The sequence below is a fragment of the Pseudarthrobacter sp. NKDBFgelt genome (assembly GCF_046097905.1).
Lineage (GTDB): Bacteria > Actinomycetota > Actinomycetes > Actinomycetales > Micrococcaceae > Arthrobacter > Arthrobacter polychromogenes.
In genome coordinates, this window is sequence record NZ_JBJURL010000010.1 from 1 (window position 1) to 55,822 (window position 55,822).

At 66.5% G+C, this 55,822-nt stretch carries 55 protein-coding genes (1 of these 55 cut by a window edge); 12 read left to right on the top strand and 43 right to left on the bottom strand.

All coding sequences use genetic code 11. The annotated features are described in order from the left end of the window. Positions 1–98 precede the first annotated feature (98 nt). The 4 genes from ACKAE7_RS04255 to ACKAE7_RS04270 all read right to left on the bottom strand — a co-directional run bounded on the left by ACKAE7_RS04255 (position 99) and on the right by ACKAE7_RS04270 (position 4,715). Entirely contained in the window at positions 99–335 is a 237-nt protein-coding gene (locus ACKAE7_RS04255) for a hypothetical protein (protein ID WP_408978589.1), read from the bottom strand. A gap of 74 nt (positions 336–409) precedes the next feature. Continuing rightward, the gene (gene tyrS / locus ACKAE7_RS04260) at positions 410–1,723 is read right to left on the bottom strand and encodes a tyrosine--tRNA ligase (RefSeq protein ID WP_408978590.1); all 1,314 of its coding nucleotides are present in this window, start codon (positions 1,721–1,723) and stop codon (positions 410–412) included. A 33-nt stretch (positions 1,724–1,756) separates the two neighbouring features. Continuing rightward, a complete protein-coding gene (locus ACKAE7_RS04265; RefSeq protein WP_408978591.1) occupies positions 1,757–3,985 on the bottom strand; it encodes a HelD family protein in 2,229 nt (742 codons plus the stop codon). Between the two features lie 52 nt (positions 3,986–4,037). Then, positions 4,038–4,715: a DNA-3-methyladenine glycosylase gene (locus ACKAE7_RS04270; protein ID WP_190613433.1), complete on the bottom strand. Its 678-nt coding sequence runs from the start codon at positions 4,713–4,715 to the stop codon at positions 4,038–4,040. Between the two features lie 106 nt (positions 4,716–4,821). Here ACKAE7_RS04270 and ACKAE7_RS04275 point away from each other — a divergent pair, with 106 nt between their 5' ends. Both ACKAE7_RS04275 and ACKAE7_RS04280 read left to right on the top strand, forming a co-directional pair. Then, positions 4,822–6,336 (top strand): AlkA N-terminal domain-containing protein, encoded by a 1,515-nt coding sequence (locus ACKAE7_RS04275; RefSeq protein WP_408978592.1) that lies wholly within the window; start codon positions 4,822–4,824, stop codon positions 6,334–6,336. After that, positions 6,333–6,827, top strand: a complete 495-nt coding sequence (locus tag ACKAE7_RS04280; protein WP_408978593.1) for a methylated-DNA--[protein]-cysteine S-methyltransferase — start codon at positions 6,333–6,335, stop codon at positions 6,825–6,827. The genes ACKAE7_RS04275 and ACKAE7_RS04280 overlap by 4 nt, the downstream gene beginning before the upstream one ends. Here the strand turns inward: ACKAE7_RS04280 and ACKAE7_RS04285 are convergent. The 10 genes from ACKAE7_RS04285 to argC form a co-directional block, all read right to left on the bottom strand. Beyond that, the gene (locus ACKAE7_RS04285) at positions 6,824–7,600 is read right to left on the bottom strand and encodes a maleylpyruvate isomerase family mycothiol-dependent enzyme (RefSeq protein ID WP_408978594.1); all 777 of its coding nucleotides are present in this window, start codon (positions 7,598–7,600) and stop codon (positions 6,824–6,826) included. The genes ACKAE7_RS04280 and ACKAE7_RS04285 overlap by 4 nt on opposite strands. Before the next feature lie 9 nt (positions 7,601–7,609). Then, complete coding sequence (locus ACKAE7_RS04290) at positions 7,610–8,146, bottom strand: pyridoxamine 5'-phosphate oxidase family protein (protein ID WP_190613443.1); 537 nt, start codon at positions 8,144–8,146, stop codon at positions 7,610–7,612. Between the two features lie 132 nt (positions 8,147–8,278). After that, positions 8,279–9,694 (bottom strand): argininosuccinate lyase, encoded by a 1,416-nt coding sequence (argH, locus tag ACKAE7_RS04295; RefSeq protein WP_408978595.1) that lies wholly within the window; start codon positions 9,692–9,694, stop codon positions 8,279–8,281. After that, positions 9,695–10,900 (bottom strand): argininosuccinate synthase, encoded by a 1,206-nt coding sequence (locus ACKAE7_RS04300; RefSeq protein WP_188809412.1) that lies wholly within the window; start codon positions 10,898–10,900, stop codon positions 9,695–9,697. Between the two features lie 46 nt (positions 10,901–10,946). Continuing rightward, positions 10,947–11,477 carry an arginine repressor gene (locus ACKAE7_RS04305; protein ID WP_408978596.1) on the bottom strand — a complete coding sequence of 177 codons (531 nt, stop codon included), beginning with the start codon at positions 11,475–11,477 and terminating at the stop codon, positions 10,947–10,949. After that, entirely contained in the window at positions 11,477–12,487 is a 1,011-nt protein-coding gene (argF, locus tag ACKAE7_RS04310; RefSeq protein WP_190613451.1) for an ornithine carbamoyltransferase, read from the bottom strand. Before argF ends, ACKAE7_RS04305 begins: the two co-directional genes overlap by 1 nt. Next, positions 12,484–13,698 (bottom strand): acetylornithine transaminase, encoded by a 1,215-nt coding sequence (locus ACKAE7_RS04315; protein ID WP_408978613.1) that lies wholly within the window; start codon positions 13,696–13,698, stop codon positions 12,484–12,486. Before ACKAE7_RS04315 ends, argF begins: the two co-directional genes overlap by 4 nt. A gap of 53 nt (positions 13,699–13,751) precedes the next feature. Next, positions 13,752–14,705: an acetylglutamate kinase gene (gene argB / locus ACKAE7_RS04320; protein ID WP_191036216.1), complete on the bottom strand. Its 954-nt coding sequence runs from the start codon at positions 14,703–14,705 to the stop codon at positions 13,752–13,754. 55 nt (positions 14,706–14,760) lie between these two features. Continuing rightward, entirely contained in the window at positions 14,761–15,927 is a 1,167-nt protein-coding gene (gene argJ, locus ACKAE7_RS04325) for a bifunctional glutamate N-acetyltransferase/amino-acid acetyltransferase ArgJ (protein WP_188809408.1), read from the bottom strand. After that, entirely contained in the window at positions 15,924–16,955 is a 1,032-nt protein-coding gene (argC, locus tag ACKAE7_RS04330; protein ID WP_408978597.1) for an N-acetyl-gamma-glutamyl-phosphate reductase, read from the bottom strand. Before argC ends, argJ begins: the two co-directional genes overlap by 4 nt. A 145-nt stretch (positions 16,956–17,100) precedes the next feature. Between argC and ACKAE7_RS04335 the strand changes: the two genes are divergently transcribed. Continuing rightward, positions 17,101–18,066, top strand: a complete 966-nt coding sequence (locus ACKAE7_RS04335) for a quinone oxidoreductase family protein (protein ID WP_408978598.1) — start codon at positions 17,101–17,103, stop codon at positions 18,064–18,066. Positions 18,067–18,146: 80 nt separating this feature from the next. On the opposite strand, the gene pheT is transcribed toward ACKAE7_RS04335, so the two are convergent. Beyond that, complete coding sequence (gene pheT, locus ACKAE7_RS04340) at positions 18,147–20,690, bottom strand: phenylalanine--tRNA ligase subunit beta (protein WP_408978599.1); 2,544 nt, start codon at positions 20,688–20,690, stop codon at positions 18,147–18,149. 2 nt (positions 20,691–20,692) lie between these two features. Next, a complete protein-coding gene (pheS, locus tag ACKAE7_RS04345; protein ID WP_174180341.1) occupies positions 20,693–21,754 on the bottom strand; it encodes a phenylalanine--tRNA ligase subunit alpha in 1,062 nt (353 codons plus the stop codon). Positions 21,755–21,966: 212 nt separating this feature from the next. Between pheS and ACKAE7_RS04350 the strand changes: the two genes are divergently transcribed. The 3 genes from ACKAE7_RS04350 to ACKAE7_RS04360 all read left to right on the top strand — a co-directional run bounded on the left by ACKAE7_RS04350 (position 21,967) and on the right by ACKAE7_RS04360 (position 24,324). Then, positions 21,967–22,452, top strand: a complete 486-nt coding sequence (locus ACKAE7_RS04350; protein ID WP_174180342.1) for a hypothetical protein — start codon at positions 21,967–21,969, stop codon at positions 22,450–22,452. 3 nt (positions 22,453–22,455) lie between these two features. After that, positions 22,456–23,148 (top strand): SIMPL domain-containing protein, encoded by a 693-nt coding sequence (locus ACKAE7_RS04355; RefSeq protein WP_174180343.1) that lies wholly within the window; start codon positions 22,456–22,458, stop codon positions 23,146–23,148. A 63-nt stretch (positions 23,149–23,211) separates the two neighbouring features. Continuing rightward, positions 23,212–24,324, top strand: coding sequence for an Rv2578c family radical SAM protein (locus ACKAE7_RS04360; protein WP_363939874.1), 1,113 nt, complete (start codon positions 23,212–23,214; stop codon positions 24,322–24,324). Here ACKAE7_RS04360 and ACKAE7_RS04365 read toward each other — a convergent pair. Then, a complete protein-coding gene (locus ACKAE7_RS04365) occupies positions 24,321–24,770 on the bottom strand; it encodes a (deoxy)nucleoside triphosphate pyrophosphohydrolase (protein ID WP_408978600.1) in 450 nt (149 codons plus the stop codon). The two genes, ACKAE7_RS04360 and ACKAE7_RS04365, sit on opposite strands and share 4 nt — an antisense overlap. A 162-nt stretch (positions 24,771–24,932) precedes the next feature. Between ACKAE7_RS04365 and ACKAE7_RS04370 the strand changes: the two genes are divergently transcribed. Further along, complete coding sequence (locus ACKAE7_RS04370) at positions 24,933–26,141, top strand: MFS transporter (protein WP_188809394.1); 1,209 nt, start codon at positions 24,933–24,935, stop codon at positions 26,139–26,141. 157 nt (positions 26,142–26,298) lie between these two features. Beyond that, complete coding sequence (locus tag ACKAE7_RS04375; RefSeq protein ID WP_188809393.1) at positions 26,299–26,574, top strand: GlsB/YeaQ/YmgE family stress response membrane protein; 276 nt, start codon at positions 26,299–26,301, stop codon at positions 26,572–26,574. Positions 26,575–26,696: 122 nt separating this feature from the next. On the opposite strand, the gene ACKAE7_RS04380 is transcribed toward ACKAE7_RS04375, so the two are convergent. The 4 genes from ACKAE7_RS04380 to infC all read right to left on the bottom strand — a co-directional run bounded on the left by ACKAE7_RS04380 (position 26,697) and on the right by infC (position 29,477). Beyond that, complete coding sequence (locus ACKAE7_RS04380; RefSeq protein WP_188809392.1) at positions 26,697–27,602, bottom strand: RNA methyltransferase; 906 nt, start codon at positions 27,600–27,602, stop codon at positions 26,697–26,699. Between the two features lie 63 nt (positions 27,603–27,665). After that, the gene (gene rplT / locus ACKAE7_RS04385; protein ID WP_013600575.1) at positions 27,666–28,052 is read right to left on the bottom strand and encodes a 50S ribosomal protein L20; all 387 of its coding nucleotides are present in this window, start codon (positions 28,050–28,052) and stop codon (positions 27,666–27,668) included. A 119-nt stretch (positions 28,053–28,171) separates the two neighbouring features. Then, a complete protein-coding gene (rpmI, locus tag ACKAE7_RS04390; RefSeq protein WP_009358635.1) occupies positions 28,172–28,366 on the bottom strand; it encodes a 50S ribosomal protein L35 in 195 nt (64 codons plus the stop codon). Positions 28,367–28,481: 115 nt separating this feature from the next. Continuing rightward, the gene (gene infC, locus ACKAE7_RS04395) at positions 28,482–29,477 is read right to left on the bottom strand and encodes a translation initiation factor IF-3 (RefSeq protein WP_229666316.1); all 996 of its coding nucleotides are present in this window, start codon (positions 29,475–29,477) and stop codon (positions 28,482–28,484) included. Between the two features lie 387 nt (positions 29,478–29,864). Between infC and ACKAE7_RS04400 the strand changes: the two genes are divergently transcribed. Beyond that, positions 29,865–30,263, top strand: coding sequence for a DUF1844 domain-containing protein (locus ACKAE7_RS04400; protein ID WP_104189899.1), 399 nt, complete (start codon positions 29,865–29,867; stop codon positions 30,261–30,263). Positions 30,264–30,417: 154 nt separating this feature from the next. Here ACKAE7_RS04400 and ACKAE7_RS04405 read toward each other — a convergent pair whose 3' ends face one another. The 8 genes from ACKAE7_RS04405 to ACKAE7_RS04440 form a co-directional block, all read right to left on the bottom strand. After that, on the bottom strand, positions 30,418–31,716 hold the full coding sequence (locus ACKAE7_RS04405) for an MFS transporter (RefSeq protein WP_188809391.1): 1,299 nt from the start codon (positions 31,714–31,716) through the stop codon (positions 30,418–30,420). Positions 31,717–31,770: 54 nt separating this feature from the next. Then, entirely contained in the window at positions 31,771–32,652 is an 882-nt protein-coding gene (locus ACKAE7_RS04410) for an SseB family protein (protein WP_188809390.1), read from the bottom strand. Positions 32,653–32,666: 14 nt separating this feature from the next. Further along, complete coding sequence (priA, locus tag ACKAE7_RS04415) at positions 32,667–33,413, bottom strand: bifunctional 1-(5-phosphoribosyl)-5-((5-phosphoribosylamino)methylideneamino)imidazole-4-carboxamide isomerase/phosphoribosylanthranilate isomerase PriA (protein WP_188809389.1); 747 nt, start codon at positions 33,411–33,413, stop codon at positions 32,667–32,669. A gap of 39 nt (positions 33,414–33,452) precedes the next feature. Further along, positions 33,453–33,593: a hypothetical protein gene (locus ACKAE7_RS04420; protein WP_174180311.1), complete on the bottom strand. Its 141-nt coding sequence runs from the start codon at positions 33,591–33,593 to the stop codon at positions 33,453–33,455. 18 nt (positions 33,594–33,611) lie between these two features. Beyond that, positions 33,612–34,424, bottom strand: coding sequence for an imidazole glycerol phosphate synthase subunit HisH (gene hisH / locus ACKAE7_RS04425; protein WP_408978601.1), 813 nt, complete (start codon positions 34,422–34,424; stop codon positions 33,612–33,614). Next, positions 34,421–35,047, bottom strand: a complete 627-nt coding sequence (gene hisB, locus ACKAE7_RS04430) for an imidazoleglycerol-phosphate dehydratase HisB (RefSeq protein ID WP_408978602.1) — start codon at positions 35,045–35,047, stop codon at positions 34,421–34,423. Before hisB ends, hisH begins: the two co-directional genes overlap by 4 nt. Before the next feature lie 60 nt (positions 35,048–35,107). After that, on the bottom strand, positions 35,108–36,226 hold the full coding sequence (locus ACKAE7_RS04435; RefSeq protein ID WP_408978603.1) for a histidinol-phosphate transaminase: 1,119 nt from the start codon (positions 36,224–36,226) through the stop codon (positions 35,108–35,110). 73 nt (positions 36,227–36,299) lie between these two features. After that, positions 36,300–36,716 carry a LysM peptidoglycan-binding domain-containing protein gene (locus ACKAE7_RS04440; protein WP_191036201.1) on the bottom strand — a complete coding sequence of 139 codons (417 nt, stop codon included), beginning with the start codon at positions 36,714–36,716 and terminating at the stop codon, positions 36,300–36,302. Positions 36,717–37,041: 325 nt separating this feature from the next. Between ACKAE7_RS04440 and lexA the strand changes: the two genes are divergently transcribed. After that, positions 37,042–37,776: a transcriptional repressor LexA gene (gene lexA, locus ACKAE7_RS04445; protein ID WP_188809386.1), complete on the top strand. Its 735-nt coding sequence runs from the start codon at positions 37,042–37,044 to the stop codon at positions 37,774–37,776. A 149-nt stretch (positions 37,777–37,925) separates the two neighbouring features. Here lexA and ACKAE7_RS04450 read toward each other — a convergent pair whose 3' ends face one another. Continuing rightward, positions 37,926–39,983, bottom strand: a complete 2,058-nt coding sequence (locus ACKAE7_RS04450; RefSeq protein WP_188809385.1) for an ATP-dependent DNA helicase — start codon at positions 39,981–39,983, stop codon at positions 37,926–37,928. Continuing rightward, the gene (hflX, locus tag ACKAE7_RS04455; RefSeq protein ID WP_188809384.1) at positions 39,976–41,559 is read right to left on the bottom strand and encodes a GTPase HflX; all 1,584 of its coding nucleotides are present in this window, start codon (positions 41,557–41,559) and stop codon (positions 39,976–39,978) included. The genes ACKAE7_RS04450 and hflX overlap by 8 nt, the downstream gene beginning before the upstream one ends. A gap of 447 nt (positions 41,560–42,006) precedes the next feature. Here hflX and ACKAE7_RS04460 point away from each other — a divergent pair, with 447 nt between their 5' ends. Then, positions 42,007–42,630 (top strand): class I SAM-dependent methyltransferase, encoded by a 624-nt coding sequence (locus tag ACKAE7_RS04460; RefSeq protein WP_188809383.1) that lies wholly within the window; start codon positions 42,007–42,009, stop codon positions 42,628–42,630. Here ACKAE7_RS04460 and dapF read toward each other — a convergent pair. The 6 genes from dapF to ACKAE7_RS04490 form a co-directional block, all read right to left on the bottom strand. Then, positions 42,602–43,546, bottom strand: coding sequence for a diaminopimelate epimerase (dapF, locus tag ACKAE7_RS04465; RefSeq protein ID WP_188809382.1), 945 nt, complete (start codon positions 43,544–43,546; stop codon positions 42,602–42,604). The genes ACKAE7_RS04460 and dapF overlap by 29 nt on opposite strands. 32 nt (positions 43,547–43,578) lie before the next feature. Further along, complete coding sequence (miaA, locus tag ACKAE7_RS04470; RefSeq protein WP_188809381.1) at positions 43,579–44,478, bottom strand: tRNA (adenosine(37)-N6)-dimethylallyltransferase MiaA; 900 nt, start codon at positions 44,476–44,478, stop codon at positions 43,579–43,581. A gap of 3 nt (positions 44,479–44,481) precedes the next feature. Next, complete coding sequence (gene miaB / locus ACKAE7_RS04475) at positions 44,482–46,041, bottom strand: tRNA (N6-isopentenyl adenosine(37)-C2)-methylthiotransferase MiaB (RefSeq protein WP_188809380.1); 1,560 nt, start codon at positions 46,039–46,041, stop codon at positions 44,482–44,484. 18 nt (positions 46,042–46,059) lie between these two features. After that, entirely contained in the window at positions 46,060–46,683 is a 624-nt protein-coding gene (locus ACKAE7_RS04480; protein ID WP_192044259.1) for a regulatory protein RecX, read from the bottom strand. A 3-nt stretch (positions 46,684–46,686) separates the two neighbouring features. Then, positions 46,687–47,742 carry a recombinase RecA gene (gene recA, locus ACKAE7_RS04485; protein WP_066274884.1) on the bottom strand — a complete coding sequence of 352 codons (1,056 nt, stop codon included), beginning with the start codon at positions 47,740–47,742 and terminating at the stop codon, positions 46,687–46,689. Positions 47,743–47,932: 190 nt separating this feature from the next. Continuing rightward, positions 47,933–48,157, bottom strand: coding sequence for a DUF3046 domain-containing protein (locus tag ACKAE7_RS04490; RefSeq protein ID WP_066274882.1), 225 nt, complete (start codon positions 48,155–48,157; stop codon positions 47,933–47,935). A 41-nt stretch (positions 48,158–48,198) separates the two neighbouring features. Between ACKAE7_RS04490 and ACKAE7_RS04495 the strand changes: the two genes are divergently transcribed. Next, entirely contained in the window at positions 48,199–48,729 is a 531-nt protein-coding gene (locus tag ACKAE7_RS04495; RefSeq protein WP_188809379.1) for a MarR family winged helix-turn-helix transcriptional regulator, read from the top strand. A gap of 80 nt (positions 48,730–48,809) precedes the next feature. Here ACKAE7_RS04495 and ACKAE7_RS04500 read toward each other — a convergent pair whose 3' ends face one another. The 6 genes from ACKAE7_RS04500 to dapA all read right to left on the bottom strand — a co-directional run. Next, a complete protein-coding gene (locus ACKAE7_RS04500; protein ID WP_041652016.1) occupies positions 48,810–49,262 on the bottom strand; it encodes a helix-turn-helix domain-containing protein in 453 nt (150 codons plus the stop codon). 166 nt (positions 49,263–49,428) lie between these two features. After that, on the bottom strand, positions 49,429–49,908 hold the full coding sequence (locus tag ACKAE7_RS04505) for a CinA family protein (protein ID WP_188809378.1): 480 nt from the start codon (positions 49,906–49,908) through the stop codon (positions 49,429–49,431). Beyond that, complete coding sequence (pgsA, locus tag ACKAE7_RS04510; RefSeq protein ID WP_188809377.1) at positions 49,905–50,549, bottom strand: CDP-diacylglycerol--glycerol-3-phosphate 3-phosphatidyltransferase; 645 nt, start codon at positions 50,547–50,549, stop codon at positions 49,905–49,907. The genes ACKAE7_RS04505 and pgsA overlap by 4 nt, the downstream gene beginning before the upstream one ends. A gap of 23 nt (positions 50,550–50,572) precedes the next feature. Beyond that, positions 50,573–53,488 carry a DNA translocase FtsK gene (locus ACKAE7_RS04515; protein WP_188809376.1) on the bottom strand — a complete coding sequence of 972 codons (2,916 nt, stop codon included), beginning with the start codon at positions 53,486–53,488 and terminating at the stop codon, positions 50,573–50,575. 135 nt (positions 53,489–53,623) lie between these two features. After that, the gene (locus tag ACKAE7_RS04520; RefSeq protein WP_188732088.1) at positions 53,624–55,315 is read right to left on the bottom strand and encodes a ribonuclease J; all 1,692 of its coding nucleotides are present in this window, start codon (positions 55,313–55,315) and stop codon (positions 53,624–53,626) included. Positions 55,316–55,358: 43 nt separating this feature from the next. Further along, on the bottom strand, positions 55,359–55,822 hold the 3' portion of the coding sequence (dapA, locus tag ACKAE7_RS04525; RefSeq protein ID WP_188809375.1) for a 4-hydroxy-tetrahydrodipicolinate synthase. 445 nt of this gene lie beyond the right edge of the window; 464 of the gene's 909 nt are visible here — the last part of the coding sequence; the start codon falls outside the window, past its right edge; the stop codon is at positions 55,359–55,361.

The window sequence follows — 55,822 nt, forward strand, 5'->3', positions numbered from 1 at the left end:
GGTCAATTCAACCAATCACTAAAACAATTGGTATCAACAAACTTGGCACACTATTGAGTTCTCAAACAACAGACACATTCGAATATTCCCGAAACAATTCATTTCCATGAATTCTTATTTCGTATTTCTTCGCTGCGATGTTTCAATCTTATTTCATTCATTTTCACTTTGCAAATCCGGTTGTTTTCCCGGAATTCACTCGGTGGAATGAATCCGCCCATCATAAAATGAAGCATTTCTTCGTTCTGCGCTTCCGCACATGGTGAAGTTGCTTCACTTTTTTGGTGGGGTTTGTCGCTATTTTTCCGCTTCAGCGGCGGCGACTCAGAAAACAATACACGCTCCACCGCGGCCGTGCAAATCGGCTGCGGAGGAGCGTGCAGAGGGCTCCATGAAGCGGCGGAAGAGCCTAGGGAACCAGGACCTCCACGGTTGCCAGGTTCTTCTTTCCGCGGCGCAGGAGCAGGTACTGCCCATGCAGCAGTTCGGACTCAGGAATGACTGCCTCGGGGTCGGACACCTTCTCGTTGTTGACGTAGGCACCGCCTTCACCAACGGTGCGCCTGGCCGCCGACTTGCTGTCGGACAGCCCGGAAGCAACGAGCAGGTCCACGATCCCCATCTCGTCCACCTGCACAGTGGCGAAGGGAAGCTCGGAAGTTGCCGCCTGGAGCGTGGGCTTGTCCAGGGCGGTCAAGTCACCGTTCCCGAAAAGTGCGGCGGATGCCGCAATGACCTTCTCCGTGGCTTCCACACCGTGAACAAGGGACGTCACTTCGTAGGCAAGCTTCCGCTGGCCTTCACGGGCGAACGGCCGTTCAGCCACAGCAACGGAAAGCTGCTCGATCTCCGCCTTGGTAAGGAAGGTGAAGACCTTCAGCCGGTCCACAACGTCGGCATCCGCCGTGTTGACCCAGAACTGGTAAAAGGCGTAGGGGCTGCACATGCCGGCGTCCAGCCAGATGGCGTTGCCCTCGCTCTTGCCGAACTTCGTCCCGTCCGCATTGGTGATCAATGGGGTCCCCAGGGCGTGGACGCTCTTGCCTTCCACCTTGCGGATCAATTCCGTACCACTGGTGAGGTTGCCCCACTGGTCCGAGCCGCCGGTCTGCAGCACGCAGCCGTAATCACGGTAGAGCTGGAGGTAATCCATCCCTTGCAGGATCTGGTAGCTGAACTCGGTGTAGCTGATGCCCTCATCCGAGCTCAGCCGTGAGGCCACGGCGTCCTTGCGCAGCATGGTTCCCACGCGGAAGTGCTTCCCAACGTCGCGCAGGAAATCGATGGCGCTCAGCGGCGCCGTCCAGTCAAGGTTGTTGACCATCTGCGCTGCGTTGTCGCCCTCGAAGCTGAGGAAACGGCGGACCTGCGCCTGGAGGTAGCCCACCCACTCGGCCACGGTGTCCTTGGTGTTCAGCGTGCGCTCGGCCGTGGGACGGGGGTCGCCGATCATACCGGTTGAACCACCCACCAGTCCGAGGGGCTTGTGGCCGGCCAGCTGCAGCCGCCGCATCACGAGCAGCTGGACCAGGTTTCCCAGGTGCAGGCTCGGCGCGGTGGGATCGAACCCGCAATAGTACGTCACCGGTCCGCCGGCGAGGAGTTTTTCGAGCTCCGCCTCGTCGGTGGAGACGTGGACCAGGCCACGCCACTTCAGTTCCTGCCAAATGTTGGCAAAAGTGGGGTCGTTCTGCTGCGATTCGAGGCTGATGAGTTCTGGCACGCCTTCTAAGTTAGCAGTATGCGGCGCGCCTGATCAGCGCTTGATCCCTGCCGGCACCGGTTCTGAAGCAATCAGCCGGAGCCGCTGGGTGGCCCGGGTCATCGCGACGTACAGGTCCCCCACTTTGCCGTGCTCATGGTTAAGCATCATGGACGGCTCAAGCACCACCACGCCGTCGAACTCCAGGCCCTTGGCTTCACGGGGGCTGATCACCACGATGTCCTGCTCGTAACTGCCGGCACCCGTGCCCACCCGGCGTCCATGGGCGGCGCGCAGGGCGGCGGTGGCTTCCGGCAGGAAGTGTCCGTCGGCAATGACGGCGAGCAGGCCGCCGTCGAGCGCGTCCAGTTCCTCCGGCAGGACCTCGACCAGGCGGCTGACCACCTGGCCGGGATCCACCTCGTCGATGACCGGCGACCAGCGTCCTTCGCGGACAGCCTTGGGCGCCGAGACCACCAACCCGGCCGCGTTGGCCATCCGGACGGCGGCTTCGGCGATCTGGGACGGCGTGCGGTAGTTCACCGTCAGCTCCTCCAGCTGCCAGCGATCCCCGAACATAGGTGCGAGCGCGCCCTGCCAGGAGTTGGCACCGGCCACCGAGCTGGTCTGCGCGATGTCCCCCACGATGGTGAAGGACCTCAGGGGGCAGCGGCGGACCAGCAGGCGCCACTGCATGGGTGAAAGCTCCTGCGCCTCATCCACCACGATGTGGCCGAAGGCCCATGTGCGGTCGCTGGTGGCGCGCTCTGCGGCGGTTTGCCGCGTTTCCTGTTCCTGGTTCTGCTCGGCCAGTTCCTCGGCAGACATCAGGGGATCCACCCCTGCCGCCTGCATGTTCACCAGGGTCTGCTTGGCGTTGGCAAGGTCGCGGGCACGGTCGTGCTCCTGCTGCGCGAGCCCGCGTCCTGCGGCCGGGTCCAGTTCGCCGAGCAGCTCGGCGGCCTCGTCCAGCAGCGGCACATCCGACTCGGTCCAGGGGGCGTCGGCCGGGCGCTGCAGGAGCGCCCGTTCAGCCGGAGACATGGTGGGGGTACAGAATTCCAGGATGGCCGGCTTGCTGAAGAGCTCCGAGATCAGCTTCTCCGGCGTCATGGGCATCCAGCAGAGGTTCAGGGCAATCCGTACATCGCGTGCGGAACGGACATCCTCGGCCAGGTAGGAGCGGTCTGCGTTGTTGCCGATGTTCCCGGCTTCCACCAGTTCGGTCATCTGTTCCGTGAGTTCGCGGAGCAGGATTTTGACGAACGTCACGCGCGCCTCGTTGTGCGGCTTGCCGGTGGAGCGGGCACGCTCGCGGGCACGGCGAACCTGGCGCGGCGTCAGCACCAGTTTGCGGCCGTCCACCTCCAGGATCCGGTCTTCAGCGGGAATCCGTTGGCGGTTGGCCACGGCGTTGGCCACCACGGCGGCCATGTCCAGGCGGCCCTTGATGGCAGCGACGTCGGCGTCCGGTTCCGGCACGGCGTGAATGCCGGGCATCAGGCGGCCCACACTGGCCATCACCACGCCGGTCTCGCCCAGGGAGGGCAGCACCCTTTCGATGTACTTCATGAACGACGACGACGGGCCCACGAGCAGCACCCCTGCGGTCTTGAGGCGGTCGCGGTGGGTATAGAGCAGGTAGGCAGCCCGGTGGAGGGCCACGGCGGTCTTTCCGGTGCCGGGTCCGCCCTGCACCACCAGGGCACCGGAGATGGAGGAGCGGATGATGCGGTCCTGCTCGGACTGGATGGTGCTGACAATGTCGGACATCCGGCCGGTGCGTTTGGAGTTCAGGGCAGCGAGGAGCGCGCCTTCGCCCTGCAGCGATTCGTTGTCCGCCAGCATCCCGGCGTCAAGGACGTCATCCTCGATGGCCTTGACCTCACGGCCCTGCAGGATCAGGTGCCGGCGGCGGCGCACGCCCTGCCGGTCAAAGGCCGTGGCCTGGTAGAAGTGGCCGGCTTCGGGCGCGCGCCAGTCCACCATGAGCCGCTGCAGGTCCTCGGTGGTGAGGCCAATGCGGCCAATGTACTGGGCTTCGCCGGAGTCCAGGTCCAGCCGGCCGAAGACCAGCCGGTCGTCCACCGCGTCCAGCTGGGCAAGCCGGTCCTCGTAGAGAGCAGCGAACGCGTCGCGCTCGGAGACGTTCTGCATGGTGCCCACAGCCCCGGCCCGGCGGACCTGCGCCAGCTGGCGGCGCTTTTCCTCGCGCAGCTCTTCCAGCCGTGCGTACAGGCCGGCTACATAGTCGCGTTCATGGGCCAAATCGGCGTCAAGCATTTAACGTTCCCCTATCGCAAAAGACAGACCTACCATTCTACAACCATTTCCGTTAACGCCCGTGAAACGTTGCCGGATCCGGTTTGGCTCCCCTGGGTTTGGCCGGCTTGTACTGGGAGACTGTGGGGTCGCCGGTGATCCAGAAGCGCCATGCGTACCGGTCCGTCCCTCCTGTGCCGGAGACCCCAACCCTTGGCCCGGAGCTCACCGGCCCTGCCGGCCGGGAGGGAAGGACCAGCCCGAACGGCGGCGCCAGTGCATCACGCCCGCTGTCCGCCGTCGTCAGGCCCAAGGCCTTGGCCAGCCGGGCGGGCCCCCTTGCAAGGTCGGCGGCGCTTTTGGACGTGGTCCGCCGGTGCCGGGCGAGTTCCACACCGTCCACGATCTCCCCTGCCCGCAGCAACAGGGCGGACGCCGTTCCTTCCGGCCCGCACACGATGTTCGTGCAGTGGTGCATCCCGTAGGTGAAGTAGACGTACAGGTGGCCGGCGGGGCCGAACATGGGTGCGTTGCGGGGCGTGGGGCCGCGGTAGGTGTGAGACCCGGGATCCGGGTGCAGGGAATCCTCGGGGCCCAGGTAGGCCTCCACTTCGGTGAGCCGCACCGACACCGCACCGTCCCTGGAGTCATGGGTCAGGACGGCGCCCAGCAGCAGGGGCGCCAACTGGCGGGCGTCTCCGGAAAGGAACTCCCGCAGCGGCTGGCCGGCCCCCAGCGGATTTCTGCTCATGGCCAGACTCTATCCAACGCCGGCGCCGCCCCTCACATATTTGACGCCCCACGGCCGTGTCCGATTTCCGCTAGCCTGCGCACCGGAGGGCTGGCACGATGGAGGAATGGACTTCTGGCAGCGCTACCGGGCGATCGACGCCCGGGACACCCGGTTCGACGGACAGTTCGTCACTGCCGTCCGGACCACGGGCATCTACTGCCGTCCGTCCTGCCCGGCCAGGACTCCAAAGGCCTCCAACGTCACCTTCTATGAAACCTCCGCAGCAGCGCACGACGCCGGCTACAGGGCCTGCAAGCGCTGCCTGCCGGAAGCGGTTCCCGGCACACCCGCCTGGAACCTTCGCCAGGATATTGCCGGGCGCGCCATGCGGCTGATCAGTGACGGCGTGGTCACCAGGGACGGCGTCGACGGCCTGGCGGCCCGCCTGGGCTATTCCTCCCGCCAGCTCAACCGCATCCTCAGCCAGGAACTGGGCGCGGGGCCGCTGTCGCTGGCCCGGGCCGGCCGCGCGCAGACTGCCCGGACCCTGCTGGTCTCCACCTCCATGAAGCTCGCAGACGTCGCCTTTGCGGCCGGGTTCAGCAGCATCCGCCAGTTCAACGACACTATCGCGGAAGTTTTTGGGATGACTCCCACCGCGCTCCGCACCGCGGGGCATCCGAAGGCCCCCGCCGGCTCCACCGCCCTCACCCTCAACCTCCCCTACCGTGAACCTTTCGACCCCGGTGTCTTCACCTTCCTGGCCGTCCGGGCCATCCCCGGGATTGAAGCAGGAACGTCCACCTCCTATTCGCGCACGCTGCGGCTGCCCCAGGGTGATGCGAGGTTCCGGGTGGATTACGACGCCGGTGCTCCGGGCCGGCCGCTGACCCTCACTATCGGCGCGGTGGACCTTAGGGACCTGCCGTCCCTGTTGAGCCGGGTACGGCGGCTCTTTGACCTCGATGCGGATCCTGAGGCGATCGACAGTGCACTGGCAGGTAATGCCAGGCTCGCTGCTGCAGTGGCGGGCACTCCCGGGATCAGGATGCCCGGTGCCATGGATCCGGCGGAAATGCTGGTCCGGGCCATGGCCGGGCAGCAGATCACCGTGGCAGCGGCGCGGACCGCACTCACCCAGCTGGCCGCCGTCGGACGTCCAAGCCTAAGCCCCGGCGAGGGCCTGGAGCGGATGTTTCCCACCCCGGCTGAAATCGCCGGCGGCGGCTCCGCGGTCCTGCGCGGACCGCAACGGCGGATCGCGGCCCTCCTCGCGGCAGCTGCTGCGATGGCGGACGGCGGACTCGACTTTGGCTATGGCGACAGCCCGGAAAGCCTGGCCGCCAAACTGCTTCCGCTTCCCGGCGTGGGACCATGGACCACGGGATACCTGGCCATGCGCATCCTTGGCGCCCCGGACGTTTTCCTGGCCAACGACGCAGCGGTACGGAACGGGATCCGTGCTCTCGGGGAGGGTACCGCGGCATCCACCGCGGACTTCCGGGAAGCCAGCCCCTGGCGCTCATACGCCACCATGCACCTGTGGCGGGCGGCAGCCCGGCGTGCGTCCGGTAACCGCAGGAGCACAGCAGCACACACAAACCAAGGCACCAGACCAGCAGAGGAAGCGAACCGATGAAGGCCCAGCTGCTTCAGATGACCACCCCGGACGGCCCGTTCACCGTCATTGCCCAGGACGGCGTCGTGCTCTCCAGCGGCTGGACAGACAACCCAGGCGAGCTGACCGGCCAGATCCACCCGTCCCTGCGGCCCGGAACGCTGGAACCTGTCAGCGGGCTGGGGGAAATCTCATCCGCCGTCGAAGCCTTCTACGCCGGTGACCCCGCGCCGGCGATGGGCGTTCCCGTGCGGCAGGTCTCAGGACCTTTCCGGGCCCATGCCTGGGATGTCCTGCGGCTGGTGCGGCCGGGACAGCCCGTCACCTATACCCAGTACGCGGAGCTCGCCGGCAACCCCAAAGCGGTGCGGGCAGCCGCCAGCGCCTGCGCCTTTAACGCCGCCGCACTGTTTGTGCCCTGCCACCGCGTGATCCGGACTGACGGCTCCCTGGGCGGTTTCCGTTGGGGGCTTCCCATCAAACAGAGCCTGCTGGCGCGCGAAGCCGCTTAGGCCTTCGAGCCGGTCCTGTCGGCGGGGGTTCCGGAAGGCCACGGCAGCAGCTCGGGCAGGTTCACGCCGTCAGCTGCGGCCGAGGCCCTCTGGCTGCCCAGCGTCGGCTCGCGGCCGGCGAGCCAGGCTGCGATATCGGTGATCATGCCGCTGATGACAGTGGACCGGTTGCCGCTGCCAATGCCGACCGGCTGGAGTCCCAGTGGCTGCAGCACCAGCTTGTCGTCGGGCTGGACCCTGGCCTCCAGAAAATCGAAGAGGTGCTCGCAGAACGGCCGGCTCCAGGTTTCCGGACCCCTGCCCGCCAGCAGGTCCGACGCGTGGATGACCAGTTCCCGCCACAGTGCCAGTCCGCCGTCCAGGACCACGCCCCCTCGAAAGGTGATGGGGGCGTACCAGCCGATCCGGTTCGCCGCTGAATCCTTGACGCCGGGCAGCGCGTCGAAGGCTTTGAGCGCCCGGTCCAGTGCGGCGGTGAGGTCCGCGCGGTGGGTGGCGGCGTCGTGGCCCGCTGCCATGTCGATGGCCTTGTTCCGGCCTTCCATGCCGCCGTCGTAAAGCTCCACGGCCTCTCCGCGCGCAGCGTACTCAAGCTGCCGGGCCATGGCGTTGGAAATTCCGGTCAGATGGGCCAGCACGTGCCCCCGGGTCCAGCCGGGCAGGGCGGAGGGCGCCTTCGCGTCTTCATCGCTGAACCGGGCAGCGTCGGCGGCAACGTTATCCGCGGCTTTGTGGAGCGCAGGGAGCAGTTCGTCTGGTGCGGGAGCTGTCATGGCGACAGCCTAACCCAGGGGTGAGCCGTCGGGACCGACGCGGTGCCGGACATGGTTGCCGTCGTGGCTCGCCTGCCAGAACTCGATCTCGGCGGGCCGAAGGGCGTAGAGCTGCCAGTGCGGGTTGGTGCTGCCGTCGGCCCGGGGCCGCTCCGCCCAGTCCTGCGCGGAGGCCTCGGCGGAGAGTTCGACGACGGCCCCGGCCACGCGGACCTGCCGGCCCTGGGAGGGCCAGTAGAAGGTCATGGCAGCATGCGGGTTGGCGCCCAGTTCCCTGCCCTTGCGTGAAGTGCGGGACGTCGCGAAGTGCCAGCCGTCGTCGTCAATGTTCTTCAGGATCAGCATCCTGGACGACGGTTTGCCGTCTCCACCCGCCGTGGCCAGGCTGCACGCATGCGGCTGCCGCTCCCCCGCTGCCAGCGCCTCCCCCAGCCAGTGCCTGAACAGCTCGGCAGGATCCGTGGGGGCGCTCTCCGGGTCAAAGCCCGGCAGCGTGTCCGGGAAATCAGGAAGCGCGCGGAGTTGCCTGCGGAACGGTTCGCTCATGGCACCATGCTAGCGGGGAGCGTCCGGCGGTTAACCCCCAACGCTCTCTCATTTGATGCATGAAAACCGGCAACGCTCCTGCACCCGGTGCAGGAGCGTTGCGGGAAACCTTGCATTAAGTGAGAGAGCGTTTTACCCGGCGTAGTGCCGCGCTTCCTTCAGCTCCGCCTCCAGCGCAACCAGCTGGCGTTCGACGGCGGCGGGCGCAGTTCCGCCTTGGGAGTTGCGGCTGTTGAGCGAGCCCTCCGTGGACAGGACGGTGCGGACCTCCGGCGTGAGGTGCTCCGAGATGGCCGCGTACTCCCCGTCCGTCAGGTCCCACAGCTCCACGCCGCGGGATTCGGCCTGCTTCACGGCAGCACCGGAAAGCTCGTGGGCTTCCCGGAAGGGTACGCCCTGGCGGACAAGCCATTCAGCAATGTCAGTGGCCAGCGCGAAGCCCTGCGGTGCCAGCGATTCCATCCGTTCGGTGTTGAACTTCAGGGTAGCGATCATGCCCGAGACCGCCGGAAGCAGGAGCTCCAGGGTGTCGGCGGCGTCGAACACCGGTTCCTTGTCCTCCTGCAGGTCGCGGTTGTACGCCAGCGGCAGGCCTTTGAGGGTGGCCAGCAGCCCGGTCAGGTTGCCGATGAGCCGGCCTGCCTTGCCGCGCGCCAGCTCCGCCACATCCGGGTTCTTCTTCTGCGGCATGATGGACGACCCCGTGGAGTAGGAGTCATGCAGCGTGACGAAGGAGAACTCCTTCGTTGCCCAGAGGATGACCTCCTCGGAGATCCGGGACAGATCCACCCCGATCATTGAGCACACCCAGGCGAACTCGGCGAAGACGTCGCGTGAAGCGGTGCCGTCGATCGAATTGTGGGAGGCGGAGAAGAAGCCCAGGTCCGCGGCCACCGCCTCCGGGTCCAGCCCCAGCGAGGATCCGGCCAACGCACCCGAACCGTAGGGCGAGACGCCGGCCCGCTTGTCCCAGTCCTGGAGCCGCTGTACATCGCGCAGCAGCGCCCAGGCGTGGGCCAGGAGGTGGTGGCTGAGCAGCACCGGCTGGGCGTGCTGCAGGTGGGTCCGGCCGGGCATGGCAACGCCGTGGTGCGCCTTGGCCTGCTCCACCAGGGCGTCCACCGTGGAGAGCACCCCGCGGGCGATGATCCGGGCGTGGTCCCGCAGGAACATGCGGCCCAACGTGGCCACCTGGTCATTGCGGGACCGGCCGGCACGGAGCTTGCCGCCCAGCTGGGTTCCGGCGCGCTCGATCAGGCCGCGTTCCAGCGAACCGTGAACATCCTCATCGGACTCCGCCGGCAGGTAGGCGCCGGACGCCACGTCCTCATCCAGCTGCGTGAGTGCGGCCAGCATGCCTTCAAGCTCGGCGCCGTCCAGCAGCCCGGCCTTGTGCAGCACGCGGGCGTGCGCCTTGGACCCGGCAATGTCGTAGCGGGCCAGCCGCCAGTCAAAGTGCGTGGACTTGCTGAGCGCCGCCAGGGCGTCGGCGGGGCCGCCGGCGAACCGGCCGCCCCACAGCGCACCTTCGTTTGTAGCGGACACCACTTACTGACCCGCAACGCGGATGTCGCGGCCGGAGGCAACCTTGGCGGACATGCCCCACAGCTCGATGAAGCCGCGCGCCATGGACTGGTCGAAGGTGTCGCCGGTGTCGTAGGTGGCGAGGTTGAAGTCGTAAAGCGAGGTGTCGGACCGGCGGCCGTTGACGATGGCCTGGCCTCCGTGCAGCGTCATGCGGATGTCGCCGGAGACGTACTTCTGGGTGTCCTCGATGAACGCGTCCAGGGAGCGCTTCAGCGGGGAGAACCACTGGCCGTCGTACACCAGCTCGGACCAGCGCTGGCCAACGGTGGCCTTGAAGCGGGCCTGCTCGCGCTCAACGGTGATGTCCTCGAGGTGCTTGTGCGCTGTGATCAACGCCATCGCGCCCGGAGCCTCGTAGATTTCGCGGGACTTGATGCCCACCAGGCGGTCCTCAACGACGTCGATGCGGCCCACGCCCTGGGCGCCGGCACGGCGGTTGAGTTCCTTGATGGCCTGCAGCGGGGTGACCTTGACGCCGTCGATCGCCACCGGAACGCCGGCTTCGAAGGAAATGACAACCTCGTCCGGTGCCGGGGGGAACTCCGGGGTGGCGGTGTAGTCGTAGATGTCCTTGGTGGGGGCGTTCCAGATGTCCTCGAGGTAGCCGGTTTCCACGGCGCGGCCCCAGACGTTCTGGTCAATGGAGTACGGGTTTTTCTTGGTGGTCTCGATCGGCAGGCCCTTTTCCTCGGCGAAGGCGATGGCCTTGTCGCGGGTGAGCGCCAGGTCGCGGACCGGGGCGATGCACTTCAGGTCCGGGCCGAGGGTCTGGATGCCCACTTCGAAGCGGACCTGGTCGTTGCCCTTGCCGGTGCAGCCGTGGGCCACGGTGGTGGCGCCGAATTCGCGGGCAGCCTTGACCAGGTGCTTGACGATGACCGGGCGGGAGATGGCGGACACCAGCGGGTAGTGGCCCTGGTAGAGGCCGTTGGCCTTCAGCGTGGGCATGCAGTATTCGTTGGCGAACTCGTCGGAGGCGTCGGCCACGTAGGCTTCGACGGCGCCGCAGCCGAGGGCGCGCTGGCGGATGGTTTCCAGGGACTCTCCGCCCTGTCCGACGTCGACCGCCACGGCGATGACCTCGGCGCCGGTGGCTTCACCGATCCAGCCGATGGCTACTGAGGTGTCCAGGCCGCCCGAGTAGGCGAGCACAATGCGTTCAGTCACTTCGAATGCTCCTTGTGATTGGGGTTTGTTGATGTTGTCTTCAAGCTTATTGCCCGGATTCTTCAGCCAGCTGCAGGAACCTGGCGGCGAGGTCCTGGCCGCCCTGCGGGTCCCGGGCCACCAGCAGCACGGTGTCGTCCCCGGCAATGGTGCCCAGGATGGACGGCATCACCGAGTGGTCGATGGCCAGTGCCAGGAAGTTAGCCGCCCCGGGCGGGGTGCGGAGCACGGCGATATTGGCCGAGGCCTCCGCGGTGACCAGGAGTTCGCTGCACAGCCGTGCCAGCCGGGCGTCCAGGATCTCCTGGCTCACCCCGCTCCTGGCGGCCCGCTCACCGCCCTCGCCGGGTACGGCGTACACCAGCACGCCCTCCTTGCCGCGGACCCGGACCGCGCCGAGTTCCACGAGGTCCCGCGACAGCGTTGCCTGGGTGACCTGCACGCCGTCGTCCGCCAGCAATGCTGCCAGCTCTGCCTGGGAACGCACGGACTCCCCCGTCAGGATGGCGGTGATGCGCGCCTGGCGGGCTGTCTTGGTGGCCGGGCTGGAACCCGGCGAGGCCGGTTGGGCGGACACTAGAACGTGCTCTCCCCGGTGCCTTCAACGGGTGCGAGCCCGTCAACGAAGGCCAGGCCGGAACGGTGCATCAGCCAGGCCATCAGGGCCTTCTGGGCGTGCAGCCGGTTTTCGGCCTCGTCCCAGACGATGGACTGCGGACCGTCGATGACGCCGGCAGAGATTTCGTAGCCGCGGTAGGCGGGCAGGCAGTGAAGCACGACGGCGTCTTCCGCGGCCTGTGCCATGGCGGCCTCGTCCACGGCGTACTCCCGGAACAGCTGCATCCGGGCTTCCTTTTCCGCCTCCTGCCCCATGGACACCCACGTGTCCGTGGCAACGACGTCGGCCCCTTTCAAGGCCTCCGCCGCGTCGGTGGTGATGAGCACGGAGCCGCCCGTCTCCGCAGCGCGTTCCTCGGCTGCGGCCACGATGTCCGCCGCCGGCAGGTAGCCCTCCGGACCGGCGATCCGCACGTGCATCCCGGCCGTGACTCCGGCCAGCAGGTAGGAATTGGCCATGTTGTTGGCGGCGTCCCCCAGGTAGCTCATGGTGAGGCCCTTGAGTTCGCCCTTGTGCTCTTTCACGGCCAGCAGGTCCGCCAGCAGCTGGCAGGGGTGGTAATCGTCGCACAGGGCGTTGATCACCGGAACCCGGGAGTTCTCCGCCATGGCCACCAGGCCGGCGTGGGCGCCTGTCCGCCAGACGATGGTGGACACCATCCGCTCCAGGACCTTGGCGGTGTCCTCCACGGATTCCTTGTGCCCGATCTGGGCCTCTCCAGGGTTGATGATCAGGGCGTTGCCGCCCAGGTCCGCGATCCCTGTGGCGAACGAGACCCTGGTCCGGGTGGAGGTTTTGTCGAAGATCACGGCCACCGTCTTGCGCCCGCTGCCCTCGGCGGCGTACGGCTGGACGCTGTAGGGCGCCGCCTTCATCCGGGCTGCGAGGCTGAGGACCTCGGCCTGTTCGGCGGGGCTGAGGTCCGTGTCCTTGAGGAAGTGCCGGGTAGCGCTGGCTGCTGGTGTCACTGGGCGTCCTTAGCTGCTTGGAGGATTGCCGGGAAGGCGTCGAGGAAGGTGTCTGCCTGCGCCGTGGTCAGGACCAGCGGCGGCGCAAGGCGGATGGTGCGGGGGCCGGGGCTGTTGACGATGAACCCAGCGTCAAGGCCCGCCTGCACCACGGCCGGGGCGACGTCCGCATCCAGGTCGAAGCCGATGAGGAGGCCTTCGCCGCGGACTTCGGTGACGCCCGGCAGGCGGGCCAGTCCGGCCCGCAGGTGCCCCCCCACGGCTGAGGCGTTGGCCAGCACGTGCTGGCTTTCGATGGCGTGCAGGGTGGCGAGGGCGGCCGCCGTCGCCACCGGGTTCCCGCCGAACGTGGTGCCGTGCTGGCCCGCAGCCAACAACGACGACGTCTCCGGACCATAGGTGATCAGGGCACCGATCGGGAAGCCGCCGCCCAGGCCCTTGGCCAGGGTAACGGCGTCGGGCATGATCCCGGCATCCTCGCTGGCAAGCCATTTCCCGGTGCGGCCGATGCCCGTCTGCACTTCGTCGAGGATCAGCAGAGCTCCCACCCTGGCGGTCAGCTCGCGGGCGGCCCGAAGGTATCCGGGCGGCAGGGGGCGCACGCCCGCCTCGCCCTGGATGGGCTCCAGGAAGACGGCGGCCACGGTCTCGTCAACGGCGTCCTTCAGTGCCTCCACGTCGCCGAAGGGAATGTGCACGACGCCGGCGGGCAGCGGCTCGAACGGCTCGCGGTAGGACTCTTTGGCGGTCAGCGCAAGGGCGCCCATGGTCCGGCCGTGGAAGGCCCCCTCGAGGGCGATGATCTTGGTCCGTTTGGCGCCGCTGCCGCCCGTATTGCGGCGGGCCAGCTTGAAGGCGGCCTCGTTGGCCTCGGTGCCGGAGTTGGTGAAGAACACCTTGGAACCGGCAGGGGCGTCGGTGAGGGCCAGGAGCTTTTCGGCCAGCGCGATCTGCGTGGGGCTGGTGAAGAAGTTGGAGACATGGCCGAGGGTGGCCAGCTGGCTGGAGATCACGGACGTGACGAACGGGTTGGCATGGCCCAGTGCGTTGACGGCGATGCCTCCGAGCAGGTCGAGGTACTCCTTGCCGTCGGCGTCCCAGACCAGGCAGCCGGCGCCGCGGACCAGGACGCGCTGCGGGGTGCCGAAGACGCCCATGAGGGAGCTGGCGTACCGGGCGAGCCACTCTGGGCCGCTGCCGCTGCCGGTCATCACGGAAGCCTTGGCGTCTTTTTCGTCCGCCGGACTCAGGTCAACAGTTTCGTTCATGCGTTCGCCTCCTCGTCGGGGACCACCTGGGTGCCGATGCCCGCGGTGGTAAAGGTTTCCAGCAGCATGGAGTGTGCCAGGCGTCCGTCCACGATGTGTGCGCGTTCCACGCCGCCGTCGATGGCCTTGAGGCAGGCCTCCATCTTGGGGATCATGCCGGACTCCAGCGAGGGCAGGAGCGCCCGCAGGTCCGATGCCTTAAGGGAGGAGATCAGCGAGGACTTGTCCGGCCAGTTGGCATACAGGCCTTCGACATCGGTGAGGATCACGAGTTTTGAGGCACCGAGGGCTTCGGCCAGGGCGGCCGCCGCGGTGTCCGCATTGACGTTGAGCACCTGTCCCGTGGTCTGGACGCTGCCGTCTGCTGCGAACCCATCGACGTCGATTTCCGGGGCCACCGTGGAGATCACGGGGATGCGGCCGGCGGCGAGGATGTCCAGGATGCCTTCCGGGTTCACGCCCACTACTTCGCCCACCAGGCCCAGGTCCACTTCTTTGCCGTCGATGACGGTGCCGGTGCGCACGGCGCGCAGCAGCCCTCCGTCTTCACCGGACATGCCCACGGCGTAGGGGCCGTGGGAGTTGATCAGGCCCACCAGTTCGCGGCCCACCTGGCCGGTGAGGACCATGCGGACCACGTCCATGGCTTCCGGAGTGGTGACCCGCAGGCCGCCCTTGAACTCGGACTCGATGCCAAGCCGGGCCAGCATGGAGTTGATCTGGGGCCCGCCCCCGTGCACCACCACAGGGTGGATGCCCACGTGGTGCAGGAACACAACGTCCTCAGCGAAGGCACGGCGCAGCTCGTCGTTGACCATGGCGTTGCCGCCATACTTGATCACCATCGTGGTGCCGGCAAAGCGCTGGATCCAGGGCAGCGCCTCGATCAGGGTGCCGGCCTTGCTTTGGGCGTCAAGCGTGGACGTGGTTTCGCGGGTGCGGGTATTCATCAGGCAGTTTCTCCAGAGTTGCCGGGGGCCGGAAGGGGCCGGCTCAGGTGGTGCGTCAGCTTGAGTAGGCGCTGTTCTCGTGCACGTAGTCGTGGGTCAGGTCGTTAGTCCAGATGGTGGCCTCGGCGTCGCCGGCCTGGAGGTCGATTTCCACCAGGACCTCGCGCGGTTCCAGGTCCACCAGGCCGCGGTCGTCGCCGATGCTGCCGTTGCGGCAGATCTGGACGCCGTTCATGGCCACATTGAGCTGGTCGGGTTCGAAGACGGCGTCGGTGGTGCCGACGGCGGACAGCACCCGTCCCCAGTTGGGGTCCTTGCCAAAAATGGCGGCCTTGAAGAGGTTGGAGCGGGCCACGGAACGGCTGACGGTTTCGGCGTCCGCTTCGCTGGCAGCATTGAAGGTGCGGATGGCGATGTCGTGGCTGGCACCTTCGGCGTCCCCAATCAGCTTCCGGGCAAGTTCGGCGCAGACCTGGGTCAGGCCGGCACCGAAGACCTCGGCGGACGGCACGGCGCCGGAGGCACCGGAGGACAGCAGGACCACGGTGTCGTTGGTGGACATGCAGCCGTCCGAGTCTGCCCGGTCGAACGTGACCCGGGTGGCGTCGCGGAGGACGACGTCGAGCAGTTCCGCGTCCACCGCCGCATCAGTGGTGAGGACCACCAGCATGGTGGCCAGGCCCGGAGCCAGCATGCCCGCACCCTTGGCGATCCCGCCGATGGCGAATTCCTCGCCGTCCGCATCGGTGCCGATAAACAGCGCCGCCTTGGGAACGGAGTCGGTGGTCATGATGGCGGTAGCTGCCTCGGGGCCGCCGTCGGCGCTCAGCGCGGCGGCCGCAGCCTCCACACCGGGAAGGATCTTATCCATGGGCAGCTGCTCGCCGATCAGGCCGGTGGAACACACAAACACGTCCGTGGCGGAGATGTCCAGGACCTTGGCCACCTTTTCGGCGGTGCTGTGCGTGTTCTGGAAACCAACTGGCCCGGTGCAGGCGTTCGCTCCGCCGGAGTTGAGGACCACCGCGTCCACGCGGCCGTCCGAGACCACCTGGCGGGACCAGTGCACAGGCGCTGCGGCGACGCGGTTGCTGGTGAAGACGGCAGCGGCGGCCTTGGACGGGCCGTCATTAACCACCAGGGCAAGGTCCGGTTTGCCGGAGGCTTTGAGTCCGGCGGTGACGCCGGCGGCCCGGAATCCACGGGGGGCGGTAACGGTCACGGGGCAACTCCCTGCAGGTCAAGGCCGGCGGTTTCCGCGAGGCCGAGGGCAATGTTCATGGACTGGACGGCGCCACCGGCGGTCCCTTTGGTGAGGTTGTCGATGGCGCAGGTGACGATCACCCGGCCGGTATGGGAATCGAACGCCAGCTGCATGGCGGCATGGTTCGACCCCTGCACGGACTTCGTGGCGGGCCACTGGCCTTCCGGGAGAACATGCACGAACGGTTCGTCGTCGTACGCATCGGCCCAGGCCTGGCGGAGCTGCTCCGCCGTGGTGCCGGCTTTGACCTTCGCGGTCGCCGTGGTGAGGATACCCCGGCTCATGGGCGCCAGGGTGGGCGTGAAGGACACGGTGACCTGTTCGCCCGCGGCGTTGGACAGGCCCTGTTCGATCTCGGGGGTGTGGCGGTGTCCGCCGCCAACGCCATAAGGGCTCATGGAACCCATGACCTCTGAACCGATGAGGTTCACTTTGGCGGCCTTGCCTGCACCCGAGGTGCCGGAGGCAGAAACGATGACGACGTCGTCGGGCTGGAGGAGCCCGACGGTGAACCCGGGCGCCAAAGCCAGCAGGGCCGACGTCGGATAGCAGCCGGGCACGGCGATGCGGTTGGCGCCCTTGAGGGCTTCGCGCTGGCCCGGGAGCTCCGGCAGGCCGTAAGGCCAGGTGCCGGCGTGGGCGGAACCGTAGAACTTTTCCCAAGCCGCCGGGTCCTCCAGCCGGTGGTCTGCGCCGGCGTCGATGACGACGGTCCCCGCCGGCAGCTGGGCTGCTATCTCCGCGGAGGCGCCGTGCGGCAGGGCCAGGAAGACGACGTCGTGGCCGGACAGGTTGTCCACCGAGGTGTCCTCGAGGATGCGGCTTGCGAGCCCGTGCAGGTGGGGCTGCAGTTCGCCGAGCCGGGATCCGGCATTGCTGTGGGCCGTGATGGCTCCAATGGTGACGCCAGGATGCCCGGCCAGGAGGCGCAGAACCTCTCCCCCGGCGTATCCGCTGGCGCCGGACACTGCAACAGAAATAGTCATGACCACCATCATACAGCAAAAGTATTCACTGATGCCGATATTTATGCATGCAGCGGAAGGTGCCCGCTATGGGGCTTCCGCGGACTGTCCCTAGGATGGTGGCAGCAGCCGGAGCCGGAAACGCCGGGACCGGGAAAGGTGAGCAATGACCCACGCAATCGTCGCACGTCAGGCAGGCGGACCGGAAGTCCTTACCTACGAGGACATCGAACGCCCTGTCCCGGGGCCTGGCCAGCTCCTGGTGAAGGTGGGGGCAGCGGGCGTTAACTTCATTGACACATACAAGCGCAGCGGCACCTACAAGGTCCCCTTCCCGTTCACCCCCGGGTCAGAAGCCGCCGGCACCGTTGAAGCAGTGGGCGACGGCGTCACGGGGTTCGTCCCCGGCGACCGGGTGGCCACGGCGGAAGGCATCAACTGCTACGCGGACTATGCGCTGGTTGATGAGGCCGCCGCCCTGCCGGTCCCGAAAGGCCTGGACGACATGACGGCAGCCGCGCTCCCCCTGCAGGGCATCACGGCGCACTACCTGATGAACTCCACTTTCAAGGTGGAGCCGGGGCACACCGTCCTGCTGCACGCGGGCGCGGGGGGCGTGGGCCTGCTGCTGATCCAGCTGCTCAAGGCCCGCGGGGCGGAAGTCATCACCACCGTCTCCACGGACGCGAAGGAGCAGCTTGCGCGCGACGCCGGCGCCGACCACGTGCTGCGGTACGAAGGCTTCGCTCCGCGGGTCAGGGATATTACCAGCGGCACCGGCGCCGACGTGGTGTACGACGGCGTCGGGCAGGACACGTTCGACGGCTCACTGGCCGCTTTGCGCGTCAGGGGGATGCTGGTCCTCTTCGGCGCTGCCTCCGGCCCGGTTCCGCCCGTTGATCCCCAGCGCCTGAATGCCGGCGGCTCGCTGTTCCTGACCAGGCCCACCATGGGGCACTACCTGCGGGACGCTGCGGAGCGGCGCTGGCGCTCCGGCGAAGTGTTCGCGGCGGCGGCGAACGGCAGCCTGAAGGTCCGGATCGGCGCCCGGTACCCCCTGGTGCAGGCTGCCCAGGCACACCGCGACCTGGAGGGGCGGAAAACCACTGGAAAGGTCATCCTGGTTCCGTAGGAAGGACAGCAACGCGACACAGGGAAGGTCCCCGCAGCCCTGTGGCTGCGGGGACCTTCCCTGTTGATGGGTTTTTGTGGCTAGCGCTGGACGGCGCCGAAGCGCTCGGCCGCGAGTGCCACCGCGCTTTCCCGTGCGGCTGATGCCTCGTCCGCCGTGAGGGTCCGGTCGTTGGCGCGGAACCGAAGCCCGAAAGCTAGTGACTTCTTCCCTTCCTCGATGCCCTTGCCTGCATAGACATCGAAAAGCGCCACATCTTCCAGCAGTTCACCGGCACCTTCGCGCAGGGCCGCCAGGACGTCGGCGGCGGGGACTTCAGCAGGAACCACCAGCGCCACGTCCTGGGTGGCTACGGGGAACGTGGAGATGTGGCGCGCCACGATCACGTCCGGCGCGGCGTCGAACAGCGCGTCGGCGTTGAGCTCCAGTGCCACCGAGCGTGCGGGCATGTCCGATGCCGCCAGCAGCTTGGGGTGCAGCTCACCGGCGTAGCCCACCACCTCCCCGTTGCGGAGTGACAACCGTGCTGCCCGGCCGGGATGGAAGGCCTGGTGGCTGCCCTGGCTTACCAGGACCTCCACGCCCAGGACATCCCCGGCCACACGGGCAAGGTCCAGCGCGTCAGCCCAGTCCCAGGGCCGCGGCGCATGGCCGGCCGCTGCCGGGGAATCATGTCCCGTGAGCACTGCGGCGAGGTGGAACGGCTGCGCCGGGACGCCGTCGTACAGTCCGTCCAGCACCTCATCGGAAGGCTTGGCCCCTAGCGGCGGGATGGAGGCAGTGCCCACCGTGCCGCCGGGCAGGAACACCAGGCCTGATTCGAAGAGTGCCAGGTCGCGGAAACCGCGCGAATGGTTCCGCTTGGCCACCTCGATGAGCCCCGGCAGGATGGACGTGCGCAGGAAGCCCTGCTCTTCGCTGATCGGGTTCGCGAGCTTGACCGCGGTCCGGTCCGCGCCCTGTTCGGCCACGCCGAACGTGTCATTGGCCGCCTTGGACACGAAGGGGTAGGACAGGACTTCTGTGAGGCCTGCATCCGCCAGGGCCTGGATCAGGCGGCGGCGCTGCTGTTGCACCCGTGTCAGGCCGCGCCCGGGAGGCGCTACCGGAAGCGTGGCGGGAATGTTGTCGTAGCCCACCAGCCGGGCAATCTCCTCGGAGAGATCCTCCTTGGTTTCCAGATCGTTCCGCCAGCTGGGGGCCGTAACGGTCCAGCCGCCGTCGTTCTTTTCCACCGCGGCGCCAAGGTCCTCCAGGGACGTGACGATCTGCTTTTCGGTGAAGTCGATGCCAATGCGGGCGGCAGCGAAGGCCTGCGGAAGTTCGATGCTGACGGAGTCCGGGGCGGACCCCACATCGGTTCCGGCCTGGTCCGCCGTTCCACCGGCCAGCTCAACGAGCAGGTCAACCACCCGCTGGGCGGCGATGCCGGCCACGTGCCAGTCCACGCCGCGCTCAAAGCGCTTGGACGCTTCAGACGGCAGCTTGTGGCGGCGCCGGGAACGGGCAATGGACACCTCGTCGAAGTGCGCAGCTTCCACCAGGACGGTCGACGTCGAATCGCCCACCTCTGTGGCGGAGCCGCCCATCACTCCGGCGATGCCGATCGGTCCGGAGGCGTCCGTGATCAGGAGGTCCTCGGCGTCGAGGGCGCGTTCCTTGCCATCGAGGGTGGTGATCTTCTCGCCGGCCAGGGCCCGGCGCACCACGATGTCCCCGGACAGCGTGTCCTGGTCGTAGCAGTGCGTCGGCTGGCCGAGTTCCAGCATCACGTAGTTGGAAATATCCACCGGCAGGGAGATGGAACGGATGCCGGCAAGACGCAGCCGGGAAACCATCCACGGCGGCGTGGGCTTTGTGGCGTCCACGCCGCGGACGGTGCGGGCTACAAACCTGTCACATCCGGGCTTCCCGTAGATGGGGGCATCGTCATTGATCTTGACGCCGTAACCGCCGGAAAGCTCCGCAGGAGCGGTAACGCGGGACGCGGGGTCCGTGAAGGTGGTTCCCGTGGCGTGGGCGTACTCGCGGGCAACCCCGCGGATGGAGAACGCGTAGCCGCGGTCCGGCGTCACGTTGATCTCGGCAGCCTGGTCGTAGAGGCCCAGGAGCTCCATGGCGTCAGTGCCGATTTCCGGATCCAGCCCAATGCGGGACAGCACCAGGATGCCGTCGTGGTCCTCGCCGATGCCGAGTTCGCGGACGGAGGCGATCATGCCTGCGGACAGGTGCCCGTAGGTCTTCCGGGCAGAGATGTGGAAGTTGCCCGGCAGCACGGCGCCCGGCAGGGTAACCACCACCTTGTCGCCCTCAACGAAGTTGTGGGCGCCGCAGATGATGCCCTGCACGCCGGAGGGGTCAATGCCGTCACCGGTGAGGGTCTGATCCTGACCTTCAGGAACCACCCGGACCTGGCACCAGTTGATGGTTTTGCCGTTGGTCTGGGGTTCCTTGACCAGGCTCAGGACCTGGCCCACCACGATGGGCCCTTGCAGGGTGTCCGTGGGGCGGTGGACGTCCTCTTCTTCAAAACCGACCTTGACCAGCTCGGTCATGACGTCTTCTGCCGTTGCTCCGGCAGGTACCTCTGCGAATTCACGCAGCCAGGAAAGTGGGATACGCACTGTTAGATCTCCATCCCGAAGTGCTCGCTGAAACGTACATCGCCTTCGATCATGTCGCGCATGTCCCCCACTTCGTTGCGGAACATAAGGGTGCGCTCGATGCCCATGCCGAAGGCAAAACCTGAATACACGTCCGGATCGATGCCGGCTGCCCGGAGCACATTGGGGTTGACCATGCCGCATCCGCCCCACTCGATCCAGCGCGGGCCGCCCTTGGCGCCGGGGTGCCAGATGTCCAGCTCCGCTGACGGTTCCGTGAACGGGAAGTAGTTGGGACGCAGCCGGATCTGGGCTTCGTCGCCGAACATCTGCCGTGCGAAGTGCTCGAGCGTGCCGCGGAGGTCCGCCATGCTCAGGTGCTTGTCGATGGCGAGGCCTTCGAACTGGTGGAACACGGGAGTGTGGGTGGCGTCCAGCTCATCAGTGCGGAATACCTTGCCCGGGCACAGCACGTAGATAGGCAGCTCGCGTTCGAGCATGGAGCGGACCTGCACCGGCGAGGTGTGCGTGCGCATCAGCAGGTGCGCTTCGGGCGGTTCCACGAAGAAGGTGTCCTGCATTTCGCGGGCGGGGTGGTCCGGCTTGAAGTTCAGGGCGTCGAAGTTGAACCATTCCGATTCGACTTCCGGCCCCTCGGCGATTTCCCAGCCCATGCCCACAAAAATGTCCGCCACGCGGTCCTGGAGCGTGGAGAGCGGGTGCCGTGCACCGGCACGACGGCGGCGCGGCGCGGCGGTGACGTCAACGGTCTCTTCCAGGAGGATGCGTGCGTCGTTTTCCGCTTCCAGCTCTGCCGTGCGGTCGGCGAGCGCCTTGTTGACCCGTCCGCGCGATGCGCCCATCAGCTTTCCGGCGAGGGCCTTCTGGTCCTTGGGCAGCTTGCCTATCTCACGGTTGGCGAGGCTGAGCGGGGACTTCTCGCCGGTGTGGGCGAGCCGCACCGCCTTCAGCTCATCAAGGGTGCCCGCGCCGGCAATGGCGGCGATGGCCTGGTCTACAGCGGCAGTGATGGCGGCTTCATCCGTGGGGTTCGGGATGGCGGCGCCCGGCAAGGTTTCAGTCATCTACTGTTCTTAGCTACGAGTCGTGGCTGCCGGTGAACGGGGCAGCCCTGCACGGTTTCCCGGCGGCGCGTCCGTCACTGGCAGGTCATGGATGAATGTCCCCAATGCCAACTGTGCATTCCGGTTCATTCAATGACCAGGTCAGGGCACACCGGTTGAGCCGGCGGCCACTGCCCTCCAGTCTAATTGAAGGCTCCGGCTACCATAGCCTCATGACAGTGCCGCGGCGCCCGGGAGCCCAGAAGCGCCTCACGGCTGCGCAGAGACTGCGGCAGGCGGCGAACCTGGCCAACGGCAGCACTGCCCTTGGCTTGGCCGTGGCCCTTGCCGCGCGCACCCGGATCAGCAGCGGCCCCCGCGGCCTGATCCTTGCCTCCGGGTACAGGCCGCGGCTGCCTTTCGCCGGAGCTTTTACGCTGGGCAACGTGGTGCTGTGCCGGTGCACCGCCGCCGAGATGTTGTCCCGCCCGGCCCTGCTCGGCCACGAGGAAAAACACTGCACGCAGTACGCCTGGTGCCTGGGCGCCCCGTTCCTTCCCCTGTACTTCCTGGCCGCAGGCTGGTCGCTGGTGCGCTCCGGCAACCCGGGGACGCGCAACATCTTCGAGCGCCACGCCGGCCTTGAGGCCGGCGGATACCCGGCACCCGGAACCCGGCGCCGTCCCTCACGCCGCCGCCCGTCTGAAGTGGAGGTTTGAGCCATGGCCACTGCGTACGACGCCGGTAAAGCGGGTGGGAGCCCCACCGGCGGCAACGCTTCTCCCGGCACGGTCCGCGTGTCGGGAGCGGGCTCGGCGGAAGCTGCGCCGGACCTTGCGGTGGTCTCGATCGGAGTGGAGTGCCGGGCCGATTCGGTGGGGCAGGCCTACGCGCGGGCCGGAACCGGTTCAGACGCCGTGACGGCGTCCTTCCGCAGGCACGGGGTGGCCGACTCCGACATCCGCACGTCGGGCCTTAACGTCCGCGCGGAGCTCGCCTGGCGGGAAGGCGAAGGACAGCGGGTCACCGGATACGTGGCAGCCAGCACCCTCACCGTGAAGCTGCGGGACCCGGGTTCCGCTTCAGCCGCCATCTCGGAGGCAGTTGAGGCGGGCGGGAACGATGTCCGGCTGAACGGTGCGGAGCTCACTTTCAGCGATGACGCGGCTGTGCGGGTACGCGCCCGGGAGGCCGCCTGGCTGGACGCCCTCAGCACCGCCACGCAGTATGCGCAGCTTGCCTCTGCCCGGCTGGGACGGGTGCTTTCCGTATCCGAGGACGGACCGGCCCGGGGCCCGGTGCCGCTGCCACGGATGCAGCGGGCAGCGGCCGTTGATTCCCTCAGCGTGGAGGCGGGCAATTCCGTGGTGGACGTGGCAGTCACCGTGGAATGGGAGCTCCTGGCCGGCGCCTAGACGTTCCCCGCACCACACCGCCCATGCTTGACATTGGTTCGAACATAGATTCGAATGGACGGCATGAGATGGGACGCCCAAGCACTGATGCCCCGGCCAGCGGAAACGGCTGCGCAAACCCCATCCCCCGCATTGCTTCCCCTGGCCGGGCTGGTCCGCTCCATCACAACCCCCGAGTTCGCTGGCATCACCTTCCATGAGGTCACCGCCAAATCGGTGCTCAACAAGGTGCCTGCCGGTTCACGGATGCCCTTCGAATGGACCATCAACCCGTACCGGGGCTGCAGCCACGCCTGCGTGTACTGCTTTGCCCGCAAGAGCCACACCTACCTTGATTTTGACGCCGGGCTGGACTTTGACAGCCAGGTGGTGGTGAAAGTCAACGCGGCCGAAGTTCTCCGGAAGGAACTGGCCAAGCCATCGTGGACGCGTCCGCAGGTTGCCCTGGGTACCAACACGGATCCTTACCAACGGGCCGAGGGCCGCTACCAGCTCATGCCCGGCATCATCACCGCACTTGCCGAGTCCGGCACTCCCCTGTCCATCCTTACCAAGGGGACCCTGCTTGCCCGCGACATTCCCCTGCTCAAGAGCGCGGCCGCCCAGGTGCCCGTGGGCATAGGCATCTCGCTGGCCATGACGGACGAAGCCCTGTCCGAGGCCATCGAGCCTGGAACGCCCGGGCCCCGGGCGCGCCTCAAGCTCGTTTTCCGCCTCCGTGAAGCCGGTCTGCCCTGCGGTGTTATGGCCATGCCCATCCTGCCGTGGCTTTCGGACAGCGATGAGGCACTCGACGCGCTGTTCGCGTCCCTGGCGGCGGCGGGCGCAACCGGCGTCACGGCCGGGGCCCTGTACCTCAAGCCCGGGACAAGGGAGTGGTTCATGAAGTGGATTGCTGCCAACCATCCCGGGCTGGCGGGCCGCTACCGGCGGCTCTACGGGACAGGTTCGTACGCGTCCAAGGAGTACCGCTCGTGGCTCGCGGGCAAAGTCCGGTACTTCAAAGCCCGCCACGGGTTTACCAACACGTCCGGCTTCAGCCACAGGGACCTCGAGGACGATCCCCGCGGCGAGGAAGCCGAATATCCCGCCGGCATCGTCCCCCAGGCGGCAGCGCCCGGCCAGGCACTGACCGGAAAAAAGGCAGCCTCCGAGGGGCAGGCAACGCTCTTCTAGGACCGTGCGCCTGCTGCCCTGACGGCGACGGCACCGAGCAGGGCCCGGACTATCGGGAAGTCCGCGGGAATCCACGGCAGGCCCAGGACGCCGCTGTGGTCCTCCAGCGCCACCCACCGGAGTTCATCGTGGTCCTCGAGTGCTTTCGGCTCCCCGTGGGCAATTTCCGCGAACCACACCCGCATGCTGGCCCGGTGGTTCAGCGGCCAGCCGCCCGGAACCTGCGACGGGAGCTCAGCGCCGAGCCGGACCCCTATCCCCAGCTCCTCGAGCAGTTCGCGGGCCAGTGCCGCCTCCGGCTCCTCGCCGGGCTCCACTTTTCCACCGGGGAACTCCCAGAGTCCTGCCAACTGCTCCGGAGCGCTGCGCCGCGCCACCAGCAGCATGGAGGGTTCCGCCAGGCTGTCCACGACGGCTCCGCCTACCACCTGTATCTGTCCGTTCACCGCCCCATTCTATGGGGGACAATGAAAGGACCAGCTGCAAATATCCTCACGCCACGGGAATACTGATTCCCCTTGCCGGGTTGTTTGCAGGGTCCGGACTTCATCAGCCCCACTGCCGTGGCACTAGTCCACCACCACTTTCATCCTTCGAAAAGCAGGCTTATGAGCAGCGTCCTCCAAACGTCCACGGCAGCCCCCGCCCGATCCACCAACGTGGCCATGGCCATCGTCGCCCTTGCCATGGGAGGTGTTGGCATCGGGGTCACGGAGTTCACCATGATGGGCCTGCTAAGGGAAGTGGAGCAGGGCCTTGGAGTTTCCACGCCGGAAGCAGGCCACCTCATATCCGCCTACGCCCTGGGAGTCGTGGTGGGAGCCCCGCTGCTGGCCGCAGTAGGTGCCAAACTCCCCCGCAAGCACCTGGCTCTCGGACTGATGATGTTCTTCACGGTGGCCAACCTGGCGTCATTCCTGGCCCCGGATTACGGAACAATGCTGCTTTCGCGCTTCGCCGCCGGCCTGCCGCACGGCGCATTTTTCGGGGTGGCAGCAGTCATCGCCGCCTCGCTGGTGCCACCCACGCGGCGCGGCTGGGCCATTTCAATGGTGATGGCCGGCCTGAGCATTTCCAATGTGGTGGGAGTTCCGTTTGCCACCTGGATGGGACAGACCTACGGCTGGCGACTCCTCTTTATCCTGGTGGGACTGATCGGCCTGCTGACCCTTGCCCTGATATGGAAGTTCGTCCCGTTCCACAAGGCCCACCCGGATGCGAGCATCCGGCGCGAACTGGGCGCGCTCAAACGCCTGCAGGTGTGGCTGGCCATTCTGATCGGAATCGTGGGCTTTGGCGGCTTCTTTGCCACCTACACCTACATTGCCCACACCATGACCATGGTGGCGGGCATTCCGTCCTCACTGATTCCCCTGGTAGTGGCGCTGTACGGGCTGGGGATGGTGGCCGGCAACATCGTGGGCGGCCGGATTGCGGACAGGTCCGTGATGGGCACCCTCTACAAGGTGCTGCCCGGCATCGCCGTTGCCCTGGTGGTGTACGCCGTGGCCGTCCAATGGCCGTGGTCCGCATTTGTCATGGTGTTCGTGGTGGGTGCTTCCGGGTCCATGCTGATCCCCGCACTGCAAACCCGGCTCCTGGACGCGTCCCCGGATGCCCCTTCCCTCGCATCATCGCTGAACCATGCGGCGCTGAACGTCGCCAACGCCCTCGGGGCATTCCTGGGCGGACTGGTGATCGCCTTGGGCTGGGGCTACACAGCCCCCGCATTGGTAGGTGCCGTCCTCGCCCTGCTGGGGCTCGGCGTCGCGATCACCAGCGGACTGCTGGAGCGGAAGAGGCCGCTGGCCGCCTGATCCCCGGAGTGATGATTCACTCGTGTCCCGGCACCCGGCCGCCCTGCCCGCCGGCCTACCGGGTCAACTGCCTGGAGGCCTGCTGACTTCAGGGCGCCCGTATGTTAGCTTGAGCCACATCGGGACCTTAAGATCCCGGTCACTATAAGGAGGAGACATGGGTTTTCTTGCTTGGATTATTCTGGGCCTCATCGTAGGGGCCATTGTTAAGGCTGTCATGCCCGGCCGGGTTGGCGGCGGCTGGGTAACCAGCCTGGTGCTGGGCGTCGTTGGCGCCATCGTCGGCGGCTGGATCGGAAGCCTCCTGTTCAACAGGGGCGATCTTGCCTTCTTCGACCTCGGCACCTGGATTCTCGCTATCGTCGGCGGCCTGGTTGTGGCCGGCATCTACGGAGCTGTCACCGGTCGCGGCAAGGCCACCCGCGCACCCTGACCCGCTCCCAGGAACGCCATCAACAAGCAAGGGCTCCGGTGAACCGGAGCCCTTCAATGTTTAATCCCGCCTCTCTGACGCGCGCCCACCGCCTGAGGCAGAGGCAGCCGGGGCGTCCAATGCTAGGCCGTGACCGGGAGGTGCTGGGAGCGCGCGCTGGCATAGAGGCAGACCGTAGCCGCTGTCCCCAGGTTGAGGCTTTCCGCGGAGCCATACACCGGCACGGCAACCCGGTGGTCCGCCAGCGCGAGCTCCTCCGGGGACAAGCCCTGGGCCTCATTGCCGAACAGCCAGGCGGTTGGCTGCTCCAGGGCGTACTCGGATGCCGGACCTTCGCCGGTCAGCCGGCGCCGGGCGTTCTCGTCCTGCAGGGTGTCCAGGTTGAGGGTCCCATAGCCGTCCGCTGCCAGGACGCCGATCCCCCTGGCACGGCAGGCGGCCGCAAGTTCGTCAATGTCCGCGCCCAGCACCACAGGAAGGTGGAACAGCGAGCCTGCTGTGGACCTGACGGCCTTGGGGTTGTAGATGTCAACGCTGGAGGCCGTCAGTATAACGGCGTCGGCTCCGGCCGAGTCGGCCGCGCGCAGGACCGTACCGGCGTTGCCGGGGTCGCGGACCTGGCAGAGCACGGCAACCAGGCGGGGGCCGGCGTCGAGCACTTCCTGCAGCGTCACGTCAAGGAAACGGCAGACGGCGACGATCCCCTGCGGGTTGACGGTGTCCGCCATGGCAGCCAGGACCTCGTCGGTGGCAAGGCGGGCATTGACTCCCTGGGACAGTTCCTCGAATTCCGGATGCCGGTCCAGGCAGCTTTCACTGGCGAACACTTCGGTGACCACGCCTTGCTGGCCATCGGCCACCCGCTGCTGATGGAGCCGGAGCGCTTCGCGCACGGCCTGGGGTCCTTCGGCAAGGAACTGTCCGCGCTTTAAACGGGCCGGGCGCCCGGCAAGTTTTGCCACGTCCTTCACCCGATCAGCTCGGGGATTGGACAGTGGAAAATCTTGCGGGCGCCCGGTTTCGTTCATACAAGAACTTTAGTGGCTGCTGCCACCGGTTCTTGAACTGTCCCTGACGGGAACAGCCGGTTGCTAGGCAACAGCCTTCTTGGCGGAGGTGTCGGCAGGCAGGGAATCCTTGGCAACCTTGACCAGCGCTGCGAAAGCGTTGGCGTCGGAAACGGCCAGTTCGGCCAGCATGCGGCGGTCAACCTCAACCTCAGCGGCCTTCAGGCCCTGGATCAGGCGGTTGTAGGTGAGTCCGTTGGCGCGGGACGCAGCGTTGATGCGCTGGATCCACAGGCGGCGGAAGTCGCCCTTCTTCTTCTTGCGGTCGCCGTAGCTGTACACAAACGAGTGCAGCAGCTGCTCTTTGGCTTTGCGGTACAAGCGTGAACGCTGTCCACGGTAGCCCTTTGCGCGTTCAAGGATAACCCGGCGCTTCTTGTGGGCGTTGACCGCCCTCTTCACACGTGCCACGTGCGTACTCCTTCGAAAATTCTGCTCCCAAGCATCTACTGCCGGTAGTCCCGGCGGCCTGAGAAGGCTTTTTGGTAGGTGACTTACACCAGGTGGTGGTCAGTCAAAGAACTTGGAAACTAGATGCCGAGCATCTTCCGGATGACCTTGGCGTCGCCCTTGAAGACGATCTTGTCGCCGGCGAGGCGGCGGGTCAGCCTGGAGGACTTGTGCTCGAGGTAGTGGCGGCGGTTGGCCTGCTGGCGGCGCAGCTTGCCGCTGCCAGTCAGCTTGAAGCGCTTCTTGGCACCACTGTGGGTCTTCATCTTCGGCATGGGAACCGATCTCCTTACGTTCCGCAGGCTGGGCCTGCAGCTCTATCGCGCAGCTGCCCCTCAGGGCGGCGTGCTGGTTGCTGACAGCCGGAGGGCGACCTCCGGCAGCTGTGGACTAAGTGGTCTTCTTGCCGGCCGGCTTGGGCGCTGCCTTGGGGGCGGGCCGTGCGGCAGGCTTCGGTGCAGCGGGCCTGGCCACCGGCTTCGGCGGAGCAGGCACTGCTGCGGGCTTCGGCGCGGCGGCCGGAGCAGCAGCAGGCTTCGCCGCTGCGGCCTTCGGTGCCGGTGCCGCCTTGGGCTCTGCTGCCTTGGGAGCAGCAGCCGCCTTCGGAGCGGTGGCCTTGGGGGCCTCCTGTTTCGGGGCTTCGGCCTTGGGGGCTTCCTGCTTGGGTGCCTCGGCGGCTTTGGGGGCCTCCTGCTTCGGAGCAGCGGGTTCGACGACGGCGGCCGGCTCCTGCACAGGCGCTTCGGCTTCCGGCTCGGTGTTGATGGCGAACCCCTCCGGGAGCAGATCCGCGAGTGACTGGGTCAGGGGCGCCTGATCATCGCCGGAGGTGTCAACGCGGCCGGAAGCCTTGGCTTCGTTCTCCGCCTTTGCCTCGGCTCGCTGCGTAGCGCGGCGGGCTTCGGCCTTGGCCTCCGCCTTGTTCTTCAGCGGGCCAACCACCATGACCATGTTGCGGCCGTCGATGCGGGGGCTGGACTCAACAACGCCAACTTCCGCAACGTCGTCGGCGAAGCGCTGGAGCAGGCGGATGCCCATTTCCGGACGCTGCTGCTCGCGGCCACGGAACTGGATCATGGCCTTGACCTTGTCCCCGGCGCCGAGGAAGCGCAGTGCGTGCCCGCGCTTGGTCTCGTAGTCGTGGGTATCGATCTTCAGGCGGAAGCGGATTTCCTTCAGAACGGTGTTCGTCTGGTTCTTCCGTGCTTCACGTGCCTTAACCGCGGCCTCGTACTTGTACTTGCCGAAGTCCATCAGCTTGCACACCGGAGGCTTCGCCTGAGGTGCAACTTCAACGAGATCAAGGTCGGACTCGGCAGCCAGACGCAGGGCATCCTCAATACGGACGATTCCTACCTGTTCACCTGCAGGGCCGACCAGCCGCACCTCGGGGACGCGGATACGCTCATTGATTCTTGGCTCGCTAATGTTAAAGCTCCTGTTTTTGTTGTGGAATCCGGCAAATAGAGAAGGCCCCCAATTGCCGGAGCAATCGAAGGCCTCTAAAAGATCGGATGCAGGTCCCGCGAAAGGGACTGCGCACACAGTTCCGGCTCATGCCGGCGCCATGCCCAACCAGGTACCCGGCAACCTTGAGTTCCAAAAGGTTGGAACAGCGGCTGGCGCGGGTGGGAGAGAACTCCGCTTGCAAACTGCATGCCATCTTACAGAAAAAATTCCCGTCAACGCTGTGCAGCGCCGGTGGGAACCCTGATCGTTTCGAACAATCTCTGAAATAACGACATCCAGTCGGTCTGTGTCAAGCTTACCAGTATGAGCACCCCAGACAGTAATTCATACGTTTTCGAGCCTGCGGCGGATGAGGCAGGTGCCGCCGGCGACGTCTCGCAGCACATCCGCGACATTTCCGAAGTGCCGGCGATCGAGGTCATCACCACAGCCGCCGTCCACCTGATGAGTGCAGCCGCAGTGAAGCTGGGGCTCGCGGCCGAGGACAACGCGGAAGAACTGAAGGACCTGGACGAGGCCCGGAAACTGATCACCGCCCTGGCCGGCCTGGTGACCGCCGCCGCCCCGGAGATCGGTTCCCAGCATGCCGGACCCTTGCGTGACGGACTGCGGTCCCTGCAGCTGGCGTTCCGCGAAGAGTCTTTGATCCCCGATGCCCCGGGCAAGGGCCCGGGCGAGAAGTACACCGGGGCAGTGAACTAGGAAAGAACCAGCCCAATCACTTGACGACGGCGGGACGGCCTTCACGGCTCGTCCCGCCGTCGCGCTTTTAATGGAGTTTTTGTCCAGATATGCAGGCTTTAGCGCCTCGGAAGCCTGCATATCTGGACAAAAACTCCGCCTAGTGGGTTGGGAATTACTGGGCTTTGATTCTGCCCCGGCGGCGCTGCTGGAGGATAAGGCCTGCGAAGCAAAGCGCGACGCCGGCAACACCCACCGAAACGAAGCCTCCGGATGGGCCCGTGCCGTCGATGAAGACACCCGCGAGCGGTGCACCCAGAGCCACGCCGCCGGTCAGTGCCGAGCCGTACCAGCCCATGGCCTCCCCGCGGCGCTCCTCAGCCACCAGGTCCGCAACTTTTTCCGACGCGGAGGACAGCACGGGCGCGCAGAGAAGTCCTGGCAGGATCGCTGTGAACGCCAGCGCCCACGTATCATGCGCGAAACCCATCGGGATTGTCAGTGCAGCCATTCCGAGCAGCAGGAGGATGGGCGAGACCGGGCGGTGCATGGCCCCGTAGATCAGGCCTCCCACCACGGACGCGGCACACCAGAAGAGGAAGACGATGCCGATTTCCGCCTGGCGTCCCCCCGTTTCCAGGGCGGCGACAATGCCGACGTCGGTCCCGCTCAGCACCATGCCCGCCCCTGCCGCCACGGCAAAGACGGCCGCCACGGTGGCGGTGAACCAGGCGAAGTTGTGGGCTACCTTGCCGCGCAGGCCCGGCCCGCTGCGTGTTGCGCCCGCAGGTACCAGTTCAGCCGCAGCCTCCTGCAGGTGGGCAGGGGCGGCGGATACCACGGCGGCCTCGGCGGCGTGGCGCTCATCGGCGCTGCATTCCTCGTCCTGCACCGGGCTTCGGGTGGGCGGGTTGAACCACATCAGGAACAGCCCGGCCAGTGAGGTGGAAACTCCCACTATGGTGAGGCCCAGCACCGTGAAGCCGCTGGTGGCAACGATGGCGCCTGCAGCGGGACCGATCATGAACACCACCTCAGTGGTAATCGCGTCGAGGGCGAAGGCGGTACGGCGCTGGTCGCCGTCGGCCAGCACGCCCAGGGACTGGCGCACCACGCTGAAAATGGGAAGCGTGAGCAGGCCGCCCACAAACACCAACGGAAGGAGCCACTGGTAGGACACGTGCGGAACAACGGACCAGATGACCGCTTCCGAGATGACGGAGGGAATGAGTGCTGTCCGGAGGCCCACGGTGTCAACCCGCCTGCCGCGCCAAGGTGCACCCACGGCAATGCCGATGGTCATGACGGCCGCGGCAGCGCCCGCGGCGGCGTACCCCTGGTCCAGGCTCAGGACGATGTGCAGGGTCAACAGCACCCCGGCAGCGGAGTGGGGAATGCGGGCAACCATGCCCACCAGCAACAGCCGGCGGATAGGCCGGACGGCGAGCAACTCCCGGTAGAGAGCGAAATTCACGGAGTGATCCTTAGGTCTGCCGCAGTGGCTGGGGATCACCCCGCTGGCTGCCGGCTAGTGGTCTGCACGCCTCAACTTGATGTCGATCGAGTCGACGCGCTCCCCAAACAATACATTCCGGGACCATTGGGCCTGGAGTCCGGCCACCAGCTCCTGGACCCCCGCGGCATCCAGCCCGTCCTCCAGGTAAAGCACCACCTGCAGTTCCGGCCCGGCGCCGCCGCCTGCTGCCACGGTCCCGTCGGCGGCACGGGCGGCCACTCCCCTGCCTGGTACCAATTCGAGGTTCCGGACGGCGGGAAAACCGGCGGCCGCCCTGCCCATCTCGGCAGCGAGTCCCTGGTCTCTGTATGAAGGCGTCCACTGCTGCTGCTGGGCCAGAGCCCACACGGCAGGGCGCCGCACCACGAACGTGAAGGCAGAGCCCGGATCAAGAACCAGGAGCTCTGCGCCTTCGGCGACGGCAGAGAGCGCGGCGCGTGCGGCGTACACGGCAACGGGTCTGGCTCCGGGATGCCAGGCGGACAGGGCCGCTGTGGAGGTGAAGGCGGGCATTGCTGTCCTCCCGTCAGCGGCTTTGAGCGTTACCAGTGCCATGTCGGCCTGCTTGTCGGCCTGCAGGCCGTTCTGGCCTTCCGCTTCCTCCGCGAGCTGGGCCACGATCGGGATGAACACCCGTGCGGTGGCCAGCGAGGCGACGACGGCCGCCTCGTCCCCGGTTCCGTCCCGGAGTGCCGCTATGGCGGCAAGGTAGTCAGCGCTGGCCGTCCCGTCGTCGTTCTCGAAGTTGTGGATCCTGGCGTCGTCGCCGGCCAGGCTCCGGCCCGCCCAGGGCTGCCCTGCGGAGTCCGTGGAGCCGCCGGCACCTGCCAGCGCCGCAGCGATATGCCCCGGCAACTGGCGGGGTGACGGAGTGCCTGATTCGTTGCTGGCCATGCCGGCGTGCGCCCTTAGCGGCGGCCGGCAACGTCGAGGGCTTCGGGCAGCGTAAAGGCGCCGGCGTAGAGGGCCTTGCCCACGATCGCCCCTTCAACGCCCAGCGGCACAAGCGAACGCAGGACCTTGAGGTCGTCGAGGCTGGAGATGCCTCCGGAGGCGACAACGGGCTTGCCCGTTTTCTCCACCATCTGGCGGAGGAGTTCCACGTTGGGCCCCTGCAGCGTGCCGTCCTTTGTTACGTCCGTGACCACGTAGCGGCTGCAGCCGGCTTCCTCGAGGCGGCCCAGGACCTCCCAGAGGTCTCCGCCTTCCTTCGTCCAGCCGCGGCCGGCCAGCGTGGTTCCGCGGACGTCGAGTCCGACGGCGATTTTGTCACCAAAGCGCTCGATGGCACGGCGGGTCCATTCGGGGTTTTCCAGCGCGGCGGTTCCCAGGTTCACGCGGGCAACGCCCAGATCCAGCGCCGCTTCGAGGGTCGCATCGTCACGAAGCCCGCCGGACAGTTCCACCTTGATGTCCAGCCGGCCCACAACTTCGCGGAGCAGCTCCGCGTTTGAGCCCCGCCCGAAGGCTGCATCCAGGTCCACGAGGTGAACCCATTCAGCTCCCTGCTCCTGCCAGTTGAGTGCCGCTTCGAGCGGGGTCCCGTAGCTGGTCTCACTGCCCGCTTCGCCCTGCACCAGCCGGACGGCCTGGCCGTTGACGACGTCGACGGCGGGCAGCAGTTCGAGAACGGGAAGGTCAGTTGAAGTGGTCATGGTGAATCCTCAGGGTGGGGGCAGGATGGCCTGCCGCGGTCAGTTGCCCGGCAGCGTCAGCAGGTAGGCGGCGAGCAGCGACATGCCCGCAAGAACATAAAACGAAATCTGGGTCCAGAGCGGCTTGTGCTGCTGCCTGAAAGACAGTGCACCGCCGACGAGCACGCCGGCAAGCCCCATCAGGAGAACGGACCACATCTAGGCGGAGCCCTCTTCCGAAACCGGCGCCCCGCCGCGGGCCGAAGTATTGTTGGCCTGCGTGCTGTCCGACTGGCTGCTGTCGGACTGGCCGCCGGCAGCGGGCCTGCGGAGGGCTTCCACCCAGTTGTGGAGCAGGCGCGCGCCCGCATCACCGGATTTCTCCGGGTGGAACTGCGTGGCGCAGAGCGGGCCGTTCTCGACGGCGGCAATGAACGGAGCGCCGTGCTCGGACCAGGTGACCAGGGGCGCTGCCATCCGTGGCTGGATGACATCGAAGGTCCATTCCTGGACCCCATAGGAGTGCACAAAGTAGAACCGCTCGTTTTCGACGCCGGCAAACAGCTTCGACCCTTCGGGCACCTTGACGGTGTTCCAGCCCATGTGTGGCACCACGTCGGCCGGCAGGAGTTCCACCTTGCCGGGCCATTCACCCATGCCTTCAGCTTCGGTGCCATGCTCCACTCCAGCCTCAAAGAGGACCTGGAGGCCTACGCAGATGCCCAGGACCGGCCGCCCGCCGGCCACCCGCCTGCCAATGAGGCGGATGCCGTCCACGGCTTTGAGCTCGCGCATCACGGTTTCGAAGGCTCCGACTCCGGGGACCACAAGGCCGTCGGCGTTCAGGACGTCCTCCGGCTTTGAGCTCAGGATGACTTCTGCACCGGCCCGTTCCAGCGCCCGCACAGCGGAGCGGACGTTCCCGGAGCCGTAATCCAGGACCGTGACGGTGGGCTTGCCCTCGGGCGAGGGCAGTTTCCGGGAGGCCGAGGGATCGACGATGGCACCGTCCCGCAGGACCTGGCCGCTCACAGCGCACCCTTGGTGGAGGGGATCCCCTCAACACGGGGATCCGGTTCCACAGCAGCACGGAGCGCCCGCGCGAACGCCTTGAACTGGGCCTCGACGATGTGGTGCGGATCGCGGCCTGCGATGACGTTCATGTGGAGGCAGATGCCCGCGTGCAGCGTGATGGCCTCGAACACGTGGCGGGTGAGGGACCCGGTGAAGTGGCCGCCGATCAGGTGGTATTCCTGGCCTGCGGGCTCGCCGCCATGCACCAGGTAGGGACGCCCGGAAACATCGACGACGGCGTGGGCCAGGGCCTCGTCAAGGGGGACGGTAGCCTCGCCAAACCGGCGGATGCCGGCCTTGTTCCCGAGTGCGGTGCGCAGCACCTCTCCGAAGGTGATGGCGACGTCCTCCACCGTGTGGTGGACGTCGATGTGGATGTCGCCCGTGGCTTTGACGGTCATGTCGATCAGCGAGTGCTTGCACAGCGCCGTGAGCATGTGGTCGTAGAACGGTACCGACGTGTCGATGTCCGAGATGCCGGTGCCGTCCAGGTTGATTTCCACGAGCACGGACGACTCACTGGTGGCACGTTCCATGCGCGCAGTGCGGGCCGCAGCCACGTTCGATCCGGTGGTACTCATGCGTTGGGTCCTTTTGGGCAGAAGGGGTGGTTCAGGGCGTCCAGCGCCGCTGCTTCCAGTCTAGGCGGGAAGCGTGGCCTGGCTTGCAAGGATGCTTTCCAGGGATGTGAGGAAGGTTGTGGTTTCGGTCTCAGTTCCGGCCGTGACGCGAAGATGGCCCGGAATCCCCACGTCCCGGATCAGTACGCCCGCATCCAGCAGTTGCTGCCAGACCCGGTGCGGGTTCTCCAGTCCGCCGAAAAAGACGTAGTTGGAGTCGGACGCCGCAGGTTTGAGGCCCATGCGCGTCAGCTCCGACACGATGCGGTCCCGCTGCCTCTTGATGTCTTCCACATCCGCCATCAGCGCCTCACGGTGCTGGAGGGCAGCCAGTGCGGTGGCCTGCGTGATGGCGGAGAGGTGGTACGGCAGCCGGACCAGGCGCAGCGCATCGGCAACTTCGGGTGCTGCAGCCATGTAGCCCAGGCGGGCTCCTGCCAGCGCGAAGGCCTTGCTCATGGTCCTGGACACGATCAGCCGCTCCCGGCCGGGCAGCAACGTCAGTGCACTGGGCGTCCCGTCGTGTGCGAACTCGTGGTAGGCCTCATCCACAATGACGATGGTCTGGGTTGCTTCACCGGCCTCATAGACGGCCTCCACGACGTCCAGCCCCAGTCCCGTCCCCGTGGGGTTGTTGGGTGAGCAGAGGAACACGATGTTGGGCTGCAGTTCCTTGACCTGCCGCGCCGCGGATTCGGCGCTGAGGCCGTAGCCCTCGGCGCGCTCACCGACGATGTATTCGGTGTCCGTTCCGCTGGCCAGCAGCGGGTACATGGAGTACGTGGGCGGAAAGCCGAGCGCTGTGCGTCCGGGGCCGCCGAAGGCCTGGAGGATCTGCTGGAGCACCTCGTTGGAGCCGTTGGCGGCCCAGAGGTTGGTCTCGTCCAATCCGTGGCCCAGGTATTCCGCCAGCGCTTTCCGCAGTTCCGTGAACTCCCGGTCCGGGTAGCGGTTCAGTCCTGCGGCGGCCTCGGACACCGCCGCGCTGATGGCAGCCCGCACGTCCGCCGGAACACCATGTGTATTCTCGTTGACGTTGAGGAGGATGGGGACGTCCAGCTGTGGCGCACCATAAGGGGTAAGCCCGCGGAGGTTGCTGCGGAGGGGAAGCCGGTTCAGGCGTTCTAGCTGGTCATTCACCTGAACAGTTTAGTGCCCGTGCCGGGTGCCGGAAAATGTGACGGCATCCTGTTCGCCCTCGGCATGTGCCAAATCAAGCGGCGGGTACGAACAGCTGCTGCCCCGGGAAGACCGTGCCTGCGGACAGGTTGTTCAGCTGCACGATATCCGCCACAACATCACGTGCATCGCGCTCCGGCGCCACGGTGGCCGCGATGCCCCACAGCGACTGGCCGGGCTGGACCGTCACGCTGACCGCGGACGTCGTTTCTAGGTCCGCAGCAGAGTCGGAGGCTTTCGCCGGGGAGTTGAAGAAGCCGGCCAGGGAGAGCAGCAGGGCGGCCAGCAGCACCAGGGGAATCCCGATCAGCACGATGCGGCCGCGGCGGGTCAGCCGCAGGGGCGGAAGGGCTGCCGGCCGTTCCGGCTGCCGCCCTTCAGGCCGGGACAGAAGTTGCTGCACTGAGTGCAGCTGTGGACGTGAACCCCGCGAAACAGATGTAGCTGACATGAACTGAGCCCTCCTGGACCATACTGTGCTGCCCGGATGTTCTGCTCCGCGCCCCGGCAGGGGCGTTCCGGCGCCATCTTCGAATGGCCCGTGTTCGCAGTAGAACATATGTTCGAACTTTGCTTCTTCAGTTTTAGCACCTATCAACGAACATTGTCGAGACTCGCTAGAACAAATGTTTGAAAAAGCAGTGTGGCTGGCCTAGTTTTGAACAAAAGAACAACCACCCGGACAGTCGATCAGCAGGGTCTGACATTATGGGGCGGGATCCTCCAGGGCCTGGCCGTGGAAGGGGCCCCGCGGACACCGAAAGGCATTGGCGAATATGGCAGCAGCAGCCGCCGGGGGCAGGGCAACCGCGCAACCGAAGAGGACCGCCAAGGGCCTGACGCCACGGCAAAAAAAGATCCTCGAAACCATCCAGCGCTCCGTCAATGAGAACGGTTACCCCCCGTCCATGCGGGAGATCGGTGACACTGTGGGACTGGCCAGCCTTTCAAGCGTCACGCACCAGTTGGCCCAGCTGGAGAAACTCGGCTACCTCCGCCGTGACCCTAAGCGTCCGCGCGCCATGGAAGTCCTCATGCCCCTGACCCTGGACGGCGGCGCGGCCAAGCCGGCCAGCCAGCCATCAGCAGGAATCTCCGCAGGCGGGGCCACCGTCACGGAGTTGCCCACGGCCCTGGACACCGCGATGGTCCCACTCGTGGGCCGCATCGCCGCTGGTGGCCCCATTCTTGCCGACCAGCAGGTGGAGGACGTTATGCCGCTCCCCCGGCAGCTGGTGGGCCAGGGCGAACTGTTTATGCTCAGGGTGGCCGGGGATTCCATGGTGGATGCAGCCATTTGTGATGGCGACTGGGTGGTGGTCCGCCGCCAGGCGGACGCAGCCAACGGCGACATCGTCGCTGCCCTCCTCGACGACGAGGCCACCGTGAAAACGTTCCGGCAGCGCGACGGCCACACCTGGCTGCTCCCCCAGAACACCCAGTACGAGCCCATCCTCGGGGACCACGCCACCATCATGGGCAAGGTCGTGTCAGTCCTCCGCTCGCTGTAACCGCCCGCTACTGGCCCAGGCAGAACCAGCCCACAGCCCCATTAGCCCAGGGCACATCCGGCCCTGCGCAGTGCGCTGGCCGGATCCCCCTTGGGCAAGCCGGCCCTGCACAGGGCCGGCTTCCTGGAGGCCCAGCCCTGCCCAGGGCGTCAGGTGTTTTCCCCGGCCAGCCTCTCCAGTGCCGCGATTGCCGTCTTCCGGTCCGTTGTAGACCAAAACGGCGGCAGCGCTCCCCGAAGGAACCCGGCGTAGCGCTCCGTGGCGAGCCTGGAGTCAAGGACCGCCACCACTCCCTTGTCCCCGGTGGAGCGGATCAGCCGGCCTGCGCCCTGCGCGAGCCGGATGGCGGCATGGGTGGCCGACACCGACATAAAGCCGTTTCCGCCGGCCTGCGCCACGGCACGGGAGCGCGCCGTCATCAGGGGATCGTCCGGCCGCGGAAAAGGAATCCGGTCTATCACCACAAGCCGGCACGAACCGCCCGGGACATCCACGCCCTGCCACAGGGACATGGTTCCGAACAGGCAGGTGTCGGGCTCGTCCGCAAACTGCTTCACCAGTGCCGTCATGGTGGAGTCGCCCTGGCACAGGACCGTCATGTCCAGCTTTGGGCGCAGGGCCTCGGCGGCCTCCTCCGCGGCACGCCGGGAAGAAAACAGGCACAGTGCGCCGCCGCCGGAAGCACGGATCAGCGCCTCGAGTTCGTCCAGCGCTTCCGGGGATGAGCCCCTGCCGGGCTTCGGCAGGTGCCCTGCCACATAGAGGATGCCCTGTTTGGGGTAGTCGAACGGCGAGCCCACGTCCACGCCCTTCCATTGGGGAGCACCCTCACCCACGAGGCCCAGTCCGCCGGCGGCAGGTTCAAATGCTGAACCGATGGCCAGTGTGGCGGAGGTCAGCACAACAGTGTGTCCGGCGAACAGGCCTTCCCGCAGCCGCCCGGCCACGGAGAGGGGCGCAATGTTGATCAACGCCGGCGCTGTCTCATCAGGCGGGGAGAACCCTTGCGCGGGATCAAAGGAGCTGGCGCGGGAAAACCACACTACTTCGCGGTTCTCCCGGGCAGCGAGGAGCCGTTCGCAAAGTTCCAGGATGAGCATCAGGCGGGACCGCGCAAGCTGCCTGCCGCCGTCGGGCGCTGTAGTACTGTCCCCCTTCGAATCCGAGAGGGCGGCCCGGCAGGCGTCGCGCAACTGGTCCACACAGTCCAGCTGTTCGTCATTCAGTCCGTTGGGCAGCAGCCCGTTCGGCACGCCGGCGAGGGCAAGCTCCAGGTTGGCGGCCGCGGCGTTGAGCGCGTCAACGGTGATGGCGGTGTGCTTGCGGGCGCCGGAGGCAGCGGCGTGCACCATGGCCACCGACAGCTGGCCGGACACCGCACCGGTAACCCTGTCCTGGAGTTCGTGCGCCTCATCCACCACCACCACGTCATACTCGGGCAGGACCGCCAGCCCCTCAAAGGCGCTGACTGCAAGCATGGCGTGGTTCGTGACCACAACATCGGCCTCAGCAGCGTCCTGGCGGGCGAGTTCACTGAAGCACTCTGCTGCCATGGGGCACTTTTGGGCGCCCAGGCACTCCATGGACGTCACGGACACCTGGCGCCAGGCACGGTCCGTGACGCCCGGCAGGAGCTCATCCCGGTCCCCCGTGGCGGTCTTCTCCGCCCACTCCCGCAGCCGCACCACTTCCTTGCCGAGCTGGGACGAAGGGCCGCCAACGGCTGCGGCAAAGTGCGGGACGCTGGTGTCCTCGCCCAGGCTGAACAGCTGGCCTTCCGCCGGTTCCTCGCTCGGGAAGCCGCCTTCCAGCTTGTGCCGGCAGACGTAGTTGGACCGCCCCTTGACCAGGGCCACCTTGACGGGCCTGTCCAGCGCGGGAGTGATGGCCTTGAGCAGCCGGGGCAGGTCCCTGCCCACGATCTGCGTCTGGAGCGCAAGCGTGGCCGTGGAGACCAGGGCGGGCTTGTTGCTTTCCAGGGCGTGCGCGATGAGGGGTATTAGGTAGGCCAGCGACTTTCCGGTGCCTGTGCCTGCTTGGACCAGGAGGTGGTCCCCCGTTTCCAGGGCACGGGCCACCTGCCTGGCCATCTCATGCTGGCCGGCACGGCTTTGCCCGCCCATGCCGGCAACGGCCCGGTCGAGCAGTTCGATCACGAACTGCTCGCCAGCCGTCTCCGTGGCTTCCTTGGCCACGAGGTCAGTCATTGCTGACGAAGGGTTCCAGTTCGGCCGCAAAGCCTTCACGGACCATCACCACGGCCCGCGTGCCTTGCTCCACGTGGTCCACGCTGATGATCTCGGCGTCGGACTCGTGGAGTTTACTGACCAGGTCTCCGCGGTCGTAGGGGATGAGCAGTTCCAGCTTGACGCTTGGCCTGGGAATGGCGTCGCTGATGGCCTTCAGCAGTTCCGCGATGCCCTGCCCCGTGCGGGCGGACACCACCACATGCCGCGGTTCGCGCTGCCGGAGCCGTTCCACCACGAAGGGATCAGCGGCGTCGGCTTTGTTGAGCACGATGATTTCGGGCACCTTGCGGGCATCCACTTCGCTGAAGACCTTGCGGACCGCAGCAATCTGGCCCTCAGGGTCCGGGTGCGAAACGTCCACCACGTGGAGGATCAGGTCGGCGTCGGCAACTTCCTCCAGCGTGGAGCGGAACGCCTCCACCAGCTGCGTCGGCAGGGAGCGGACAAAGCCAACGGTGTCCGCGAGCGTGTAACCCAGCCCGTCCGCGGTTTCCGCCTTGCGGACAGTCGGGTCCAGGGTGGCGAACAAGGCGTTCTCCACCAGGACGCCGGCGTCGGTCAGGCGGTTGAGCAGGGAGGACTTGCCCGCGTTGGTGTACCCGGCGATCGCTACGGACGGCACGGAATTACGACGGCGGTTGGCCCGCTTGGTCTCGCGGGCCGGCTTCATCGCGGCGATCTCCCGCCGCAGCTTGGCCATGCGGGTGCGGATGCGACGGCGGTCCAGCTCGATTTTCGTTTCACCGGGACCGCGCGAACCCATGCCGGCTGCGGCGCCGCCCACCTGGCCGCCGGCCTGGCGGGACATCGAATCGCCCCAGCCACGGAGGCGCGGCAGGAGGTACTCAAGCTGCGCCAGCTCCACCTGGGCCTTGCCTTCGCGGCTCTTGGCGTGCTGGGCGAAAATATCCAGGATCAGGGCTGTCCGGTCGATGACCTTGACCTTGACGATGTCCTCCAGGCCTCGGCGCTGGGAGGGTGCAAGCTCGGCATCCACCACCACGGTGTCCGCGCCGGTGGACATCACGATGTCCCGAAGCTCAAGCGCCTTGCCCGAGCCAAGGAATGTTCCGGGGTCCGGCTTGTCCCGGCGCTGGACCAGTCCGTCAAGGACCTCGGAGCCGGCTGTTTCCGCAAGGGCAGCGAGCTCCCGGAGCGAGTTCTCGGCGTCGGCCAGCGTGCCTTCGGACCAGAGCCCTGCCAGGACCACCCGTTCAAGGCGCAACTGGCGGTACTCGACCTCGGTGACGTCTTCCAGTTCGGTGGACAGTCCTGCGGTACGGCGCAGGGCGCGCCGTTCCTCAAGGTCCTGCTGGTCGCCGTCGTACGTTGAATGTTCTTCGTCCAGGCGGGAAATTGCCTGGGCCTTGCCGAACACTGCCTTTCCGTCGCCGCCCTTCCCATCGCCGCTTTGCGTGTTGGGGTTCCTGGCAGGTACGTCCTTGGAGAGAATCCGGTCGATGACAGCCTGGATTTCCTCGGGACTCATGTCCTGGGCGGCTGGATCTGATCCGGTGTTGGGCTGGCTGGTCATGGTCTCCTTTGAAGATTCGGCAGTTCCAGAATAGTGCCGATTGCTGGTGGTGGGGGAAGTATTCGCGCTGGGCTGACGGCCTGCGGTCATCCAAGCCTCCTGGCTTGCTGGGCCGGCGCCGCTGATGGCGGCGCCGGCAGACGTGCCACGTACACTTACGCGGCGGAAAAAGGCAGCCGGAAAACGGCGATAAGTTCAGCAGGAGGCTGACTTTCGAGTGTGGTCCGGCGACCGGAACAAAGGGATATCCGCTTGGCCCGGTGCACGCAGCGGAAGGGTCGGAGGACCTGCGTCGCTGGGTGGGACATGCTGCCGCTGGAGGACAGGCTTCGGGACGGGCGTGGCCCGTGCCGGTTACTCGAAGATCAGGAACATGCCCTCCAGCGTAGCAGAGGGCCCTGCCCGCGGTTTCCCTTTACGCTGCAAGGGGAACTACTCTGGCCAGTTATGGAGTCCGCACATTATTTCAGCGCAACACCCGCTGGCCCTTTCACCCGCAAGCCCCTGACTGTTGAACTGGCGGGGCAAACGCGCAGGCTGCAGACTTCCTCCGGCATCTTCAGCCCTGACGGGATCGACAAAGGCACAGCCATCCTGCTCACCGAGGTGCCCGCGCCGGCGCCGCAGGGAAACCTTCTGGATATCGGCTGCGGCTGGGGTCCGATTGCCCTGACCATGGCCCTCAAGGCGCCGTCCGCCCGGGTCTACGCGGTGGATGTCAACGAGCGCTGCATCGCGCTGACAAACGAGAACGCCGCAGCATTGGGCCTGGCCAACGTTACGGCCAGCACCCCTGACGCAGTGGACCCCGACCTGCGCTTTGACACGATCTGGTCCAATCCGCCCATCCGGATCGGCAAGGACGAACTGCACTCCCTGCTGAGACTGTGGCTGCCCCGCCTGGCTCCGGGCGGGACGGCATGGCTGGTGGTGCAGAAAAACCTGGGGGCGGACTCGCTTCAGCGGTGGCTTGCAGCTGAGCTGGACGAATCGTTCAGCGTGAGCCGGGAAGCGACGTCGAAGTCGTTCCGGATCCTCAAGGTCAGGAAAGCGTCCCGGTTGCCACAATAACTGCCGGACCGCTGAGCTCCACGTGTTCGTGGCCTGCGGGACCAGCGAAGAACTTTACTCCCACGACGCCTCCGGGGACGTGGACCCGCCAGGAGTCCGGGGCTTCCGCTCCTGCCCAGTGGCGGATGGCCACTGCGGCGGCGCAGGCACCCGTTCCGCAGGACTGGGTCTCCCCCACGCCGCGTTCATGCACCCGCATTGTCACCGAACCGATGCCGTCGTGCACGAGCGGCTCGGAGGGGACGACGAATTCCACGTTGGTCCCGTTGGCGGGTACGGGGTCCACGACTGGTGCGGTGAACAGGCGGGTTCCGGCAAGTTCGGAAAGCTCGGCGAGGGCTACAACGGTGTGCGGGTTGCCCATGCTGACGGAGAGGGCGGGGCGGGGAACCTCCAGGCCCTCGGCGGTCACCAGTGAATCCATGGCCTTGGCCGTAGCTTCCCCGGGGAAGATGAACTCCCACGGCCCCATGTCCACGGCATAGTCGTCGCCCGTGCGCACCACGGTCTTGACCCCGGCGCGGGTTCCGATGGCCAGGGCGCCGCCGTCGGGCAGTTCGATCAGGCCCTCGGTCCGGAGGAAATGGACGAACACGCGGACGCCGTTGCCGCACATTTCGGACAGCGAGCCGTCGCCGTTGCGGTAGTCCATGAACCACTCAGCGTCAGGGGCGGCGGCGAGCAGTTCGCGGCCCTCCGGGAGGAAGCGCGACGGGACCGCCCGGATGAGCCCGTCCCCGCCGATCCCCCGGTGCCGGTCGCACAGGGCGGCCACGGCTTCGGCAGTGATGGTGTGGACGCCCTCGGGATCAGCCACCAGGACGAAGTCATTGCCGGTGCCGTGCCCCTTGGAAAAGCGGAGCCCGCTCAGCGTGCGGAAGGCCGGCTCGGTGGTTTCTGCGAGGGTTGTGTCCATGGTTCCAAGGGTACCGGCCGGGCGGTACAGCCCTAAAAACGGGAGAGCCCTGCCGCTTTGGCCACCAGGGCCGGATCCTGCCAGTCCAGCCAGTGGATGCGCGGATCGGCGCGGAACCAGGTGAGCTGTCGCCGGGCGAACTGCCGGGTGGCCACGATGGTGTCCTCCGCGGCCTCGGGAACGGTCCATTCGCCGTCGATAACCCGCAGGAACTGCGAGTATCCCAGGGCGCGGGGGGCGGTCTTTCCCTGCCTCAGCCCGCGGGCGTCCAGCCGTCGAACCTCGGCGGGCAGGCCGGCGTCCACCATGCGGTGGACGCGTTGGGCGAGCCGGTCCCGAAGCGCCTCGCGGTCCACTGCCAGGCCTACCTGGACGGCAGGCTGGAAGTACTCGCGCTGCGGCATGAAGGAGCTGAACGGCCGTCCGGTGAGCTGGTGGACCTCCAGGGCCCGGATGATGCGCCGGTCATCTGAGAGCCTGCCGGCTGACACAGGGTCCACCCCACGCAGCCGTTCGAGCAGCACCGCGGTCCCCTGCGCAGCGAGTTCGGCTTCCAGCCGTTCCCGCACCAGCGGATCAGTCCCCGGGAACTCAAGGACGTCCAGCGCGGCCCGCACGTAAAGGCCGGACCCGCCGGCCAGGATGGCGCGCTTGCCGCGGGCGTGGATGTCCGAGATGAGCTCCCGGGCCTGCTGCTGGAACTGCGACACGCTGGCTTCCTGGGTTACCTCCAGGATGTCCAGCAGGTGGTGGGGAACTCCCCTGCGTTCAGCGTCGGTGATTTTTGCGGTGCCGATGTCCATGCCGCGGTAGAACTGCATGGCGTCGGCATTGATGACTTCGCCGCCGAGTTCAAGGGCAAGGCTGACGGCGAGGTCTGACTTGCCCGACCCTGTGGGGCCAACGACGGCGATAACAGGCGGTGAGCCCACCGGTCAGCGGGTGCGGACGGGCAACGAGGGCATACCCAGCGAAACGCCCTTGCCGCCAGCCCCGGACCCGGGTGTGGGTGCTCCGCAGGAATCTGCCTGCGCCCTGTCCCAGGCGTCGCCGGCCCGGGAACGCCTGAGGCTGTAATCCTCCAGGGCGGGATCGGCGACGAGGTGGAAAGCGGCGGCCTCGGTGATGGTCACCGTGACCAGGTCTCCCGGCCGCGGAGCGGGCGCACCCTCAGGGACCGAGAAGTGTACGAGCCGTTGGTCCTGCGAACGGCCGGACAGCCTGTGCGTCTCCCCTGCCTTCCGTCCGGACTGCGCCGTGACCATGACCTCAACGCGGCGGCCGAGCTGGCGCCCGTTCTCCTCTGCCGCAATCCGGTCCTGGAGGGCAGTCAGGCGTTCGAACCGTTCCTGGACCACTGCCTTGGGCAGTTGGTCCGGCAGGTCAGCGGCAGGGGTTCCGGGGCGCTTGGAGTACTGGAACGTGAACGCGGTGGCGAAGCGTGACTTCTCCACGACATCCAGTGTTGCCTGGAAGTCCTCCTCGGTTTCGCCGGGGAACCCCACAATGATGTCGGTGGAGATTGCTGCCTGCGGGATTTTTTCGCGGACTTTGTCCAGAATGCCCAGGAACTTGCTGGAGCGGTAGGAACGCCGCATGTCCCGAAGCACCTTGTCCGACCCCGATTGCAGCGGCATGTGCAGCTGCGGCATCACGTTGGGGGTCTCGGCCATGGCGTCAATGACGTCGTCGGTGAAGGCGGCTGGGTGCGGGCTCGTGAAGCGGACACGCTCCAGGCCTTCGATGTCGCCGCAGGCCCGGAGGAGCTTGGAGAATGCCTGCCGGTCGCCGAACTCCACACCGTACGAGTTGACGTTCTGGCCCAGGAGCGTGACTTCGATGGCGCCGTCGTCCACCAGGGCCTGGATCTCCGCCAGGATGTCCCCCGGCCGGCGGTCTTTCTCTTTTCCGCGGAGAGCGGGCACGATGCAGAAGGTGCAGGTGTTGTTGCAGCCAACGGAGATGGATACCCAGCCTGAGTAGACGGAGTCCCTCTTGGTGGGAAGCGTGGACGGGAACACATCCAGCGACTCGAGGATTTCCAGCTGTGCCTCGTTGTTGTGCCGGGCGCGGTCCAGCAGGGCAGGCAGGGCGCCAACGTTATGGGTGCCGAAAACGGCATCCACCCACGGTGCCTTCTTGAGGATTGTTTCCCTGTCCTTCTGAGCAAGGCAGCCGCCCACAGCAATCTGCATGCCGGGGTTTGCTGCCTTCACCGGAGCCAGGATGCCAAGGTTGCCGTAGAGCTTGTTGTCAGCGTTTTCCCGCACCGCGCACGTGTTGAACACCACGACGTCGGCCTGCTCACCGTCTGCCGGTACGTACCCGGCGTCCTCCAGCATCCCGGCCATCCGCTCCGAGTCGTGGACGTTCATCTGGCACCCAAACGTCCGCACCTGGTAGGTGCGGGGCTTGGGGGCACCGGATTGCGGAGCACCTCCAGCTTCTGCAGAGGGGGCGGTACCGGAAAAGGGGGAAGGGATGGTCAAACTCACCTGTTAAGGGTACCGGTTTTACGGATTGGCACCGTCGGCTCCAGCGCAGGAGTCCAGGACCTCGTTGACAATCCGGAACGCCTGCGAGGGCTGATAGCCCTTACGTGCCAGCATGGAGGCCAGCCGCCGGGTTGCCTTGTCCCTTGCGGCCCGGTCCTGCAGATCCGTTCCCGGCCGGAGCTTCCGCTCCACGAGCTGCCGGGCAGCGGCTTCCTCATCCGCGTCTGTCAGCTGGTCCAAAGCCGCGGCGGCGGTTTCCTGGTCGATGCCCTTCTCCGCGAGTTCGCGGCGGAGCGCGCCTTTTGCCAGTTTGCGCGACTGGGAGCGGCTCCTCACCCACATGTCCGCGAAATCGGCGTCGTTGATCAGGCGTGCTTCCTGGAACCGGTCCAGGACTGCCTCGGCGACGTCCTCCGGGATGTTCCGTTCGGCGAGTTTCCGGGCGAGCTGCAGCCTGCTTTTGGCCGACGCGGTCAGTTGCCGGTACACAATGTTCTGCGCAACGGACACCGGATCCGGCTCTGCGTCCTCGGCAACGGAAGAGCCGGGATCCGGGCCGTCCTGGAATGCGCCGTCATGTGAAGCTCCGCGCCGCCCGCCGGTCTTCGCCCGGCGGGGACGCGGATTGTCAAAACCGGTCAACGGCTAGAACCCGTCAACGGCCTTCAGCTTCGGGGAGTCTTTGGACTCCGGCTCCGCAGGCTTGACACCCACGCCGAGCTTTTCCTTGATCAGGCGCTCGAGTTCGGCAGCAAGCTCAGGGTTGTCACGGAGGAACCTGCGGGAGTTCTCCATGCCCTGACCAAGCTGGTCGCCGTCGTAGGTGAACCAGGAGCCGGACTTCTTGATAATGCCGTGCTCGACACCCATGTCGATGATGCCGCCCTCACGGGAAATGCCCTGTCCGTAGATGATGTCGAATTCGGCCACCTTGAAGGGCGGAGCCATCTTGTTCTTGACGATCTTCGCCTTGGTCCGGTTGCCAACGGAATCGGCACCTTCCTTCAGGGTCTGGATGCGCCGGACGTCGATGCGGATGGAGGCGTAGAACTTCAGGGCCTTACCGCCGGTGGTGGTTTCCGGGGAGCCGAAGAAGACGCCGATCTTCTCGCGCAGCTGGTTGATGAAGATGGCCGTGGTCTTGGTCTGGCTCAGCCGGCCGGTGATCTTACGCAGGGCCTGGCTCATAAGGCGGGCCTGGAGGCCAACGTGGCTGTCACCCATGTCGCCCTCGATTTCGGCGCGCGGCACCAGCGCTGCGACGGAGTCGATCACGATGACGTCCAGGGAGCCGGAGCCCACCAGCATGTCCATGATTTCCAGGGCCTGCTCGCCGGTGTCCGGCTGGGAGACGAGGAGGGCGTCGGTGTCCACACCGAGCTTCGCGGCATATTCGGGGTCAAGGGCGTGCTCGGCGTCGATGAACGCGGCGATGCCGCCGAGGCGCTGGGCGTTGGCCACGGCGTGGAGCGCCACGGTGGTCTTACCGGACGATTCCGGCCCGTAGATTTCAACAACGCGGCCACGGGGAAGGCCGCCAATTCCCAAAGCAACATCCAGGGCAATGGATCCGGTGGGGATGACCTCGATCGGGGCCCGGACTTCATCGCCGAGCCGCATGACCGAGCCTTTACCGAACTGCTTGTCGATCTGGGCCAGCGCTGCTTCGAGCGCTTTTGCACGATCCGGGGCTGCCGCCATGGTTCACACCTCTAATGCTTTCTCGCTTTGGAGTGGCCTCAGCGGCCGTTTATTGGTCATCTCTGACGCTACTGGGACCCACTGACATTCCGGCCGGGTGAGGGCGGCTATGTGGATAACCTGCTATGAAAAGCATAGCTTTACCCGAACAGGTATTCGAACAATCGTGCGGCGTGTCAGGAGAAACCGCCTAGTCCGTGCGGGGCTTGATGTCCCGGCCCAGACGCCGCTCGGCGGGAACATCCTGCACGTCGCAGACGGCCAGCCATACCCTGCGGGGCTCTATGCCGGCGGCAAGCGCCTGGTCCGCGGTGCGCCCGCCCACCCCTGCCAGGACAAGGCTGCTGCTGAGGACACGCGAGTACCCGGCGCCGAATTCGTCGTCCATGAGTCGCCAATAGTCGCTGATTCGCACCAGAAAAGTCTCTCACGATCCCGCGCACTAGAATTGTTGCCATGAGCAACTCCCCTGACGTCCCCTCCCCGCAGGGCCGCCACGACGAGGCGACCGTGGACGCCGCGGTGCAGAACGTGGAGCACCAGATCAGTCTCTTCTGGCGGCGCGCACGGTCGATCTCCAACCAGCTTTCCCGCGAGGTCCATCCGGACATGGAGCCGGCGGCGTACGGCCTCCTGACGGTGATCCGCAGGGAAGGGCCGATCCGCCTTACCGACCTGGCGATGAACATCGGCGTCGGCAAGCCGTCCGTCAGCCGGCAAATCGCTTTCCTGGAGAGCCTGGGGCTTGTGTCCAAGGAGGCTGATCCCCTGGACGGACGGGCGCAGGCGATCCGGCTGACACCCAAGGGCGAGGAAAAGATGCACCAGGTCCAGGACGCCCGGCGGCAGGTGTTCCGGGAACGGCTCGGCGAATGGCCGGTTGAGGAACTGGAGGAACTGGCCCGCTGCATGGCCAAGCTGAACTCCACCTACGAACGTGACGGCTTCCCGAAGGATGGCCCGGCGCCCACCGTGGAAAATCAGTAGCCGAAAAGCACAGAAGCCCCCGGCCGCGGCCGGGGGCTTCTGTGCTTTTTACATTCCGGGAGCCGCCTTGCGGCGGGATCCTACCGGGCGCCGGAAAGAAGGCCCGTGGAAAGTTCGTCGTTAAGTTCAGTGTTGAGGTCGCGCTCAAGGTCGCGGCCATAACGCTGGGAGAATTCCTGGGGAACGGTGTCCGGAACGGCAACGCCTTCTGCAACCGCCACCCTGTCGCTCACCTCGCGAAGCATGCTGGACAAAGGAACGTCCAGGGCCGAGCAGATCGAGGACAGAAGCTCGGATGATGCTTCCTTCTGGCCGCGCTCCACTTCACTGAGGTAACCCAGGGAGACACGGGCGCTGTGCGAAACTTCACGGAGCGTACGCCCCTGACGCTGGCGGACATCGCGCAGGACATCACCAATTTCGTGACGAAGTACAACCATCTTGCGCTCCTTCTGTTCGCTCTTGCCCTGATCGGCGAGGCCCACATCCTTCCAGCGGACAACGCCGTTTACGGATACGGGCTGCTTTACCATCTGTATCGCCTTGCTCCCTCATTGGTCAGGTCCGCCCTAAGGCGAACCGTCGTGGTCATTTCATCCTAGGCGCCTCCGCTCTCCGGAAGCGACACAATGTAATAACTAATCGGTACCGGCTTTTGTTCCCGGCAACTTTACGCCCAGTAACTTCCGGGTGCGGACCCTACCTGGACAGGGCCTCGAGGAGCCTTTCGAGGGCCGCCCCGCACGCCTGTCCGCGGATCTCTGCACGGCTTCCCGAGAAGGCGTATTCGAAGGCGGCCGTTCCGGCTGCGGTGGCTATGCCGACGTAAACGGTGCCCACGGGCTTTCCGTCGTGCGCCTCCGGACCGGCAACGCCTGTTGTGGAGACGCCGATGTCAGCGCTGAGGACTGTCCGGGCTCCTGCCGCCATGGCCGCGGCAACGTCCGGGTCCACGGATCCCACGCGCGCCAGGAGCACGGACGAGACATCCAGGACCTTTTCCTTGACAGCATTCTGGTACGCAACCACCCCGCCCTGCAGGATGCCGGAGGCGCCGGGGGTGTCCGCGAGGACTGCGGACACCATGCCGGCGGTCAGCGATTCGGCGGTGGCCACCGTCCGCCCTGCGTCGAGGGCTTTGCGGACCGCTTCAGCGGACAAATGGTGGAGATTGGTCATGCGGGCTCCTGGCCTTTATCGTTGCGTGCCTGCAGCTTTCCCTTGGCCCGGATTCGCAGTGCTTCCACCACGTACTCCACGCCGGTCCACACCGTGATCACCACAGCGGCCATCATCACCGCGAACGCCACCCACACGAGCCACGGGGCAAAAGAGCCCAGCGGCAGGAGGTAAAGGAAGATGGCCGCGGTCTGGACAACGGTCTTGAGCTTGCCGCCGCGGGAGGCCGGGATAACGCCGTAGCGGATCACGAAGAAACGCAGGGCCGTGACGCCCCATTCACGGACCAGGATCAGCACGGTAACCCACCATGGCAGTTCGCTGAGCACCGAGAGCATAACCAGCGCCGAACCGATGAGGAGCTTGTCCGCAATGGGATCGGCGATCTTGCCGAAGTCAGTTACGAGGTTCCGGCTCCTGGCGATATCGCCGTCGAGCTTGTCCGTGTAGATGGCGACGGCGAACGCAAGGACCGCCGCCCAGCGCCACACGCCTGCCTCACTGCGAAGCCCGGGGGCGTCCGCGATGAGAAACCAGACAAAGAAGGGCACCAGTGCGATGCGGATCATGGTCAGGATGTTGGGAAGGTTCCAGACCCCGGCACGGCCTGGGCCGGCGGCGGTTGCATCGGTGCTAGTCACGTTTCTAGGCTACAGTCCCCGGGCTAACGCCCGGTCAGGGACCAGGCGTCTTCGGAGCCGTCCTCGTCGTCATAGCCGCCGGGCGGGGAATCCGAGCCGTCGTAATATTCGACGTTCTGCTTCCGCTGGTCCAGGTCTGCCGCCACCAGGTCTTCGGCGTAGCCGCCCTGGGCGATGTTGGCGTTGGCGTTGTCGCTCAGCGCTGCGGTCTGCGAATCGGGTGCTGCCGGGGCTTCCTGGCCCTTCATGGCGGCAAGGACGGGCGCGAGATCGTCCGGTTTCACCAGGACGTCCCTGGCCTTGGAGCCTTCGGAGGGTCCCACGACTCCGCGTGATTCGAGCAGGTCCATCAGCCGCCCGGCCTTGGCAAAGCCGACACGCAGCTTGCGCTGCAGCATCGACGTGGAGCCGAACTGCGTGGTGACCACAAGCTCGGTGGCCTGCAGCAGGACTTCGAGGTCGTCCCCGATGTCGTCGTCAATCTGCTTCTTGGGCGCTTCGGCGGCAACGTCGTCGCGGTAGGTGGCCTGGAGCTGTCCCTTGACGTGCTCAACCACCTTGTGGATTTCCGATTCGGTGACCCATGCGCCCTGGACGCGCATGGCCTTGGAGGCACCCATGGGCAGGAACAGGGCGTCACCCTGGCCGATGAGCTTTTCGGCCCCCGGCTGGTCCAGGACCACGCGCGAGTCGGTCACCGAGGAGGTCGCGAACGCCATGCGTGAGGGCACGTTGGCCTTGATGAGGCCGGTCACCACGTCCACGGACGGCCGCTGGGTGGCCAGGACCAGGTGGATGCCGGCGGCACGGGCGAGCTGGGTGATGCGGACAATCGAGTCTTCAACATCCCGGGGAGCCACCATCATCAGGTCGGCGAGCTCGTCCACGATCACCAGCAGGTACGGGTAGGGCCGGATGACGCGCTTGGAGTCCACCGGCGGCTGCACCTTGCCGGCGCGGACAGCCTTGTTGAAGTCGTCGATGTGCTTGAAGCCGTAGTTGGCGAGGTCGTCGTACCGGGCGTCCATCTCGCGGACAACCCACTGGAGCGCCTCGGCTGCCTTCTTCGGGTTGGTGATGATGGGCGTAATGAGGTGCGGGACGCCCTCGTAGGCGGTGAGCTCCACGCGCTTGGGGTCCACCATGACCATGCGCACCTCGTCGGGGGTGGCACGCATCAGGATGGAGGTGATCATCGAGTTCACGAAGGATGATTTACCGGCACCGGTGGCCCCAGCCACCAGCAGGTGGGGCATCTTGGCGAGGTTGGCCACCACGTAGCCGCCCTCCACGTCCTTGCCAACGCCCATCACCATCGGGTGGTCCGTGCGGCGGGCGTTCTGGCTGCGGAGGACGTCGCCCAGGGAGACGGTTTCGCGGTCGGTGTTGGGGATCTCGATGCCGATGGCGGACTTGCCCGGGATGGGGCTGAGGATGCGCACGTCGCTGGACGCCACAGCGTAGGAGATGTTCTTGGACAGTGCGGTGACGCGTTCCACCTTGGTGCCCGGGGCAAGCTCGATCTCGTACCGGGTCACGGTGGGGCCGCGGCTGAAGCCGGTGACCGTGGCATCGACGTTGAACTGCTGAAGGGTGTCGGTCAGGGCAGCGACGACGGCGTCGTTCGCTTCCGTGCGCTCCTTCGGGATGGAACCGGGGGTCAGGTAGTCCGAGGCCGGGAGCGTGTAGGTGACGTCGCCGGCGAGGGACAGCTGCTCGGTGCGCTGCGGGATGGGAACCGGCGGCGGCGCGGGTGCCACCGGGTTGGAGGGCACGGTGGGCGCGGCTGCCGGCTTTGCGGCGGGCGGGGCCATGCCGGGGGTGATCATCGGAATGGCTTCGGTGGCGTTCTCCCCCGGGGAAGACGGGGCGCCTGCCCCGAGTCCCTGGGCTGCCTTGATCTTTTCGACGGCGATCTCCGCCTGGGTGGGGCGGCGGACACCGGGGGCCGGCCGCACCTCCGCTCCTCCCTTTGCGTCGTCGTCGTCGATCACGGCGTGCTCGAACGCTTCGTCGCCAACGTAGCCTTCCAGGCCGGCGTCGCCGTCCTCCTCATCCTTGCCGAAGAAGCGGCGCTTCTTCTTCCTGGCATTCCTGGATGGTGCGGCGGCGGGGGTGCGCTCCAGGTAGCTGCGGTCGTGCTTGTCCCGGTCCTGTTCATCCAGCAGGTCGATGCCCATGAGGTGTTCGTAGGCGGCGTGCAGCCTGCGCGGGATTGCAGTGAACGGGGTGGCGGTGATGATCAGCAGTGAGACGAACGCCAGCAGGGAGTAGAGCACCAACGGAACAGCGGAATGGATGGCGGCCAGGGGCGATGCTGCAAGGAATCCGAGCATGCCGCCGGCCTTGCGGAGTCCGTCAAAGCCCTGGGCAACGGTGGGCTGCCCGCCGAGGATGTGTGCAAGCCCGCAGCCGGCAAAGGTCATGATCAGGAAGCCGATGCCCACCCTGTTATTGCCCCGGCCGTCGGACGGCTGGCGGAAGAGCCGGAACGCGCAGACAAACAGCATGAGCGGAAGCAGGAGTGATATCCAGCCGAAGGTCCCGTTGACCACGGCATACACGGCGTCCGGGAACCAGCCGGTGAGGCCCCACCAGGCGAAGGTGGCGATGAAGATCCCGAGGGCCAGGTTGAATAGGGCCGCGCCGTCCCGGCGGTCCTCTGCCGGCAGGTCGCTGACGTCATGGCCGATGCGCCGCACCCCTCCGCCCACAAGGTGGCCAAGGCCCAGCCAGGCCCCGCCCACCACGCGCAGCAGCCACGGCTGGTGGTGCTCGACGGCGGGAAGCTGGCGGGTGCGTGCGGTGCTCGTGGAGCCACCGGCACGTCCGGTTCTGGCGGCCGTGGAGCCAGCGCCGCGGCCGGAGGAGCTGCCGGTTTTGCTGCCGGCGCGGCCCCTGCTGGATCCATTGGGCGCGGAAGTAGTACGAGTGGCCATACTAGCCACGGTACCCGAGTTGGGCCGGATTTCCGGGGATTTGGGTGCCGCCGGTCCCCGGTTCGCGGCCCTTAAAGGCCTCCGGCCCGCGGTCCCGCTGGACACGGGAACGCGGGCCGGTAACGGCGGCCGGTGTTAGGCCTCGAGCACCACCGGAATGATCATGGGCTTGCGGCGCAGCTTGCGGTTGACCCACGTGCCCACCACCCGGCGAACTACCTGCTGGAGCTGGTGGCTGGTGTGGTCCGCGTGGTTGAGGACAGCTTCCTCCAGCGCAGCGTTGATCTTGGGGATGATCTCGTCGAATACGGAGTCATCCTCTGCCACGCCGCGGGCGTGGATCTCCGGGCCGGACACAACCTTGCCGGTAGCGCGGTGGATGACCGTGATGATGGAGATGAAGCCTTCATCGCCCAGGGTCTGGCGGTCCTTAAGGTCGGCCTCGGTGACCTCGCCAACGCTGGATCCATCCACGTAGACAAAGCCGACTTCAACCTGGCCCACCACGTCTGCCCGATGGTCCTTAAGGTCGATCACGGTGCCGTTGTCGGCGAGGATGACGCTCGCTTCCGGGACGCCGGATTCGATGGCGATCTTGCCGTTGGCGATCAGGTGGCGGGTTTCACCGTGCACCGGCATGGCGTTCAGCGGCTCAAGGATGTTGTAGCAGTACAGGAGCTCGCCGGCCGCGGCGTGGCCCGAGACGTGCACCTTGGCGTTGCCCTTATGGATCACGTCGGCACCCAGCTTGAGCAATCCGTTGATGATCCGGAAGACAGCGTTCTCGTTGCCGGGGATAAGGCTGGAGGCCAGGATGACGGTGTCGCCGTCGCCCACCACCACGCGGTGGTCTCCGTTGGCCATGCGGGACAGGGCTGCCATGGGCTCGCCCTGGGACCCGGTGGACATCAGCACCACGCGGTTGTCCGGCAGGTTGTCGATGTTCTTGATGTCGACGATGAGGCCCGGCGGGACGTCCAGGTAGCCGAGTTTTTCGGCAATCGCCATGTTGCGGACCATGGAGCGGCCAACGAAAGCCACTTTGCGGTTGTGCTTGGCGGCGGCGTCCAGGACCTGCTGGACCCGGTGGACGTGGGACGAGAAGGAAGCGACAATGATGCGCTTGGTGGCTTGGCCGAAGAGGCGCTCCAGCGTGGGGCCGATTTCCTTTTCCGCGGTGGTGAAGCCGGGGACGTCAGCGTTGGTGGAGTCCGACATAAAGAGGTCCACGCCCTCTTCGCCGAGCTTGGCGAAGTGCCGGAGGTCCGTGATGCGCCCGTCCAGCGGCAGCTGGTCCATCTTGAAGTCGCCGGTATGCAGCACAGTGCCGCCGGCTGTCCGGATGAACACGGCGAGGGCGTCAGGGATGGAGTGGTTGACGGCCACGAACTCACATTCGAAGGGGCCGAACTTCTCCACCTGCCCTTCCTCAACAGTGAGCGTGTAAGGCCGGATGCGGTGCTCCTGCAGTTTCGCCTCAATCAGGGCGAGGGTGAGCTGCGAACCCACCAGCGGGATGTCGTTTCGGAGCCGCAGCAGGTACGGAACAGCACCGATGTGGTCCTCGTGCCCGTGGGTCAGGACCACGGCCACGATGTCATCCATGCGATTCTCGATGTACGAGAAATCGGGCAGGATCAGGTCAACGCCCGGCTGGGTTTCCTCGGGGAAGAGGACGCCGCAGTCCACGATCAGCAGCTTGCCGTCGATCTCGAACACGGCCATGTTCCGGCCGATCTCCCCCAGTCCGCCCAGCGGAACAATCCGGAGCGTTCCCTGCGGCAGGCGGGGAGGGGTGACAAGGCCGGTAAGGGCAGTTTGGGTCATATTGCACTACTTTCCAGGCGGAAAAGGGTGCTGGTCTTACTCCTCAGGAAAAGACCAGCCCCGCTTCCGCCAAATCCCCGCGGATGGTTTCGATCTCGGCTTCGTCCGGCTCCACGAGGGGCAAACGGACAATCGAGTTGGGCAGGACTCCCTGCCATTTAAGAATCTGCTTGGCCGCAACGGCCCCCTGGACCCGCGTCATGGTGGCACGCACCACGGGCAGGAGTTCAAAGTTAATCTTCCGGGCGGTGCTGAGGTCGTTCGCGTTGACGGCGTCGATGAGCTCGCGGAAGCGGCGCGTGGCCACGTGTGTCGTAACGCCCACAAGGCCGACGGCGCCCAGGGCCATCCACGGAAGGGTCAGGCCGTCGTCACCTGAATAGAAGAGGAGATCCGTCTCGGCCATGACGCGGGTGGCAGCGACGAAGTCGGCCTTGGCATCCTTCACCGCCACGATGTTCGGGTGCTGTGCCAGCCGGATCATGGTGTCGGGCTCGATGGGGATGG

Bases quoted from the DNA above. Each gene is read 5' to 3' on its own strand.
- ACKAE7_RS04410 (WP_188809390.1), bottom strand. From the start codon at position 32,652: ATGGCCAGCAACGAATCAGGCACTCCGTCACCCCGCCAGTTGCCGGGG.
- ACKAE7_RS04270 (WP_190613433.1), bottom strand. From the start codon at position 4,715: ATGAGCAGAAATCCGCTGGGGGCCGGCCAGCCGCTGCGGGAGTTCCTT.
- ACKAE7_RS04315 (WP_408978613.1), bottom strand. From the start codon at position 13,698: ATGACCGGCAGCGGCAGCGGCCCAGAGTGGCTCGCCCGGTACGCCAGC.
- argB (WP_191036216.1), bottom strand. From the start codon at position 14,705: ATGAATACCCGCACCCGCGAAACCACGTCCACGCTTGACGCCCAAAGC.
- ACKAE7_RS04350 (WP_174180342.1), top strand. From the start codon at position 21,967: ATGACAGTGCCGCGGCGCCCGGGAGCCCAGAAGCGCCTCACGGCTGCG.
- ACKAE7_RS04400 (WP_104189899.1), top strand. From the start codon at position 29,865: ATGAGCACCCCAGACAGTAATTCATACGTTTTCGAGCCTGCGGCGGAT.
- ACKAE7_RS04285 (WP_408978594.1), bottom strand. From the start codon at position 7,600: ATGACAGCTCCCGCACCAGACGAACTGCTCCCTGCGCTCCACAAAGCC.
- ACKAE7_RS04500 (WP_041652016.1), bottom strand. From the start codon at position 49,262: ATGGTAAAGCAGCCCGTATCCGTAAACGGCGTTGTCCGCTGGAAGGAT.
- ACKAE7_RS04520 (WP_188732088.1), bottom strand. From the start codon at position 55,315: ATGACCCAAACTGCCCTTACCGGCCTTGTCACCCCTCCCCGCCTGCCG.
- ACKAE7_RS04275 (WP_408978592.1), top strand. From the start codon at position 4,822: ATGGACTTCTGGCAGCGCTACCGGGCGATCGACGCCCGGGACACCCGG.
- ACKAE7_RS04495 (WP_188809379.1), top strand. From the start codon at position 48,199: ATGAGCAACTCCCCTGACGTCCCCTCCCCGCAGGGCCGCCACGACGAG.
- argC (WP_408978597.1), bottom strand. From the start codon at position 16,955: ATGACTATTTCTGTTGCAGTGTCCGGCGCCAGCGGATACGCCGGGGGA.
- ACKAE7_RS04355 (WP_174180343.1), top strand. From the start codon at position 22,456: ATGGCCACTGCGTACGACGCCGGTAAAGCGGGTGGGAGCCCCACCGGC.
- ACKAE7_RS04375 (WP_188809393.1), top strand. From the start codon at position 26,299: ATGGGTTTTCTTGCTTGGATTATTCTGGGCCTCATCGTAGGGGCCATT.
- ACKAE7_RS04440 (WP_191036201.1), bottom strand. From the start codon at position 36,716: ATGTCAGCTACATCTGTTTCGCGGGGTTCACGTCCACAGCTGCACTCA.
- ACKAE7_RS04420 (WP_174180311.1), bottom strand. From the start codon at position 33,593: ATGGGGCTTGCCGGCGTGCTCGTCGGCGGTGCACTGTCTTTCAGGCAG.
- recA (WP_066274884.1), bottom strand. From the start codon at position 47,742: ATGGCGGCAGCCCCGGATCGTGCAAAAGCGCTCGAAGCAGCGCTGGCC.
- ACKAE7_RS04360 (WP_363939874.1), top strand. From the start codon at position 23,212: ATGAGATGGGACGCCCAAGCACTGATGCCCCGGCCAGCGGAAACGGCT.
- ACKAE7_RS04380 (WP_188809392.1), bottom strand. From the start codon at position 27,602: ATGAACGAAACCGGGCGCCCGCAAGATTTTCCACTGTCCAATCCCCGA.
- ACKAE7_RS04505 (WP_188809378.1), bottom strand. From the start codon at position 49,908: ATGACCAATCTCCACCATTTGTCCGCTGAAGCGGTCCGCAAAGCCCTC.
- ACKAE7_RS04515 (WP_188809376.1), bottom strand. From the start codon at position 53,488: ATGGCCACTCGTACTACTTCCGCGCCCAATGGATCCAGCAGGGGCCGC.
- priA (WP_188809389.1), bottom strand. From the start codon at position 33,413: ATGACCACTTCAACTGACCTTCCCGTTCTCGAACTGCTGCCCGCCGTC.
- rpmI (WP_009358635.1), bottom strand. From the start codon at position 28,366: ATGCCGAAGATGAAGACCCACAGTGGTGCCAAGAAGCGCTTCAAGCTG.
- ACKAE7_RS04265 (WP_408978591.1), bottom strand. From the start codon at position 3,985: ATGCTTGACGCCGATTTGGCCCATGAACGCGACTATGTAGCCGGCCTG.
- ACKAE7_RS04280 (WP_408978593.1), top strand. From the start codon at position 6,333: ATGAAGGCCCAGCTGCTTCAGATGACCACCCCGGACGGCCCGTTCACC.
- ACKAE7_RS04370 (WP_188809394.1), top strand. From the start codon at position 24,933: ATGAGCAGCGTCCTCCAAACGTCCACGGCAGCCCCCGCCCGATCCACC.
- ACKAE7_RS04290 (WP_190613443.1), bottom strand. From the start codon at position 8,146: ATGAGCGAACCGTTCCGCAGGCAACTCCGCGCGCTTCCTGATTTCCCG.
- lexA (WP_188809386.1), top strand. From the start codon at position 37,042: ATGGCAGCAGCAGCCGCCGGGGGCAGGGCAACCGCGCAACCGAAGAGG.
- pheS (WP_174180341.1), bottom strand. From the start codon at position 21,754: ATGACTGAAACCTTGCCGGGCGCCGCCATCCCGAACCCCACGGATGAA.
- ACKAE7_RS04450 (WP_188809385.1), bottom strand. From the start codon at position 39,983: ATGACTGACCTCGTGGCCAAGGAAGCCACGGAGACGGCTGGCGAGCAG.
- dapF (WP_188809382.1), bottom strand. From the start codon at position 43,546: ATGGACACAACCCTCGCAGAAACCACCGAGCCGGCCTTCCGCACGCTG.
- hflX (WP_188809384.1), bottom strand. From the start codon at position 41,559: ATGACCAGCCAGCCCAACACCGGATCAGATCCAGCCGCCCAGGACATG.
- ACKAE7_RS04335 (WP_408978598.1), top strand. From the start codon at position 17,101: ATGACCCACGCAATCGTCGCACGTCAGGCAGGCGGACCGGAAGTCCTT.
- hisB (WP_408978602.1), bottom strand. From the start codon at position 35,047: ATGAGTACCACCGGATCGAACGTGGCTGCGGCCCGCACTGCGCGCATG.
- ACKAE7_RS04460 (WP_188809383.1), top strand. From the start codon at position 42,007: ATGGAGTCCGCACATTATTTCAGCGCAACACCCGCTGGCCCTTTCACC.